Source organism: Rouxiella sp. Mn2063, from assembly GCF_049319665.1.
Lineage (GTDB): Bacteria > Pseudomonadota > Gammaproteobacteria > Enterobacterales > Enterobacteriaceae > JBMOUD01.
In genome coordinates this window covers 1-57,671 of sequence record NZ_JBMOUD010000008.1, presented here as the reverse complement: position 1 = coordinate 57,671, position 57,671 = coordinate 1, and the positions used below count along the sequence as shown (strand labels likewise).

Genomic DNA, 57,671 nt, shown 5'->3' with positions numbered 1-57,671 from the left:
TTATGATTTGTCTGATGTGATGTTCGTAGCAACATCTAACTCGATGAATATCCCGGCTCCGCTGTTGGACCGTATGGAAGTTATTCGTCTCTCTGGTTATACCGAAGACGAAAAACTGAACATTGCTAAGCAGCACTTATTGCCGAAACAAATCGAGCGTAACGCGCTGAAGAAAAACGAATTGACCGTTGATGACAGCGCCATTATTGGCATCATTCGTTTCTATACTCGCGAAGCGGGCGTGCGTAGTTTGGAACGTGAATTATCCAAACTGTGCCGCAAAGCTGTGAAACAGCTGCTGATGGATAAAACCCTCAAGCACATTGAAATCAATGGCGATAACCTGAAAGATTTCTTGGGTGTGCAGAAGGTCGATTACGGCCGTGCTGATACAGAAAACCGCGTAGGTCAGGTGACAGGTTTGGCGTGGACCGAAGTCGGTGGTGAGCTGCTGACTATCGAAACTGCTTGCGTGCCGGGTAAAGGCAAACTCACTTACACCGGTTCTCTGGGGGAAGTGATGCAAGAATCTATCCAGGCGGCTCTGACAGTTGTACGTGCACGCGCTGAAAAACTGGGTATTAATGCTGACTTCTACGAGAAACGTGATATCCACGTTCACGTACCAGAAGGGGCTACGCCGAAAGACGGCCCAAGCGCAGGTATTGCAATGTGTACCGCTTTGGTTTCTTGTCTGACTGGTAACCCGGTTCGTGCTGATGTAGCAATGACTGGTGAGATCACCTTGCGTGGTCAGGTACTGCCGATCGGTGGCTTGAAAGAGAAACTGTTGGCGGCGCACCGTGGTGGCATCAAAGTGGTGCTGATCCCGGACGATAACAAACGTGATTTGGAAGAGATCCCTGATAACGTTCTGGCCGATTTGGAGATTCATCCGGTTAAACGCATCGATGATGTATTGAACCTTGCTCTGCAAAATCCGGCTTTCGGCGCGTTACCTGTTGCTGCAAAATAGTGACATAGCGTAGAAAGAATAAATAATTATCGGGCTGGTAAGTGAATTCTCACTTGCCAGCCTTTTTTTGTGCCGCTACTTTATATGGCTGTTAGCGGGATCAAGTCTGTTCTGGGCAGCTTGCATACCCCTAACAAGATTGATATAACAGCAGCGCTGTCACGTCTGTAGGGAAAAGTTCTACCGTGACGATAGAATTCAAAAGGGGATGATAACGTGAATAAGTCACAATTGATCGATAAGATTGCCGCCGGTGCTGATATTTCTAAAGCGGCAGCTGGACGTGTTTTGGATGCTGTACTTGCATCTGTAACCGATTCTCTGAAATCTGGTGAAGAGGTTGCCCTGGTTGGTTTCGGTACTTTCTCCGTTCGTGAGCGTTCAGCACGTACTGGCCGCAATCCACAGACAGGCAAAGAAATCAGTATCCCGGCAGCTAAAGTTCCAGGCTTCCGTGCTGGTAAATCTTTAAAAGATGCTGTTAACGGATAATTGCCTGATCTTCTAGCGTCAAACCATCATGCAAAAGACAGTAATTGCTGTTTTTAACAGCAGATGGATATGTTTAAAACAACAAAGATCGCTGTGTTAAACAATAACCTGACGGCAAAGAGTTGGTGAGGTAAGATACAAGGCGCATCAAAATGATGCGCCTTTTTTCTTTTTCGATTGAGAGAACGGTACGAGCTTGTTGGCAGTGATTCTTTTGAACACCAAATGAAACGAAGTGTCAGTGTAAACATGCAGTTTAATGGTTAACATCCACATTGGGTGTCGCAGGAATAGCTAGGTTTCTCTTCTTGCAGCCAGGTTCTAACCCCAAAACACAGCGGAGTGTTGCTTCACTATGATGGACAATTTACGCGCGGCCGCCAATCATGTCGTGCTCAAAATCATTCTTGGCCTGATTGTCTTGTCATTTGTTTTGACAGGCGTAGGTAACTATTTAATTGGCGGATCGGGCGACTATGCTGCCAAAGTAAACGGCCAGGAGATCAGCCGTGCTAAGTTAGAAGAAGCGGTGCAAAATCAGCGTGCGCGCCTTCAACAACAGCTTGGCGATCAGTTCGCAACACTTGCCGGCAGCGATGGCTACATGCAGCAATTGCGTCGTGAATCTTTGAATAATCTGATCGACGTAACGCTGCTTGATCAATATTCGAAAAAGTTAGGTGTTACCGTCAGCGATGATCAAATCAAAGCGGCAATTCTTGCGGCTCCGCAATTCCAGACTAATGGCCAATTTGATAACGCTAAGTACGTACAAAGCGTACAGAGCCTCGGCTATACGCCAGACCAATTCGCTCAATTGATGAAACAGCAACTGGTTAGCCAACAATTGGCGCAAGCATTTGGCGAATCAGACTTTGTTTTACCAGTTGAAATCAAAACTTTGTCATCGCTGTTGCTGCAAGAGCGCGATGTTCAGACTGCAACTTTCAACACCGCTGCTTTGGCTGCTAAACAGCAGGCCAGCGATGCCGAACTTCAAGCGTTTTACGAGCAGAATAAGAACCGCTTTGTGTCGCCAGAAGAGTTCAAAATCAGCTATATCGAAATGGATGCTGCGGACATTCAGAGCAAAGTTACGGTGAGCGATGCTGATGTTTCCGCTTACTATGACCAGCACAGTTCAGAATTCGGCCAACCAGAACGTCGTCGCTACAGCGTCATCGTTTCTAAAAACCAGGCCGATTCTGATGCTATTGCGGATGAGCTGAAAAAAGGCGCTGATTTTGCTCAGCTCGCTAAAACCAAATCCACCGATACGCTCAGCGGCGCAAAAGGTGGGGATTTGGGTTGGATGGAGCCAGAAACCACGCTGCCAGAATTTAAAACCGCTAATTTGACGACTAAAGGTCAGGTTTCAGGCGTGATTAAATCTGATCTGGGATATTTCATCCTACGTTTGGATGATGTTACTCCTGCGCAGGTTAAACCTCTGAACGAAGTCCGTGACGATATCATTAGCAAGTTGAAGCAAGAGAAAGCGCTGGATGCCTACTACGCCTTGCAACAAAAAGTGAGTGATGCGGCAACCAATGACAATGAATCTTTGACTTCTGCTGAGCAGGCTGCGGGTACTAAAGCTGTTCACACTGATTGGTTCACTGAGCAAAATATTCCTGCGGCAATCAATTTCAAACCTGTCACTCAGGCTATTTCAGGCGGCTCATTGCTTGGTCAAGCTGGCGCGCCAGGCAGTAACTCTGATGTGATTACCGTTGATGGCGATCGTGCCTTTGTTATCCGTATCGATGATCATAAAGCAGCCGGTGTGAAACCTTTTGCTGACGTTAAAGATCAAGTGATTACGCTGGTTAAGCAGCAAAAAGCGGAAGATCAGGCGCGTGTTGATGGCGCTAAGATCTTGGCTGCGCTGAAGGCCGGTAAAGGTGATGACGAGATGAAGGCTGCTGGCCTGAGCTTTAGTAATGTACAAAAAGTACAACGTACTCAGCAACCGTCTGACTTCGAGCAAAACGTTTACGCATTGCCACAGCCGCAGAAAGATGCGGTGAGCTACGGTATTTCGGAAGATCAGCAAGGCAATACAGTGTTGATTAAACTGACCGCTGTAAACCCGGGTGTCTTGCCTGAATCAGACACCGCACGTTTCTCTGACGAAATTCAGAAAATGTCGTCAAATGCGACCTTCGATGCACTGCTGAACAGCTTGCGTCAGGAAGCAAAAATTAAGTTGGGCACAGCCGCTCAGAACTGATTTTATGCGGGATATCCCGCAGTTTGATGCAACAAGATGCAATACCAAAAGGCCGCTTTCGCGGCCTTTTCCATTTTTAAAATCTGCCGTTTGTTTGCTGAACTGATTTGTCGCACGATGCCCGTGCTGTCAAACACATGGAGGATACAGCATGAAAAAAATGGGCATGACCACACTGACTCTGGCACTTGTTCTTTCTACCCTATCTTTTGGCCTACAGGCTGCGCCGCCTTTGCAGGCTAAAACGCCTCAGGCTGTGACGAGTAGTAAAGTCACGCGAGCAGCGGAAAGTCCTAACCAGACTAAAAGCAAAATAGCACCTGGTGAAGGGGATATGGTCAGCATCAATACGGCAACGGCAGAGGATTTTGCCCGAGTGATGAACGGGGTCGGCTTAAAAAAAGGACAAAGGATCGTAGATTATCGTAATGAGTTGGGAGCTTTTACCGATGTTGACCAGTTACAAGAAGTTCCAGGAATTGGTCCCGCGCTTTTTGAGCGTAATCGCGCGCACCTTAAACTGTGATGACGATCGCGACATAAGATGCCAAAAATCTATTGTTTCATTCTTCTGCTAATCTAAAGGACATCCGACCAGTTCAGGTTAATGGTAGCCTGAGCTGGTCCCCGTCGCTGGAGAGATAAGCAATGGCACAAACAACGATTAAAGTTCTCGGTTTTCATATTGATGTTTATCAGCATGTTAATAATGCGCGTTATCTTGAGTTCCTTGAAGCTGCACGTTGGCAGTGGTTGGATGGTCACTCAAGCGAAAAGTGGATGCGTGAAAAAAACATGGCGTTCATTGTGGTAAATATCAATATCAACTACCGCAAATCCGCAGTATTAGGTGATGAGTTACTCATTGATAGCAAGGTGAAGGAATTAGGCAAGAGAAGCGGCGTATTGGAGCAAGTGATCACTTGCAAAGGCGAAGCCGTAGCCGATGCAGCAATCACCTTTGTATGCATTGATCTTAAAACGCAAAAGTCTTTGGCATTAGAAGGGGAGCTTTTGGAAAAGCTCGAAAAACTTTAAAAGCATTGTATTAAATCCGTTCCGGGATTTGGGCGGCTTTTTAAAAGTGTAACGGTGTAAATTTCGGCTTCTCAAATGTAGTGTTCAATTTGGCATTGCAGCCTAAGCCGCCTAAAGGACCGAGGCGCGGTCCTTTAGAATCCTGCGCCTTTTCAAGCTTTTACCAAGAGTTCAGCGGAGACTATGTTTCAGCCACCACTGCGACAGGCGCAAATTTCATGGCTCCGCCATCCCTTCCTCGGATTCGAGCCCACTCGCTTAAAGCGCTCGCTGTCTCTCCACCACTCGTCAGTGAAATTTTGAGTGCGCCACCAAACTTATCAAATTCAAAAGATAAAATGCCTTTGCCTTCTTGTTTGTGCCGTTGCCGTTGATTTAAAAGCCGCCAAGCGCACTCAAAATGCCACCGGTGGAGTGGTGAAATACAATGGGTTTATCGTTGGCTTGAACCCGCAAGCGGGAAGCCTGGAAGGCTGGTATTTGCGCTATCACGGAAGCTTCTGAAACATGGCCTCCACTGGACTAGATATTGAGGGGGTAAAAAGGCGTGGGATGGCGAAGGGGGGCGCCCCCCCTTGGCTCGGTTCAGTCGATAGCCTTACATTGAGCACTACATTTGAAGAACCGAAAAATTCACAGTTCTAATTTTAAGAAGCCGGGAAAGCACGGCCATTGCTTCCACAATCGTTATGGTCTTAAGAAGCCGCCAAGAATCCCGGCCTGGATTCAAAACAATGATTTTAAAGCCCTTCTGGCTTTAAGAAATCGCCGCAGCTCGATCCAGCTTCAACCCTAATGCTGCGGAAACAGCGACCGCATCCCGCTGAAACTCCTCTAATCCTTTAGCACGCAAATGACATGCTGCGCATTCGCCACAACCATCGCCAATGATGCCGTTATAACAGGTCAGCGTATGATGACGCACCAGATCCAATTTTTGGTAGCGGTCGGCCAGCGCCCAGGTTTCGGCTTTATTGAGCCACATCAATGGCGTTTCAAAACGGATGTCGCGGGCAATACCTAGTGATACCGCGTGGTTTAACGCTTTGACGAATTCATCGCGGCAATCCGGATAGCCGGAGAAGTCGGTTTCACAAACGCCGGTAATTACGGCTTCGGCCTGTAATTGATAGGCAAAAATTGCTGCCAGTGTCAGGAACAAAATATTGCGACCTGGAACAAATGTGCTCGGCAAGCCGTTAGCTTCGGTCTCGCCATATTGCGGTACCGGGATATTATCGCGGGTCAGGCTGCTGACAGCCAGCTCATTGAGCATAGTAACGTCCAGCACCTTGTGCGATTTGGCACCGAGCTGCTTAGAGAGGGTTTCGGCGACCTCGATTTCTGCAACATGACGCTGCCCATAGTCGAAAGTAATGCAATGCACTTCGTCATACTGCGTCAATGCTTGAATAAGACAGGTAGTGGAATCTTGTCCGCCGCTGAATACAACAACCGCTCTTTTCATGTCAATTTATCCTGAAGGTTCAATATGGGCTGCCCTTCGGCTTAAACAGAGCCGCGACAGCCAGGGATAGCGCAATGGTACTGAGGTTTATAGCCAGTGGATAGTAAAACTGGTCATCGTAAAATCCGTCACGTTAAAACTAGCCGTTGTACAAGTTGTTCAGGCTATTTCTGGCGGGATCCATGCCTGGCAAAAATCAAACCATCCCCAGGCGGTGAGTTGCACGCCATTTACGCGGGGTGGGGCGCTGACTTGATAGCGATAGTTAAATAGCGGCGTGATCGTAGCATTCACCATGAGCTGATAAAAATGGTCACGCAGCGATTGCGCCCGCTGTGCATTGTCTGCGAGTTGCGCAATGCTAGTAAGTCTTTGCGCTTGCTGAGTTAACGCTGTATCGCTCAATATTGCGGGCCAGAGAGGATCTTGCCGTAACCAGTTTTCTAACGTGGCTTGCGGCGCTTCGCCAACCAATCGATCGCCGAGCATAAGATCGACATTGCCGAGCTGCTCATCGTTATCCCATAGGCGTCCAGTGTGATAGGTGAGAGTTAAGGTGCAGCCTTCGGCGGCCAACAATGTTTTTAACGCCTCAGCCACTAAACCAAGTTCGACCGGTGGGTGATAGATCAAATTTAATGTGGCTGGCAGCGTCACATTTTCCACCTGATGCATCGGTATTGGCCAACCTGGCAACATCTCTTTGCTCGGACTGACCAAGTCATTATCTATCGGCAAATGTTCTAGCATGGCTGAGCGTTGTATCAACATCACTATTTTTTGTGCCTGCTCTTGGCTTAAATTCTGTTGGCGCATATTTACGGCTAAATAACAGAAGCCAAGGCTGGTGGTGCGTCTGACCGGCCTGACTTGCGCCAACTCATCTTGTTCTCCAAGAATAATGCGTACCGGGTGCTGACAACTGATATGGCTTCTTTGTGCGAAAAGGTGCGGGGAGATCCAATATTCAATGGCGTATAAGAAAGGGCGCTGCAAATGATAGTAAGTATGCTGCTCAAGACGTACTAATTCTGGTGCGAAGTGCACTAAACGGAAAGGGCCTGCGCCAATGGTAGCGTCATTGGGATGTGCGAGCAGGCAGCTAAGATCGGCCAATCGGTGCGCTAGCCAATAATCTGCGTGGTGAAGATCAAATTGCAGGCAGAGTGCATGCGGTTGCGAAAGGCTGCGGATATTATCCAAACTGTGCCTGCTTTTCGGTGAGTAACGCAAATGCTCAAAAATTTCACCTAATTGGCTGGCCGTAATAAGTTCTCCATTATGCCAATACAAGCGGCTATGGAGGAAGAATTGCCAGGTCTTGCCCTGATTAGTGATATGCCAGTGATGTGCTAAATCGGGCTGTGGTAGGGATTGCCCGGTAATAAAACGCGTTAACCCTGCATGTATCGTGTGGGCTAAATGCTGTTCCGCGCGGCCGGTCAGGGTCTGTGGGTCAAGGCGTTGCATTGGTCGATAATAGGGGATACGTAATGTTGGCGCATCGGCTAGCCATTGTCCGCCCATATGTGGCGTTAGCAGCGTATTAAGGTGTTGAGGATCCAGGGCGCTTAATTGCAGAGCAGCTGAGTGGTCGCCATTTTCCAATAGCTCCTGCACATAAGATTCGCGCAGGCTTGTTGGCGTTTTTAAACATTGCAGCTTGCCGCGTTTACTACGCCCGGCTTGAGAATGCCAGCTAATCCATCCGAGGTGTTGAAACTGCGATAATAAGGTTCGAGTATGGCGCTCGCTACAGCAAAAGATCTCAGCCAGCTCGGCAACGGTAAGTTCATTGAGGCTATCCCCTAGCCGCAGATATAAACGTTGATATTGGTTAAGACGATTTTGCAGACGCATAATAAACCCGGAACAGTTATTCACTACCTATATTATATGTTCAGCATATATCAGTGGTGTTTTCTTGGCTGGTTTTATGCCAGCAAATGAGAGCTGGCGCAGAGTGATGCTGGGCAACGAGGTGTGATCCGAATAAATGAGGAAGTCTAATTTTCAATTGTTCACTATTAGTTCCGTAAATGCTCACTCATACTCAACGTCGTACATTAATACTGTTTTCTTTCTTATTTTGACGAGGTTCTATGGTTCGCCTGGCTGCATTTGATATGGATGGTACGCTTTTAACGCCTGAGCATCGGCTGGGTGACAAAACGTTGGCAACCCTACGTCAACTCGAGGAAAGAGGCATTATTCTGGCGTTTGCAACCGGCCGTCACCATGTAGAAATGAAGACCATTTTGGCGAATATTGGCTTACGCAGCTACTTGCTGACCGGTAATGGCACGGAGATCCACGACCTCGACGGCCAGTTATTCCATGAAAGTACCCTGCCGGAAGATTGCTTTACTCAGCTAGTCAATACGACATGGCGAACGTCAGCACGCATGGATGTGTTCCGCCGTGAAGGCTGGTTTACCTTTAATGATGTGCCGCAGATATTAGTGGCGCACCAGTTTAGTGGTTTCAAATATCAGTATCAGGATCTGCGTTTGTTGCCTGCACAAGGCAATCACAAAGTCTTTTTCAGCGCCCCACATGATGAACTGCTACAACTGATGCCGCAGCTCGAAGCCGCATTCGGTGAGCGAGTTGATCTGTGTTTCTCTGCCAGCGATTGCCTGGATGTTATGCCAAAAGGCACTAATAAAGGCAGCGCTCTGGAGAAACTCACCGCCAGTCTTGGTATTGAGATGGGACAATGCATGGCTTTTGGCGATGCGATGAATGATAAAGAGATGCTTAATAGCGTGGGATTAGGGCTGGTAATGGGTAATGCTTTGCCCATCCTCAAACAACAGTTGCCGCACCTACAAGTTATTGGACATTGCCAGAATCAAGCGGTGTCTCACTTTTTACAACATTGGCTGAACTCACCACACCTCACCTATTCCCCCGAATGATAAGGTTTTTCAGCTAGCCGGGACATTATCTGTTCCGGCTTTTTTTCCGCTTTTATCTTACGTAGTAAAGATTATTTCAAGCCCAACAGCTTTTCACTAAATGGAGCTAAGACCCTGATATTATTGGCTACCCATTCTGAGTTGTAATAGGTATTAAGATAACGCTCCCCGCTGTCGCAAAGTAAGGTCACAATAGAACCACTTTCGCCTCGTTCACGCATTTTCTCAGCCAATTGCAGTGCGCCCCAAACGTTGGTACCGGTTGAGCCGCCGACCTTTCTGCCAAGCAGTTTCTCCAGCCAATATAAGGTGGCGATACTAGCCGCGTCAGGCACTTGTATCATGCTGTCTATGACGCTGGGAATAAACGAAGGCTCAGCACGCGGACGACCGATACCTTCTATCCGGCTGCTACAGCTCGCGCTAACAGTGGCATCTCGATGCTGGAAGTAGTCATAAAATACGGAATTCTCAGGGTCGACCACAATCAGTTCGGTTTTATGTCCTTGATAGCGAATATAACGGCCCAGCGTTGCGGAGGTGCCGCCAGTGCCTGCGCTCATCACTAAATAGCGCGGGATAGGATGCGTTTCATGCGACATCTGACGAAAAATACTGTCAGCTATATTGTTATTACCGCGCCAATCCGTTGCCCGCTCGGCGTAAGTGAACTGATCCATATAATGGCCGTTCATTTCTCTGGCCAATTGCTCTGAAACGTCATAAATCTGGCTAGAGTGTTCGACAAAATGGCAGCGACCACCGTAAAACTCGATTTGCTCAATTTTACGCGGCGCAGTACACGCAGGCATCACCGCAATAAATGGCAGTCCGAGCAGTCGGGCAAAATAAGCTTCGGATATAGCCGTACTTCCTGACGATGCTTCAATAATCGGCGTATTTTCATTGATCCAGCCGTTGCACAGGCCGTACAAAAATAGCGAGCGTGCTAAGCGGTGCTTCAAACTACCGGAAGGGTGAGTGCTTTCATCTTTTAGATAAAGTGAAATACCAGGAAAATCGGAAAGATTCAGGCGAATCAAATGTGTGTCGGCCGAGCGTTGAAAATCAGCGTCGATCTCTTTTATCGCGTGGTTTACCCAAGTGTTAATCATAATGCTATCCGAAAATCTCAGTAAATTTAGCGCTAGAATAACCATTTATTTGGGGAAAAACGTTGCTATTTATCCCTATGGGAGGCAATTTAAGAGAAAATTTTTCTACTAAATAATCCAATGCTAGATAAAATTGACCGAAAATTGTTAGCGATGCTGCAACAAGACTGCACGCTGTCTCTGCAAGTGCTTGCCGATGCTGTTAATCTCACCTCCACGCCATGTTGGAAAAGACTAAAACGCTTGGAAGAAGAAGGGATCATTCGGGCGAAAGTTGCGTTGCTCGATAGTGAGAAACTAGGCTTAACGTTGACGGCGTTTGTGCTGATCAAAACCCAACATCATAATAGCGAATGGTACGAAACCTTTGTCGAACGAGTAGAGGCGCTACCAGAAGTGCTCTCTTTCTATCGTATGGCGGGGGAGTACGATTATTTGCTGCAAGTACAAGTCGCTGATATGAAAAGTTATGATAACTTTTATAAAAAGCTAGTGAATGCCGTGCCGGGGTTGCTGGATGTGACATCGAGTTTTGCTATGGAACGCATCAAATCTACCACGGTTTTACCGCTGTAAAGATTCATCCGAAAGATATCTTATCAATGTTATCCTATATGGATACTGTCCGGACGTAGGTCGTTGCTTGCCTGTCCGTTGATGCTTATTGCGTGTAAAATCACTGAATTCTAATAAGACTAAGATCATGGAAACTTCTGCGTGAGATTATTTGCTCAACTAGCTTGGTATTTCCGTCGAGAATGGCGGCGTTATCTTGGGGCTGTCGCCTTATTAATCATTATTGCGATTCTGCAATTACTCCCGCCTAAATTGGTTGGTGTAATCATTGATGGCGTCACCAGCAAAAAAATGTCCGCGGCGGTTATCTGGGGCTGGCTGGGAGTGATGCTCGCTACGGCTATTTTGGTCTATTTGCTGCGTTATGTCTGGCGGGTGCTGTTATTTGGTGCATCCTATCAGTTAGCCGTTGAACTGCGGCAGAATTTCTTTGCCCAGCTTAGCCGTCAACATCCTGCTTTTTATCTGCGCCACCGTACCGGTGATTTGATTGCTCGTGCTACTAATGATGTCGACCGGGTGGTATTTGCCGCTGGGGAAGGCGTGCTCACGTTGGTTGATTCTATGGTGATGGGGCTGGTGGTGCTGGTCGTGATGGCAACACAAATCAGCTGGGAGTTGACGCTGCTTTCTTTGGTGCCAATGCCTATTATGGCGTTGTTAATCAACCGCTATGGCGAGCAATTGCACGAACGTTTTAAAGTGGCGCAGGCGGCGTTTTCCTCGCTAAACGACCGCGCACAGGAAAGCCTTAGCAGTATCCGTATGATCAAAGCATTCGGACTGGAAAACCATCAATCATCACAGTTTGCTGATGTTGCCCGTGATACTGGCGTCAAAAATATGCGTGTCGCACGCGTTGATGCCCGTTTTGACCCAACGATCTATGTTTCTATCGGTATGGCGAATCTGTTAGCTATCGGCGGCGGCAGTTGGATGGTGGTTGAACAGCATTTGACGCTAGGCCAGCTCACGAGCTTTGTGATGTATTTGGGCCTGATGATTTGGCCAATGCTGGCATTAGCGTGGATGTTTAATATTGTTGAACGCGGTAGCGCAGCTTATAGCCGAATTCGTAGCTTGCTAGAAGAAGCGCCCTCGGTTGTCGATGGGACAAAACCTTTGCCCGCCGGGCGCGATATTTTGCAAGTGGGCATTAAACAATTTACCTATCCGCAGGCCAGTCGTTCGTCATTAAACGATGTTGGCTTTACGCTGGCTCCCGGGAAAATGCTGGGGTTATGTGGCCCGACCGGTTCGGGAAAAAGCACGCTGCTCGCGTTAATTCAACGCCAGTTTGATGTTTCCGTAGGTAAAATAGCCTACCACGATATCCCTCTTTCAGAGATGCGATTAGATGACTGGCGCGCGCGTTTGGCCGTGGTCAGCCAAACGCCGTTCTTGTTCTCCGATACCATTGGTCAGAATATTGCGCTGGGCAGGCCAGATGCCAGCCAACAACAAATTGAAGACGCGGCAAAACTGGCGAGCATTCATGAGGATATTCTGCGTTTGCCGCAAGGTTACGATACCGAAGTCGGTGAGCGCGGCGTGATGCTTTCTGGTGGACAAAAACAGCGTATTTCTATTGCGCGTGCGCTGTTGATGGAGTCCGAAATTCTGATTCTTGACGATGCATTATCTGCGGTCGACGGCCGTACCGAACACCAAATTTTGCATAACCTGCGCCAGTGGGGCAGCGATCGCACGGTGATTATCAGTGCGCACCGACTGTCGGCCTTAGTGGAAGCGAGCGAGATTTTAGTCTTTAACCAAGGTTCTGTGGCCCAGCGCGGTAGTCACGATAGCTTGGTGGCTGAGGCTGGTTGGTATCGTGACATGTATCGTTATCAGCAGTTGGAAGCCGCACTTGATGAAGCACCGGTGCAACAGGAGTATTTACCTCATGAATAAAGGGCAAAAAACCTGGCCGACGCTAAAGCGCCTACTGATGTATGGCAAACCTTATCGCCGCCCGCTGTCTATTGCGGTTGTTATGTTATGGGTAGCGGCCGGGGCGGAAGTCTGTGGTCCACTGTTAATCAGTTATTTTATCGATCAATACGTGTCGAAAGGATTATTACCTTTGGGCATGGTGAGCCTGTTGGCGATCGCCTTTATTCTGCTGCAATTGCTGGCCGCTGGGTTGCACTATTCTCAGGCTTTACTGTTTAACCGCGCTGCCGTCGGCGTGGTACAGCAGTTGCGCACTGAAGTTATGGACGCCGCATTGCGTCAGCCGTTAAGTGCTTTTGATACTCAACCCGTCGGGCAGCTTATCTCGCGTGTGACTAATGATACAGAAGTCGTGCGTGATTTATATGTCACGGTTGTCTCCACCGTATTGCGCAGTTTAGCGTTGATCAGTGCCATGCTGGTGGCGATGTTCAGCCTGGATTTGCGAATGGCATTGATCGCCAGCGCTATCTTCCCGGCGGTGATGGTGGTGATGGCGCTGTATCAGGTTTACAGCACGCCGGTTGTGCGTCGAGTCCGCAGCTATCTTGCTGATATAAACGATGGCTTCAATGAAGCGATCAACGGCATGAGCGTTATTCAACAATTCCGTCAGCAAAAGCGCTTTGCTGAGCGTTTAACGAATGCTAGCCAATCCCACTATTTGGCCCGTATGCGTACTCTTAAGCTTGAAGGTTTCTTGCTGCGTCCTTTGCTTAGTCTATTTGCCGCCTTAATTCTTTGTGGTCTGTTGGTGTTGTTCGGGTTTAGTGCTGAAGGCAGTATTGGCGTCGGCGTGCTCTATGCTTTTATTAACTATTTATCACGGTTAAACGAACCGCTGATTGAGCTGACATCGCAGCAGTCTATTTTGCAACAGGCGGTGGTCGCTGGTGAGCGTATTTTTGAGCTGATGGACAGGTCACAGCAGCAATATGGCAAGGACATCAAACCGCTCACTAGCGGTGAAGTGGTGATGCGTGATCTGAGCTTTGCTTATCGTGCTGATAAATGGGTGTTGGAAAATATCAATCTGCACATTCCTTCGCGTAATTTTGTTGCGCTAGTTGGGCATACCGGTAGCGGGAAAAGTACCTTAGCGAATTTACTGATGGGATATTACCCGCTTAATAAAGGCAAAATCCTCGTTGATGGTCGTCCGCTGACTGACCTTTCTCACGCTGTTTTACGTAAAGGGATCGCGATGGTGCAACAGGATCCTGTGGTACTAGCCGATTCAGTGTATGCCAATATTACGCTGGGACGTAATATCGATGAGCAGAAAGTGTGGCAAGCATTGGAAACCGTGCAGCTTGCACCGCTGATTAAACAGATGCCAGAAGGTATTGCCACACGCTTGGGTGAGCAGGGTAATAATCTATCAGTGGGGCAGAAGCAATTATTAGCCATGGCACGTGTTCTGGTGCAAGCACCAGAGATTTTGATCCTTGACGAGGCAACGGCCAATATTGACTCTGGCACTGAACAGGCTATTTCTCGTGCACTGCGCGCCATTCGACAACAAACGACATTAGTGGTGATTGCTCACCGTTTGTCGACCATTGTCGAGGCCGATAACATTTTAGTTCTCCATCGTGGTCATGCGGTTGAGCAAGGTAGCCATTTACAACTGCTCGCAGAAAAAGGCCGTTATTATCAGATGTATCAGTTGCAGCAAGCGGGCGAAACGCTCAGCGCTGGTCAACTGGAAACGGAAACTATTTAGCCATTACCATCCCGCGGCAAAGTAGATTTGATCTGGCTTTGCCGCTACATAAATCTTCTGTTAGTCCCACAAGCTTTTCTTCCTCGCACCAAAAACTGACAATTTATTTTCCTTTTCTTATTTTGACGCACCAAAAAAAGGCGTAACGCTCACTGTTGGTGCGTCTATTTTTAATGCCGACAGTAATGCGCACATAATTTCAGCTAAAAAGCCCTGATTTGGGGCGCACAATTTGCCAATTCAGGGAAATCGGGGCGATGTGCATTTTTGGCACAGCCTTTGCTTTAAACCATTCAGTATCGGATGTGACTTATCTCACACTGGCTCTTAATTCGAGGAGTGGCAAAATGAAACTGGTTACTGTGGTGATCAAACCTTTCAAGCTGGAAGATGTGCGTGAAGCGTTGTCTGCTGTTGGAATTCAAGGGCTGACCGTAACTGAAGTCAAAGGTTTTGGTCGCCAAAAAGGCCATGCCGAGTTGTACCGTGGTGCAGAATATAGCGTTAACTTTCTGCCAAAAGTAAAAATTGATATTGCGATTGCTGACGATCAGATCGATGAAGTGATCGATGTGATCAGTAAAGCCGCCTACACCGGAAAAATTGGTGATGGCAAAATTTTCGTTGCTGAATTGCAACGTGTTATTCGTATCCGTACCGGTGAAACCGACGAAGCCGCGCTGTAATTACAGGCTCTGGGTATTAGAGAAACAGGGGTAGATTAAGCATGAAAAAACTTTTATCCATGATCGGACTGGCTGCGGTAGCGATGCTACCTACGCTGGCGATGGCTGCAGATCCGGTCGCAGCGAATGAGGCTGATAACGCCTTCATGATGATTTGTACCGCACTGGTATTGTTTATGACCGTACCTGGCGTGGCGTTGTTCTACGGCGGCTTGCTGCGTTCTAAGAACGTATTGTCGATGATGACTCAGGTTATCGTCACCTTTGCTCTAGTTTGTGTGCTGTGGATGTTGTACGGCTACAGCGTGGCTTTCAGCGAAGGTAACGCCTTCTTCGGTGGTTTTAGCAACGCACTGATGAAAGGTATTACGCTGACTTCACTGAGCGGCACCTTCTCACAGCTGATTCAGGTCGCATTCCAGTGTTCATTCGCTTGTATCACTATCGCACTGATTGTGGGTGGTATTGCTGAACGTGTGCGTTTCTCTGCGGTACTGATTTTCACCGTTATCTGGTTCTCCTTCTCCTACCTGCCAATGGCGCACATGGTATGGGCGGGTGGCTTGCTGGCAACTGACGGCGCGCTGGACTTTGCTGGTGGTACTGTGGTGCACATCAACGCCGCGAGCGCAGGTTTAGTTGGTGCTTATATGCTGGGTAAACGCGTTGGTTTTGGTAAAGAAGCTTTCAAACCACACAATCTGCCGATGGTATTTACCGGCGCAGCAATTCTGTATGTTGGTTGGTTCGGTTTCAACGCCGGTTCTGCAAGCGCGGCGAACTCCATTGCAGCATTAGCTTTCCTTAACACTGTAATGGCAACCGCTGGCGCAATCCTGTCATGGGTTCTGGTCGAGTGGATGGTTCGTGGTAAACCTTCACTGTTGGGTGCTTCTTCAGGTGCGATTGCTGGCCTGGTTGCGATCACTCCAGCTTGTGGTAGCGTCGGTGTAGGCGGTGCGCTGATTATCGGTCTGATTGGCGGTGTTACTGGCCTGTGGGGCGTAGTAACCCTGAAAAAATGGCTGCGTGTTGATGATACCTGTGACGTATTCGGTGTGCATGGCGTATGCGGCATCGTAGGTTGTATCCTGACTGGTGTGTTCACCTCTAGTTCACTGGGCGGTGTGGGTTATGCGACCGGCGTAACCATGGGCCATCAAGTTTGGGTGCAGATTTTCAGCATTATCGTGTGCTTAGTTTGGTCTAGCGTTGTCGCTTTCATTGCCTTCAAAATTGCCGACTTGGTTGTTGGACTGCGTGTGCCAGAAGATCAAGAACGCGAAGGTCTGGATGTTAACAGCCACGGCGAGAATGCTTACAACCAATAATTAATAATAGTCAGGTCTGTCTTGGCAGATAATGACTGATAGCAAAATGAAAGGGTGGGCGATAATGTTATCGCCCACCCTTTTTTTGATTTAGAAAGAGCTATTGGCTGTTTATTTAGCGTTGGCGTAAGTTCGCTCGTTCAGCGTTGCCTAACGTGCCCGGCACGGGTTTTAAGGCGAAAATCTTTGCATCCCGCGCCTTGTGTTTAGCTTATCGGGTCGTGTTGCCACTTCCCGTGCTCTGCCGCATTACGCCTTCTTGTACTGTCGAGGCAACTAATACCCCGTCGCGGGTATAGAACTGTCCGCGTACAAAACCTCTCGCACCGGAGGCGGAGGTGCTTTCAACGCTATATAACAACCAATCATCTAAGCGGAATGGGCGGTGGAACCACATTGAATGGTCGATGGTGGCAACCTGCATGCCATGATTCAATACGCCAACGCCGTGTGGCTGCAGTGCAGTGAGCAGGAAGTTAAAATCTGAGGCGTAACCTAATAAATACTGATGAACGCGTAAATCATCCGGGACGCTGCCATTGGCTTTGAACCAGACTGCGCGAGTTGGTTCGTCTTTTTCTGGTGCCAGTGGATTATGGAATTTCACCGGCCGCATCTCGATAGCTCTTGGGTTTAAGAATTTATCGCGTAATTTTTCTGGCAGCATATGGGCCAGGCTTTGGGCAATTTCCGTTTCTGATTTCAAGCTCTCCGGTGCAGGGACCTGTGGCATAGCATTTTGATGCTCAAAGCCTTCTTCCGGACTTTGGAATGATGCGGTCATATAGAAAATCGGCTTACCATGCTGCACTGCTTTGACACGTCTGGCACTAAAGCTGTTGCCATCGCGCAGATTTTCAACATCATAAATAATCGGTTTATTGGTATCGCCTGGACGTAAGAAATAGCTGTGGAAGGAGTGAATGCTGCGATCTTCCGCTACGGTTTGTTTAGCCGCATACAGCGCCTGCCCAACGACTTGTCCACCGAAGACGCGGGTAAACCCAATGTCTTCGCTTTGCCCGCGAAACAACCCTTCCTCAAGTTGCTCCATATTGAGGAGTTCGAGTAAATTTTTTAATGCCTGACTCATAAGTAATCTCATCTAATTTGTTGGTTCTAACCCTAAGCATCGCAGATCTTATGGTTAGGATTTTTCTCATAATTATCCTTGGTTAACGGGTGCCCTGATGGATAGGGATACGATTGCGCGATGCCGTTACCGGGGATTTGTTTGGTTTTATCATAACCAATTGGCGAGTTGCTAAAATCCTATTTTATCTCACTAACCGGAAATAATCGGTTTCATGTGCCATAGTTACAAGTGTTGGTGGTTAAAGACGCTTTATTAGAGTTAGCCGAACGGCAACGATCCCTTCGGTTTATGGTTGATACAAAAGGAGAACTATCAATGAAACTTTGGCAAATTTTTGGCGGGGCTGCGCTGTCTATCACTTTAGCTGGTTGTGCGAGTAATCATCAGGCTGCGCCTCCAGTGCCGCCAAATTCTTCAGCAAATCTGACGGATTCACCGGCAATTACCGGCCCGAACGTATCGGGTCAAGTAAATATTGCGCAACGCGTGGCGTTGCCTGCTGATGCAGTACTGACTGTTACGCTTTCAGATGCTTCTGTCCCTAACGCTCCGTCTCGGGTTATTGCGCAGAGAGTGGCGCGTACTCAAGGTAAGCAGGCACCGTTTAGCTTTATCCTGCCTTACAACCCTCAGGATATTAAGCCCGATGCAAACGTGATTCTGAGCGCAGTAATTAGCATTAATGGTAAAGTTACGTTCATCACGGATAACATCAAACAAGTGATCAACGGTGGCCAGGGCACGCGTGCCGATCTGCAATTAGTCCCGGTTCCTTCTGTTGCAGTACCTGCTGCAAACTCAGCAAGTATTGAGTCAACGGCTGCACCAATAAATAACATTACGCCTAATTAACAAGCGCGATAGTGGACTGGCCGCAAGGCTAAGTTAAACAATAAGAGCAACCTCCGGGTTGCTCTTATTGTTTAATGGTAAAGTTGTTTGGAGTACCGAGATACCCGGGCTTAGTAATGCTAGGGGCGCTCCGGCGAGCAAGCTCGCTACGACCCCAATGCCTTACTTTCCCTAATAACCGACTTTGTCAGCAATCTGAGAGCAACCTTCGGGTTGCTCTTATTGTTTGGGAGATGGGAATGCCCATGGCCGACATCACCATTTCCAGCCAAATTGTTCGAGGTCTATTTTCCCGCCGGAAAAGATAATACCGTCTGCTAACAACGCCTGACGCTGACGCAAAAAATCCTCGCCTTGTAATGAAATATCACCGTGGCGATTAACCACGCGAAACCAAGGCAATGTGCTTCCCTCAGGTAGTTTTTTTAGTACGCCACCAACCTGGCGTGCTGCTCGGGGAGAACCCGCCAAGCGTGCAACTTGCCCGTAAGTAGTCACTTGTCCGGGAGGAATAGCGGCGACGATTTGAAATACGCGCTGGCGAAAATTGTCTTCTTCAGACATCAATAGCTCCTGCTGGTCAGTAATAAGCACGCTATTGTATAAGAAAACAACGGTCGTCGGCAGTTAACTTGCTTTTGGCGGATGCATCCCTGATAATGCCCGTCGCTTCATAGCAACGAAGCCGTCAACGACAATGGAGGCCCTGTTGGTTCTCCCGCAACACTAACTTGTTAACCAGGTCAGGTCCGGAAGGAAGCAGCCATGGCAGGTGTCGTGTGTGCCGGGATGTAGCTGGCAGGGCCTCCACCATTTCTAACGCTATCTCAGCGTAAACCTTATCTGATTTCTCCCCATTCTCTGTCCGTCTTCTACTCAATGTTCTAATAGCATAGTGCTGGCATTTTGGTTATGTGCGGGTAGGTATCGCTTAGAAAACATTTCTATGACGAAAGAAAACGACAGCGCAGGATTGGGTTGTTGCTCAAGCGGAGAAACGGGGCTTACATAATGAAGCCCCGCAAAGTTTACGCATTAATGATGGGTGAGTGTCGCAAAGTAATAAACCAGAGGGAGCGCTAAGATATACAGACTGATTGGCACTTCACGCCATTTCCCCGCCACGACTTTAATAGCGACGTAGAACAGCAACCCACCCGCAATCCCGGTTCCGAAGCTGTTAGAGATAAGTGTCGTCATCACCATCAGCAATACCGGCAATGCGTCAGTGAAATTGCTCAAATCGACTTTACGTAATCCACTAAACATATTCAGGCCAATGAGAATCAGCGCAGGTGCCGTGGCTTCTTTCGGGATCATCAACGCGATCGGTGTAAACAGCAGCATCAGCAGGAACATGATAGCGGCTGTGAAAGCCGTCAGACCCGTTTTTCCCCCAGTTTCAGCGCCTGCGGAAGATTCAACTAGCGCAGTCGCGGCTGGAATGCCGACAATCGGTCCCAGCGTTGCGGCAATAGAATCGACGATGAAGGGCCGATTAATGTTACTCATATTGCCTTTCTCATCGAGTAACCCGGCTTCCCCACCGACGGCCAGCGTGGTGCCCATCGTAGAGAAAAACTCTGATGCGAAAAAGATAAAGAGGAACGGCAGGAAGGCAATATTCAGCGCCCCCATGAGATCAACTTTACCGAATAATGGGCCAACGGAGTGGGGCAGAGAGAACCACTGGGCTGGAATATGCGTCACGCCAAAAGGCAGCCCCAATAGCGTAGCAATAAGGATCGCCCACAGAATGGCGCCCGGTACGCGGCGAGCCTGTAGACCAATAGCAATCAGCAATCCGGCCAAGGCAATCATTGCGCCTGGCGTTGTGAAATTACCTAATCCTAGCGCATGTGTTTTTTCACTTGCGCTGACCAGACCGGCATTGCGGAAGCCGAGCAGAGCGATAAAGATCCCAATTGATGCGGTTAAGCCAAGTTTGATCGATTGTGGAATGGAACGTGTCACCACTTCACGCATGCCAAGTACGGTTAACACAAAGAACAAAATACCAGACCAACAGGCAATGCCTAAACCAATTGGCCAACTGATACCATCACCAGCCAGGGTAATGCCGACCAGCACCGAGCCACCAATACCGGGGCCAACCATAAACGGCAGGTTGGCGTAGAACGCCATAAATAGCGAACCAATAACACAAACGATAATGGTGCCCGTCAATGCAGCGCCTTTATCAACGCCTGCGGCTGAAAGTAATCCGGGGATAACTATTAATAGGTATGCAGCCGCTAGGAAGGCTGTGATACCGGCAATAGTTTCCTTTTTTACGCTAGTTTGATGATGGTGTAATTTAAAGCGCCGTTGTAACCAGTTTTCCCCGGTCGGTGCTGTAATTGGTTTTACTGGTGTTTCTGCCATGTTTCTAAAACTCCGCTAAAATCATTGTGATGTTGTTATGTTTTTTCTTCTTATTCTCTGCTGCTGTACTTAATCATCAGGCCAGATTTCGAGGATTGGATTGACGATTTGGCGCAGTCCGCCGTCGGTTAATCCTAAATCGGTCAGATGCGGGCCTGCGTTGCAGGCTAAACAGGTGCCTTCAATGGCTTTAAATACCCGGTAAGGAGGCTCCCAATCTGCCACCTTGGCACTGAGTTCACGTAAAAGAGCAAACTGTTTAGCCAATTCTGCCGCGGGTAATTCTGATAACATCCCTGCGATAGGCATCTCAATATGGGCGAGTAGCTCGCCATGTTGACTCAATGCCATACCTCCACCGCTGGCGATCAGTGTGTTGGCAGCCAGCATCATATCCGCAGGATCTCGGCCTAAAACAACCAGATTGTGTGAGTCATGAGAATATGATGTCGCAATGGCGCCACGCAGTTCTCCCCAGCCTTCAAGTAATGCCAGTTGCGGCGTGGCATCATGTCGTCCATGGCGATGTTGTACCCAAATAAAGCTAAATCCTTCAGGTAGCAGCACCGCGCCATCGCGTACATCGACCAGCGTTTCACTCCACTGTGTAAAACGGGCTCCTTTAATATTGCGCAAACGTGCGCGGCCGTTAGTCACGCCAGGAATGCGTAATTGGAAATCTTGTGCCTGCAAAGGGGAAAGGCGCATGGTATTTTTAGGGGCTTGTACATTGCTGGCGGCTTTTGGGCTGAACAGCATTTTGCCCTGTTTCGCGACGCAAACGCCTGCGACATAAACCTGACTTGGTTTGATCTGTTTCAGGCTATCAAAAATAATAATATCGGCAGTGCGCCCCGCTGCAATCAAGCCAAGATCATTACGCTGCATGCGAATCGCCGCATTAAAGGTTGCCATTCTTAACACGTCTTCGGCTTTTAAACCCTGCTCGATAAGAATATTGATCAGGGCGATTAACCCTCCTTTTTCTAGCAGGTGATCCGGCGGGACATCGTCAGTGCATAGCGTAATTTGTGAGGAAAGATGTGGCAGGCTTTGTAACGCGTGCACAATTTCAGGCAACAGATAAGGATGCGAACCGCGAATTTGCAGCGTAAGCCCTGCGCGGAGCTTTTCTAACGCGTCTTCTGCCGAAGTCAGCTCATGATCTGAGGTGACGCCAGAGGCCAGATAAGCCTGTAAATCAGCCCCTTTGAGCCCACGAGCATGACCTTCAATCAGTTTTCCGCTATTAAGGCCTGCCTCAAGGATTTCTAACATCCTCTCACTGCCATTAAGCACGCCATACATATCCATCACTTCCGCCACGCCAGCGACTTCTGGCCAGGCGAGCATGGTATTCATCTCTTGGCCTTTAAAGTCTGCGCCAGACATTTCTAAGCCTGGTGTTGAGGGCACGCTAGAAGGGGCTGCGCAAATAACGCGTAGCGGCAAGTTACGGCTGGATTCAACGGCATAGCGCACGCCATCAACACCTAAAACATTTGCCAGTTCATGCGGGTCCCAGAAAATAGTGGTTGTACCTTGGCCAACGACTATTTCGGCGTAGCGTTCGGCAGGCAAATGCGAGCTTTCTACATGAACGTGGGTATCAATTAATCCAGGGGAGAGATACGCACCGGCCAAATCATCAGTTTGGATAGCTTGTTGATACTGGCCGCAAGGATGAACACTGGCGATCATCGACCCGACAATTCCGATATCAGCATCGCGAATCTCGCCTGTTACCATATCGATCAAACGGGCGTTGCGTAATAAGAGATCAAAGGGAAGTTGACCAAGTGCTGCTTGAGCCGCTTTGCGACGCAAAGCAATATTTGAAAATTGTTCTATCATAAGTGTCTTGATAAAAAGGGTTATGAAGATAATGTAGGCAGGTGGGGCTGGTTTTAACAGATGATTTATTTTATCGGCTGATAAGAAGCAGTTATGCTAAGCAAACGTTTTCTATTTTTTATTGGATCAACAGGTGGCTATCTCCGAACCTTGGCGCCGATTACCGGCACTCTCTCTTAAACAGATCCAGTACTTTGTCACGCTGGCTCAATTGCGCAGCTTTACCGAAACAGCACATCGTTTGGCAATTAGCCAACCCGCGCTGAGTAGTTCGCTGCGCCAAATAGAGTCGGTGCTTGGTGGTAAATTAGTTAACCGTACCGCGCAGTCGGTCACACTAACCGAACAGGGAATGGCGATTCTTCCTTATGCGCAACGTCTGCTGAATGTTGCGCAAGGCACTTTTGATGATATGCAGCAAATTATGGCGCAGGGTGGAGATGGTACTTTGCGTATCGGATTAATTCCGTCAGTCAGCACGTTACTTTTTCCGGCAGTTCCCCAGTTGTTAGCCCAGCATTTTCCTAATTTGCGGGTAGAATTTCATGATCAAACCAATGATTCATTACTCGTTGAATTAGATAATGGGTCTCTGGATTTCGGCATTGGTGCATTAGATAGTACCGTTCCTGATTCTTTAGAAATACATCCTCTATGTGAAGACCCTTTTGTCGTTGTCATGCGCAAAGATGATAGCCTTGCTCAGGAATATCATCTTCCGTGGAAGTTATTAGCTAATCGTCCTATTGCTGTGTTTTTAAAAGGTAATTTAAATAGATTAGTGAACTCGTTAATAGAGAGCCATAATTTAAATATTAGTATTAATTACCGCGTGGATTTTATTGAGACGCTATATGGCTTAGTACGATCTCGTTTAGCTCTCGCTATTTTACCGGCATTTTATACGGCAACATTGAATGATGATGAACTGAAAGTCGTTCATTTACAGCAACCTGAGGTAAGTCGAACGCTGGCTATGATGCGTAAGCCTTCAACGCAATATTCAATACAGGCAGAAAAATGTTTTCAGTTATTGTTGCAAGAATTTCATCGTAGAGTTAAATGAGTAAGTTATAAATACTTTAAAATAACATTTTAATAATGGATAACGATGATGAGATTGGATGTGATAATAGAAATTGAGCCGACAAGTCGGCTCAATGGCATTAAATGAAAATCCTTTTATCGTACAAATTTCCAGACTGAAGTAGGGATTTTATCATACAGCTTATTCATTGTTAGCTCTGCGAGGCGGTGATCGGCGGCAGAGTAAAACAATTCCAGCTCGTCATCTGAAAGCTCATACTTGTTTTTTTCAATGACGCGTTCAAGAGTATCAATAGTTGTGCATTTTCTTAAACGCATCAAGTAGTCGATTTTGTTCATTATAGCCTTTTTCGTTAGGTGTCTAAAACTGTGTCTAAAACTATGTCCAATTGTCTTTTATGTTTTCATTAGAGTACATACGTACTCACCTGAGAACATTCTGAATAGTCGCTTTTTGGTTTTTTCCCATTGGCGTAAGTCAGAATCATTTATTCCGTAATTACTGAACAAGGTATAAGTATCGTCGAGATACTCTTCAACCAGATCGCTCAAGTGATTATCATTCGGATATTTTATTTTAAAACTCATTACAAAAAACGCAATATGTTCAATCAGTTCGTTCAGTTGCAAATTCAATGCCGAGGTTGGGTCATTAACCCAGCCGTGATGGCTGTCACCCAGAGTAGCAATTCCTTCGTCATATAAACTTTCACTCAGGAACCGCAACTGTGCAATATCATGTCGCTTAGGCGAGTACTCATCCATATCATCCCCTCCGTAATGGCTTAATTCGGTGTTGATAACACTCTGTGAGTAAACAACAAAACTTTTAACTAACAACCAGCCTTTCACTAAGCAACTGTTTTACTAAACAACAGTCCTCGGCCAAACATCTGTCTGTAGCTGAACCGCAAGAAAACAGATCGAACGGTTATTCATACTGCATAGTATAAATGTTGTGTAGTACAAATACTGCTGAGCAGAACACAACAACCCAAACAAAAACTGACCTTGCCAAACTGTAAACACAAACGTTGAATCAAATCTGTTACGGGAAATCAATCGAGTAGATATCGCAAAGATATAATTAAATATAATCTACTTTTTCTAACTCGCGCAATCCAATTGCATAAACTTACAATTCATTTTCTGTACCAGAAGGATCGAAATTGATTATATCAAATTCAAGACCGTCTGGCTGAACTTTAAATGATACTTTTTCTAGCATGGTTTCTTGGGCATTAATGTCAAGGCAACCATTGAAGATCTCCCAACGAAAAGTGTAATTCATTGAGTAATTATTGTTATCTATCAAAGTGATAGATAATGCCTTCAAAGAGTTAGGGATGTAGTGAGCATTCTCAGAATAAAAATTCAGGCCTGAGGTAAGAGGGGCTTCTAGTACTGAAAGATACGATCTGATAAGAGAAAATAACTGCTCGATATCTGGCACTATCCCGTGAAAATTATGCGGGATTATTTTTTTCATTTAGGATAATTCTTACAATAACTAATTGGGCTATTATTATGACATGATTTATTAAAGAGACTATGATACTTAGCATAAAATTCATAATATACTAACTTTTCAAATCATTGATTTCGTTATTTTTTATTAAATATTCATAATAACTTACTATTTTTTAACTCAAATTATCTAACTATCCCTTTTCGCTTAAGAAAAATACGCTTTTTTTTTAAGCGAGCATGAGCATTTTTCACGAATGATTACAACTTCATATCTTGTAAAAAAATCACTTATATGATGTTATAATGTATCAGAAAAATAGGCCGTTTTTATGACTAAAACACTCTTTACTCTCTCTGCATTTTCTCGCTGTGCGGCAGCTGCTGTGTTGATCGCTTTCCTATGGTTAGGCATCTATTGGGCTATTTCTTTACCATGATTACAGTCAAAAAACTCGAAGTAGGCTATGACCGTCGTGCGGTCGCTGCCCCTATTGATGGCACGATTAACGCAGGCTCCCTAACGGCAGTTATTGGGGCTAATGGCGCCGGTAAGTCGACCTTTCTTAAAACGTTAGCTGGTTTGCAGTCTCCGATTGCCGGGAATATTATTTTTAATTCGGCAGAGACCGGTAAAAAACGCCCGCGCTTGGCTTATTTGCCGCAACAAGCTGAGTTAGATAGAACCTTCCCTATTCGGGTATTTGATCTGGTCGCGATGGGATGCTGGCCGCAAAGCGGCTTATTTGGTGGTATCAACCGCGAATCACGCAATCAGGTAGAACAGGCATTAGATACGGTTGGTATGACTGAGATGGCGTACTCCTCCGTAGGGGAACTTTCCGGCGGGCAATTACAGCGCGCTCTGTTTGCACGCTTACTTATTCAACAAGCGCCACTTATTATGCTTGATGAGCCTTTTACTGGTATTGATAGCCAGACAATAGCCCTATTATTGCAAGTCATTCAGCAGTGGTATCAACAAGGCAAAACAGTCATCGCTGTATTGCATGATATCTCTATGGTTGCTGAGCATTTTCCTCAGGTGTTATTTCTTAGCCAAGATCAGAATATTTGGGGGAGTGCTGACGATGTGCTGTGTCATTTCCCACATCGTAATCATGCCTGTGTTTCTGCAGATAGCTTCTCTGTGGATAGGATTGCCATTTAATGTTTGTTTTCCATTTTCTTTTTGATCCCTTTATTCAGTTTGGATTTATGCGTAGGGCATTGATTGCCTGCCTGGCCCTGTCGATAAGCGCCACGCCATTAGGGGTATTTTTGATGTTACGGCGTATGAGCCTGGTTGGTGATGCGTTGTCTCATGCGGTATTACCAGGTGCGGCAATTGGTTACCTGATTTCTGGTATGTCGTTGGTGGCAATGGGAGTTGGCGGTTTTATTGCTGGGCTTTCTGTGGCGATGCTTTCTGGCGTAGTGAGCCGACGAACTAAGTTAAGAGAAGATGCCAGTTTTGCCGGTTTCTATCTGGGCTCGTTAGCATTGGGCGTGACATTAGTCTCGCTACGTGGCTCGAGCGTCGATTTATTGCATGTTTTGTTTGGTTCTATTTTGGCCGTCGATGCACACGCGATGATTATGGTTGGCATTATTACCAGTTGCTCTTTGATCGTACTGGCTTGTATTTATCGTGCATTAGTTATCGAGTCTTTTGACTCATTATTCTTACGCGTCAGTGCGGGAAAATGGTTGGCCGTTGTTCAGGCAATTTTCCTTGGGTTAGTGGTTATTAATCTGGTGGCTGGTTTTCAAATCCTCGGCACGTTGATGTCGGTTGGATTGATTATGTTACCTGCAGCGAGTGCGCGCTTTTGGGCGAGAGACCTTCCTCATACCATTCTTAGCGCGATGTTAATCGGTATTTTGTCCAGCTTTGTCGGATTGGTCTGGTCTTATTACGCATCGATCCCCGCAGGGCCGGCTATCGTGCTCAGTGCAAACGTTGTGTTTTTCATCTCTGTTTTGTTTGGAACGCGGGGCGGGATGTTGACTGCTTCGCGACGTTAAGAAAGTAAAAATGAAAGGAAAGATTATGAAATTAACACCAATAGCTTTGACAGTAGCTGCCCTGCTGTCTAGCCCACTGGCAATGGCTAAGACAGTCAATGCCGTGGCCAGTTTCTCAATCCTCGGGGATATCGTTCATCAAGTCGGTGGTGAACACGTTAAGGTCAGTAGCTTAGTTGGACCTAATGGCGATCCGCATACGTTTGAACCGGCTCCGAAAGACAGCAAACTGATCGCCAGCTCTGATGTAGTATTCGTCAGTGGGTTAGGATTAGAAGGCTGGATGGATCGTTTGATTGGTGCATCGGGCTATCATGGCGAAGTAGTTACAGCCTCAAAAGGCATTAGCACACACCAAATGGAAGATGATGGTAAAACTGTCACCGATCCTCATGCATGGAATAGCATGGCAAATGGTGTCATTTATGCCACTAACGTGATGAATGCCTTAATTGCGGCAGATCCTGAAGATGCTGAGTACTTTAAGGCGCGTGGCAATGCTTATATCCAGCAGCTGCAAAAACTTGATACTTGGGCAAAATCAGAGTTTAGCGCTATTCCGGTTGATAAACGTAAAGTGCTGACTAGCCATGATGCTTTTGGTTACTTTGGTCGTGAATATAATGTCACCTTTATGGCCCCGGTAGGTTTTTCAACAGAATCAGAAGCTAGCGCCAGCGGGGTTGCGGATTTGATTAAACAGATGAAGCAGGAGAGCGTTAAATCCTACTTCTTTGAAAACCAGACCGACCCGCGTTTGGTACGACAGATTGCTGCGGCTACCGGCGCTAAACCTGGAGGCGAGTTATATCCAGAATCCCTTTCAACAGCGGATGGCCCGGCATCTACTTATGAGAAAGCCTTCACTCATAATGTTGAGGCAATTGTTGCCAGTATGAAGTAGTGATTTAACTCTGCTCATCCCCTGATATTTATTGGGGGATGGATAGGGGATATTCTTTTCTTTCAAAAAACGAAAGCCCCGTTGGGCAAGCAACGGGGCTTTTTTACGTCATGGCCTATGCACTACATAAAGGCTAGCGTTTTTTCTTACGACCCTGAACCGCTTTAAAGCGTGGATTGCTTTTGCAAATAACGAAAACGCGGCCTTTGCGTTTTACTATTTTGCAATCTGGATGGCGATTCTTTGCGGATTTTAACGAACTTAAAACCTTCATAATTTAGTCCCTGAAAGCGTTTATTTTTTAGTAAGGAAGCTACCAAAGCGCTGATTGAAACGTGCGGTGCTGCCTTCTTTGGACAGAGTTTTCTGTTTGCCTGTGTAATGCGGATGTGAGGCAGAAGAAATATCCAGAGTGACATAAGGGTAGGTTTGACCTTCAAACTCGATAGTACGATCGGTTGAAATAGTCGAACCTACTTTGAAATACTCATCAACACCCGTGTCATGAAAAACGACGGTGCGATAGTTAGGATGAATATTAGGTTTCATAAATGGCCTTAACTGTTATGTTATACTATAACGCAAGTATGCACATCTTTTACCCCACGTTCAATACCTGCCATAAAAGTTTTATGTTCCCACTTAAGAAAAATAGGCAATAAAAAAGGGCCGCTTTCGCGACCCTTTAGGCAACTTACTGAATTGTAATATCAATATCAGTTATTGTGGTGTTCAACCGGATGACTGTGTTCTAGCTCGTCTTTATTCTTACTAAAGCGGCGGCGAACCACCACGAAGAATACTGGGACGAAGAAGATTGCCAGCAAGGTTGCAGAGATCATACCACCCATTACGCCAGTACCTACGGCGTTTTGAGCACCAGAACCTGCGCCTGAACTGATAACCAGCGGTAGAACACCGAGGATAAATGCCAGAGATGTCATCAAAATTGGACGCAAACGCATACGTGCCGCTTCTAATGTAGACTCAATCAAGCCTTTACCTTCTTTATCCATCAGGTCTTTCGCAAACTCGACGATCAGTATGGCGTTTTTCGCCGACAGGCCGACAGTCGTCAACAAGCCAACGATAAAGTAAACGTCATTGTCTAATCCGCGCGAAATGGTAGCAATCAATGCACCGATAACCCCAAGCGGAACCACCAACATTACTGAGAATGGTATCGACCAGCTTTCATACAGAGCTGCCAGGCACAAGAACACCACGATAAGTGAGATGGCGTAAAGTGCTGGAGCCTGGTTACCAGATAGACGTTCCTGATAAGACATGCCGGTCCAGTCGTAGCCGATGCCTGCTGGTAATTTAGCAGCCAAAGATTCCATCATTGCCATCGCATCACCACTACTTCTGCCCGGAACTGGCATACCTTGGATCTCCATAGATGGCAGACCATTGTAGCGTTCCAGACGTGGCGAACCATATTGCCACTTAGTCGTTGAGAAGGATGAGAATGGTACCATTTGGCCTGAACTACCGCGTACATACCAATTGTTCAGATCAGAAGGCAGCATACGGAACTTGGATTCACCTTGAACGTATACTTTTTTCACACGACCACGGTCAACAAAGTCATTGACGTATGATCCGCCCCAAGCTGAGCCCAGCGTGGTATTGATATCGGAAATCGATACTCCCAACGCCTGTGCTTTTTCTTGGTCGATGATCAGTCTGAACTGAGGGGTATCTTCCAAGCCATTTGGACGTACTGCCATCAGCAGGTCTGGATGTTGTGCTGCCATACCCAGCAATTGGTTACGAGCTTGAGTTAATTTCTCGTGGCCAAGGCCACCCTGATCGATCAACTCAAAGTCAAAGCCGCTTGCTGTACCCAACTCAATAATTGCAGGTAAGTTGAAGGCAAACACCATTGCATCTTTGATTTTGCTAAACGCGCCCATTGCACGAGCGGTAATAGCCGGCACTTTATTTTCTTCACCGCTACGTTGCGACCAGTCTTTCAGACTGACGAAGGCGATACCGGTGTTCTGTCCACGTCCTGCGAAGCCAAAGCCGTTAACGGTAAATACCGATTCGACGTTAGCTTTCTCTTTGGTCAGATAGTAATTACTGACTTCATCCAGAACTTTTTGCGTACGTTCCTGCGTTGCACCCGCTGGTAATTGGGCCATGGTCAGGAATACGCCCTGGTCCTCTTCCGGTAGGAATGAGGTAGGGACCTGTATGAAGGTAATTGCCATCAGTACAACGATGACTAGATAGATAGCTAAATAGCGGCCAGTGCTGCGCAGCATATTGGCAACACTATCAGTGTAGTGGTGCGTACTTTGCTCGAACTTCTTGTTAAACCAACCGAAGAAGCCGGTAGTTTTACCATGATCGCCTTTGGCAATCGGTTTAAGCATAGTGGCGCAAAGAGCCGGAGTCAGAACCATCGCTACAACAACTGACAACACCATCGCAGAAACGATAGTGATGGAGAATTGGCGATAAATAACCCCTGTTGAACCACCAAAGAATGCCATTGGGACGAATACGGCACTCAGAACCAAGGCGATACCAACTAACGCACCCTGAATTTGCTCCATTGATCGCTTGGTGGCTTCTTTCGGAGGGAGTCCCTCCTCAGCCATGACACGCTCAACGTTTTCTACCACCACGATGGCGTCATCCACCAGTAGGCCGATCGCCAATACCATCCCGAACATCGTTAGGGTATTTATCGAATAACCAAAGGCAGAGATAACAGCAAAAGTACCTAACAATACTACCGGCACCGCAATCGTAGGGATCAGCGTAGCGCGGAAGTTCTGCAAGAAGAGATACATGACCAGGAATACCAGGACAATCGCTTCAAACAGCGTTTTTACTACTTCGTTAATAGAAATCTTAACGAACGGCGTGGTGTCGTATGGATAAACGACTTTCATACCAGCAGGGAAGAAAGGCTGCAATTTAGCGAGCTCAGCTTTCACCGCTGTTGAGGTTTGCAGTGCGTTAGCACCGGTTGCCAACTGAATACCCAAACCGGCAGCAGGACGGTTGTTATAACGAGCGACAACGTCATAGCTTTCGCCACCCAGTTGGATCTTGGAAACGTCTTTCAGACGTACTTGAGAACCATCTGGATTTACTTTTAACAGAATTTGGCCAAATTCATCAGCAGACTTCAAGCGTGTCTGAGCGATGATTGACGCATTCAACTGTTGGCCTGGAACCGGAGGAGTACCACCAATTTGCCCTGCGGCAACCTGGTTGTTCTGCACCTGAATGGCATTGATAACGTCAACTGGGGTCAGTTGGTAGTTATTCAGTTTGTTTGGGTCCATCCATACACGCATTGCGTACTGAGAACCGAACAATTGCACATTACCAACGCCTGAAGTACGGCTAATCGGGTCCTGGATATTGGAAGCAACGTAGTCAGCGATATCTTGCTGAGTCATGTTACTGTCAGAGATAAAGCCCGCTACCATCAGGAAGCTGCTGCTTGATTTCTGAACCTTGATCCCCTGCTGCTGTACTTCTTGTGGAAGCAGCGGCGTTGCCAATTGCAGTTTGTTCTGTACCTGAACTTGCGCGATATCCGCGTTAGTACCGGTAGTAAACGTCAAGGTTATCTGAACAGAACCAGATGAGTCGCTGGTTGAGGACATGTACATCAGGTTATCGATACCGTTCATATTCTGTTCGATAACCTGAGTGACGGAGTCCTGCACAGTCTGCGCATCTGCACCAGGATAGTTGGCTGTCAATTCAATTGCCGGAGGCGCAACGGAAGGATATTGCGATATTGGCAAGTTAAGAATTGCAAGTCCACCCGCCATCATAATGATGATAGCGAGTACCCAGGCAAAAATGGGGCGATCTATAAAAAACTTAGCCATGTATTACCGGCTCCTTTTAAGACTTCTTCGTTGCTGCCGAGTCGGCAGGCGCGTTTTGGTCCGCTTCTTGCGCCGTCACCTGGACTCCCGGTTTCACTTTTTGCAGACCGGTAACAATCACTTTGTCGCCGTCTTTCAGCCCTGAGGTAACAAGCCATTTGTCGCCGATAGCTTGAGACGCCGTGACATTGCGCAGCTCAACTTTATTCTCAGCATTGACAACTAAGGCTGTTGCATTACCCAATGGGTCATGGGTAATACCTTGCTGTGGAACCAGCAGAGCATTTTCGTCAACACCTTCAGACAGGCGAGCGCGTACAAACATGCCTGGCAGCAAAGCGTCATTAGGATTTGGGAAGATAGCACGCAGAGTAATAGAGCCTGTTGTTTCATCGACGGTTACATCAGAGAATTCCAATGTACCAGTCTGTGAATAGTCGCTACCGTTATCGAGAACCAGTGTGACTTTAGCTTTGCCGTTTTCTTGCTTCAGTTTGCCATCAGCCAATTCCTGTTTCAGACGCAGGAAATCATTGCTTGATTGGGTAACATCAACATACATCGGGTCAAGCTGTTGTACAGTCGCGAGCGCAGTGGTCTGCCCTACGGATACCAAAGCACCTTCGGTAACTGCAGATTTGCCAATGCGGCCACTAATAGGCGAGGTCACTTTGGTGTAGTTAAGATTGATACGTGCAGTTTCAACCGCCGCTTTAGCCGCAACAACATCGGCATCGGCCTGCGCAGCTGTTGATGCCGCAGTGTCGTAATCTTGTTTACTGACGTAGTTAGTACCAAGCAGTGGCTTATAACGATCAACAGTAACGCGAGCAACCTGAGCAGCAGCCTGGGCTTTGACTAAAGCGCCTTTCGCACTGTCGAAAGAGGCTTGATAAGTTGCAGGATCGATTTGATAAAGTGATTCGCCAGCTTTGATATCGCTTCCTTCAACATAATTACGTTTAAGGATGATGCCGCCTACTTGAGGGCGAACTTCAGCGACGCGGAATGCCGACGTTCGACCAGGAAGTTCAGTCGTAATGTTCAGCGGCTGGGTTTTCAGCGTTACCACACCAACTTCAGGCGCTTTAGGGGCACCTTGTTGTGATGACTGATTGTCACATCCTGTAAGAGCTAGAGTTCCGGATAGCATCAGAACGACTGCCAGAGGCGTTAACCCTCTGTTTCTGTTCATAAATAACCTCAAGTGTCCGATATTCAAAATTATCCAATGGATCACAACCTTAAAAACCCATGGCTGCCTTTTTAGTATGTACATGCTATGTTACATACATTCGCGAATGTATGTAAATTAAACTCCTTAAAAAATAACCCTATGGCACGAAAAACCAAAACTCAAGCACTGGAAACTCGACAGCACATCTTGGACGCGGCTATTGCAGAGTTTTCTGCCCGCGGCGTTTCCGCGACATCGCTAACCGATATTGCTAACGCAGCTGGTGTGACTAGAGGGGCTATTTACTGGCATTTCAAAAATAAAGTCGAGCTATTCAATGATGTATGGGAAAATTGCGAATCCCAGATACATGCACTCGAAATTGAATACCAAACTAAATACCCTGACGATCCACTGCGTATGCTACGAGAAATACTTATCTATTTATTACGTGTTACCGTTAGCGATCCGCGCCGTAGGGCTCTGATGGAAATCATATTCCATAAATGTGAATTTGTTGGGGAGATGACCTCAATCCATGAAGCCCGGAAGGCGCTCTACATGGAAGGATATACCAAAATTGAGTTACTTTTGCAAAATTGCGTGGCTCGTAAACAACTTCCGAATAATCTTAACACTCGCCAAGCTGGCATTATCATGAAAGCTTATATGACAGGCTTAATGGAAAACTGGTTGTTGATGCCGTCTAGCTTTAACTTGGAAGCGTTATCTGAACAATTCATTGATACCTATATTGAGATGTTAAGATTATGTCCAAGTATGTTGAAAAGTAACGCATAAAAAATATATCAGCGAGTAAAAATTAGTAAAATTGTACGCTATTGTGGAAGTAAGTATAGAGAGTTCTTAAACATAAGTTATCTGAACATGGGATAGCAAGCCTGGCGCGCTCAAATGCTATATTTTGTCTATGAGTCTTCATGCTAGCATTCTCTCTCTTCGTGAGGATGTTGAGTTAACTATGTTCAGCCGATTTAAAGCCGCCTTTTTCTTTTCTTTCTTTAGCCGCCGCTCTTTAAGCGTTGGACGACTGAATGCAGCCTTGCTTGCCACGTTATTGATCGGTGCAATAGTGATTCTGCCTACTGCGCAGGCTGCCAGTAACGACCTTCCTACCCGCACTGAAGTACAAAATCAGCTTGATGCGCTACATAAGCAAAAAAGTTTGACGCCGGTAGATAAGCTTTCCGAACAAGATTTAATTCGAACTACTGAGCTATTAGATGCGCTAGAGTGGGTCAAGCAAGAAGAGACTGCACTGAAAGAGCAGCTCGCCGATGCCCCTGCTAAATTAGAAGCAGCAGCGAACGGGATCTCTCAATTAAAAAGTAACAGTGACGACAGCGTAACTAAAACGCAGCTTTCTGCGCTTTCCATGCATCAGCTAGAGAATCGTCTCAACGATACATTGGACGACCTGCAATCCTCTCAGGAGGATCTGTCGACATTCAACTCTCAGTTAATCTCTTTGCAGACTCAGCCAGAACGAGTGCAGAACGCCGTATCAACTTACTCGCTGAAACTACAGTCAATTCGTAATGAACTTAATGGCATGATCCCAGGCCAGCAAGATCTTCGCAGCACGCAAAAAAATATGCTGATGACTGAGCAGACATTACTGACTGCCGAAGTTGAATTGCAAAGCAAAAATCTTGAAGCCAACAGTACGCTGCAAGATATGTTGCAAAAACAGCGTGATTATACCAACGCGCATATTAGCGAACTGGAGAAAATGGCGCAGTTGTTGCAGGAAGTCGTTAATGGTAGACGCTTAACGTTATCCGAGCGTACCGCTAAAGAAGCACAAACGCCTGATGACACCAGCAATATTCAAAACGATCCACTAGTCAAACAACAACTGGATATTAACCGCGACCTGAGCCAGCGCCTGATTGCAGCAACCGAAGAGGGTAATAAACTTGTTCAGCAGAATATATCGGTAAAAAATTGGTTAGATCGTTCCACTCAATCTGAACATGACTTACGTGAACAGATTAGCGTATTAAAAGGCAGCCTGTTGTTGTCACGAATTCTTTATCAGCAACAACAAAATAATCAGCCAACGGCCAGTTTGATGACCGATATGACGGCACGTATTGCTGACTTACGTTTAGAACAATTCAATATCAATCAGCAGCGTGACGAGTTATTTAAAGGCGATGATTTTATTCAAGGGCTGGTGAGCAGCAGCAAAGAAAATATCAATGATGATATCAGCGATGCCCTTGATCAAATTATTGATATGCGTCGTGAATTGCTCGATCAGTTAAACAAGCAGTTAGGGAATCAATTATCGCTGGCGATTAATTTACAAATTAACCAGCAGCAACTGCTTAGTACTAACGATGTGTTGAATCGTACTCTGACGCAACAAATCTTCTGGGTGAGCAGTAACAAACCCATGGACTGGGAGTTTATTAAGTCCATGCCTGGCGAGATTAAAAACCAAATCAGTGGGTTAAGCCTGACGGCGTCACGAGGAGAATTAAAACAAGGTATTGTGCACTCATTACCAGTGCTAGTGCCGATGCTGTTGATGGTCTTGTTGCTGTTATGGCGAAGAAAATCGTTGGGCAGCATGATCGATAAACTGGCTACGGATGTAGGACAGCTTAAGCGCGATACTCAGCTCCATACACCTAAAGCGCTGTTACTAGCCTTTATTAGCGTACTACCTTGGGCATTAATTACGCTCAGTGTCGGTTACTGGTTTTTGCAATGCAATATTGATATCAGTGACTTCATGTGGACACTGGCGCAACGTTTGGCGGTATTCCAACTGGTTATGGGGTTTTGCTTCCGCTTATTAGCGCCGGGAGGCGTGAGCGAGCGTCATTTTGGTTCCCTTCCTAGCGTTTGTGCCCACTATCGCCGGTCTATTGTTCGCCTGTCGCTGGCGATGTTGCCGCTGATTTTATGGTCAGTAAGAGGGGAAAAAGCACCGCTAGGGCTGGTGGACGATATTATTGGCCAGGTGGTGATTTTATTAACGTTAGCGACGCTAACCGTGCTGCTTTTCCCTATTTTGCGCGAAGGCTGGCGTGAGAAAAACATGCACAGTGTTCGTTTATTCATCGTGACGATTATTTCTCTTGCGCCGATATTCCTGATTGGGTTGATGGTTACTGGATATTTTTACACCACCCTACGTCTTGCAGGGCGCTGGATAGATAGTCTGTACCTGCTTATTTTGTGGAATATCGTCAATGCAACAGCATTGCGTGGATTGAGCGTTGCCGCCCGCCGATTGGCTTACCGTCGAGCATTGGCAAGACGACAAAATAACGTGGTTAAAGAGGTCGGAGAGGGCTCTGAAGCAATAGAAGAAGCGCCGATGGGACTCGATCAGATTAACCAGCAGTCTTTGCGTTTCACCACCATGGTGTTGTTCTTTATTTTTGCCAGTGTCTTCTACTGGATATGGTCAGACTTGCTGACGGTAATTTCCTATCTAGACAGTATCTCTTTATGGCATTACTCAGCCAATGTTGCGGGTAAAGCGATACAACAGACGGTCACCTTGGGGAATTTCCTCATGGCATTTGTCTCCGTCATTGTTGCTTATGTACTGACGCGAAACTTACCTGGATTACTGGAAGTCATCGTGTTGTCGCGTATGCAGCTTCGGCAGGGTGCTTCATACGCCATTACTACCGTTGTGACGTATCTTATCACTATCGTTGGTGCGGCAACGGCTCTCGGGTCGCTGGGTGTTTCATGGGATAAACTACAGTGGCTGGTTGCAGCGTTATCCGTCGGTTTGGGATTTGGTTTACAGGAGATATTCGCTAATTTTGTTTCGGGCCTAATCATCTTGTTTGAACGACCAATACGTATCGGCGATACCGTAACCATCGGCAGTTACTCTGGTTCTGTGAGTAAAATTAGAATTCGAGCTACGACGATCACCGACTTTGATCGCAAAGAAGTGATCATTCCTAACAAGGCTTTTGTGACCGAACGGCTTATTAACTGGTCGTTATCCGATACGGTGACTCGGGTGCTTATCAAGGTCGGCGTGGCTTATGGTTCGGATCTGGATAAGGTTAAAGAGGTGTTGTTACAGGCCGCATATGATAATCCGCGAGTAATGAGTGACCCAGCACCTGCGGTATTCTTCCTCAATTTTGGCGCCAGCACGCTGGATCATGAATTGCGCCTCTATGTGCGTGAATTACGTGACCGCAGCCATACCGTTGACGAGCTCAATCGCAGTATTGATAAATTATGCCGTGAAAACGACATTAATATTGCCTTCAATCAGTTGGAGGTTTACCTACACGGTCGTGATGGTAATGAAATTCAGGAAGTGAAACGCGGAGCGACGCCAGCAGATGGACAAGCAGGCTAAAAACTAATTGATAACCAAGTCTTCATGCAGGGGGCACACTCCCTGCATTGAGCCAACCCTTGGCACTAATATAATAAGCAGAATAGATTTATAGCATTTTTTGAGTGAGCTAATTGGACATCTCTAAGCGGACACAAACTGCTTTCGCTTCATTTTTTGTCAGCCCAAATAATTAATCATCGCAGGGCTTTCAGCATTTTTCAGTTTGTCTTGATAATCCTTTTTCACTATTTCTAGAGCTGCTAGCGCTGTTTCGGGTGCGATCTCGTTGCATTCAAGCAAATAGATCAGATCCACAGCAAGCTGGAGTTCGGGTGAAGCATTTTCCAGTGACATAAAAACCCGCTTTTATGTGGTGTGAAGATAATGAGAGGTTAAGCTACCTATTATAGATAAGATTGTTCAAGAACAGGGAGCTGTTTTCAAAATTTGTGATAAAGATTCAAAAACCTTTTTCCTGCCGCTCAATATAGCGTTCAATCTTCGATAAAGCCTGTCTGCAACGCATTAATCTGCCTTCTAACGCCGCCAACTCTTTTTGCACCTGCTTTTGTTCATCGAAAGTGGTCAATTTGCCTAAGCTACTCTCTCTATCTTCAATCATAGCAATCAGCCTGCGCTCGAACTGCTGTGTTTCGGCTAAACGTGCGTAATTATCGGATGATCGGCTGACCGGGGCTTTATCTGCTTTACGTAGTGATTGTGTGGCCAGTTCTCTTTGTAGTGCGGTGATTTGTGTGACAATCCGCTCGGCAATGAAAGCGACCTGCGCCTGACGCTTTTCTTCTACTACAGTTTTTAACTGGGCGAAGGTTTGTCGAACCTCGGCCAAATAGTCCCGCAAACGGTAACCTTTGGTCGCAAAAAGAGAAACATCAAAACGCGCCTGCTGAGCTGGCGTATTGGCGATAGGCGCAATTTCCTGCGCTAAATTTTCTATCTGCTGTTCCAGCAATTGTAGTGTTTTCTGTGTGCTCACGGCGCATCTCCATTATCAGAATGCACAGCTTACCTTGAACATTGGCATATACAAGATGAAAGGGCTCGCCTTAGTTACAGGCCTTGTTATCCTGAACACAGGTTGACCTAGGGCAATAAAAAAGAGGATCATATTCGGCTGCGGGTTGCTTTTTAAAGTCGCTTTGCATAGATTTGGGCCTCTTAATCGTCTTCGATTGCTCCACACCTTCCTTAAAACAGTATGTCAGCATCTGGCATTGCGGGGGACATTTCGTCACTCGGGGTTAAGTATGGCATCGCAGATTTTTTCAGACTTTACTAATGAGCGCTACAGTTATGACCGCGACAGCACAGCAGCTTCAGCTAATTAAAGACAGTATTAAAACTATCCCTGACTACCCAAAAGCGGGAATACTGTTCCGTGATGTCACCAGTTTGCTAGAAATTCCAGAAGCTTACGCACTAAGTATCAAATTGTTAGCCGATCGCTATCGTGACGCTGGTGTGACTAAAATCGTTGGTACCGAAGCCCGCGGTTTTCTGTTTGGCGCGCCGGTAGCATTAGCGTTGGGCGTAGGTTTTGTGCCGGTGCGCAAACCGGGAAAACTACCTCGTGAAACCCTGAGCGAAGAGTACACGCTGGAATATGGCACCGACAAACTAGAAATCCATACGGATGCTATCAAACCGGGTGATAAGGTATTGGTGATTGATGACTTGCTGGCGACTGGTGGAACTATCGAAGCAACGCTCAAGCTCATTCGCCGCTTGGGCGGAGAAGTCACGGACGCTGCTTTCATTATTGATTTGCCAGAGTTAGGTGGTGAAGCGCGCTTAACTGCTCAAGGCATTGAGTGTTATAGCTTGGTTGCATTTAGCGGCCACTGATACAAAACTCACCTTTTATTGGCTGAGATCCTTTTCTTGTTACCACCCTATGGTAACTTAGCAGATAACCAAAAAGATGTATTTTTTGGTTATCTGATCTTAGTGTTTCATTATCTCACTCCGTTATAAATATTTTACTAAATTTAAAATATCATTATCACTTTGTTAAATTATTAAGGGCTAATTTAAACATCATAATTTTGTTTTAAATTAAATCACTAAAAAGAGTGATATTCTTTTAATATATAGAATTAAATCCATTATTTGTTTGTGGATAAACGCACTTTATGTACTCGTTCCACTATCAAATTATCTATAATCTTGCGTGCACCTATTTGCCTTTTATATCGCGTCTACGTTTTAACAAAATGGATAATTTACTATGGAACTAAATAAGTATACAGTGGCGTTGGTTTCTTTGGCGGCATTGTCATCTCCTTTATCCTTTGCTGAAAATAATAATCAAACGAATAAATTGCTGGATAAAGTTACGCACTCAGATCAAATTGCCAGTATTTCTGAACCACCAACGCTCGCATTATCATCTCAAGAAAAACCAAAAGAAGATGTAGGTTATTTTTCGAAAGGGACCTTTCTACCTATTCTGGGGGATGCGGCCCGGGCGAAAGGCTATACTCTTCCTGAGCCTTTCGGTATTGGCTACAACTATATGGATATCCATCAAAATATTAAGGTGGATACTATTGAACTCAGCGGGTTAAGTGTTTCTCTGCCATGGATAGGAAACATTCCGTTAGACCCAGACTCCTTTCATATAGCCGTTGGTAAAACCAGAGAGAGAAGTAAAACATCAACAGCGCGTCTTGATACTTGGCTATTTCCCTTTATGAATATATATGGAATTGTTGGCCATACTAAAGGATCTTCTGTATCAAAAGTGACAGTGGATAAAGTTCCATTCCTTGGTTCCAATGTTGACGGGCTTGGCCTTAAAGATTTAGATTTTGTACTGAAATTTAAAGGTACAACATACGGCGGCGGTACCACTTTCGTCGGCGGTTACAATGATGCTTTCGCATCACTGGATATGAACTACACCCGTACAAATTTTAATATTCTGGACGGTAATATCTCGGCGTTTACGCTAACCCCACGCGTAGGTTATAGATTCACTGTACCCGGTGCGAGTAAATATTATATCCCTGAAGGGCATCTGAATTTATGGGTCGGAACGATGTATCAGGATATTCAACAAGAGTTTAAAGGTAATATTAGTGATTTGAACTTCCCAATGGCATTGCAAAGCATGGTCAATATTGCTAACAAAAAGGGTGAAGGCAGATTCCGAGTTAAGCAACATCTTAAATCACCATGGAATATGCTGGTTGGTGCGCAGTATGAAATAACAAAAAACTTCAATATCACTACCGAGGTAGGTTTTGAAAAACGTAATAGCTTTATGTTAGCAGGAGAAGTTCGCTTCTAATGTCGCTTCATCAATGCTTTCGTTTTGCTTTATTGATGATGTTATTTCCTGTTTTTAATTCTCAGGCTGGGATATTTCTCAGCCGTGAGAAAATTGACGGCGCCTTGGCCCATTTGGGCGCGGATGATAAGCACGATAATAGTAAGACTATTGACTGGGGAATATTACCCGGTCCATTTTATACCCCGGAGCTTGGCGTAGGGGTTGGTGTTGCTGCGGTGGGGTTATATCGCCCAGATCCTAATGATCTTGAAACCCAAATATCCAGCGTCTCAATGAGCGGCTTTTTTAGTTCTACCGGCGCATTTGGGTTAGGGGTAACAAATTATAGTTTTCTGGATAAAGACCGCTGGCGAGTTTTCGTTAATGGTTCCCTTAATAATGTTCCTACTTATTATTGGGGGGAGGGATATCAAGCGGGGAAAACAAGTAATACTAAGGAAGGCTATACAGCAAAAGATGCAACCTTAAGCCCTATTTTATATTACCGGATTGCACCTGATACTTATATTGGCGCTGGCTGGACCGTTTCTTCCATGCATGCAACTGATATCAAAGATCGACAAAAAGGTTCTTTTGATCGTGCAAACGGTGGTGCTTCGGTATTTAGCTCCGGTGCTAGCGCCAGTTTTAGTTACGATACCCGCGATTTTGTCCCTAATCCGACCAGAGGGCAGGTGTTGCAAGTCACCTACACCTATTTTTCTCCATCGCTGGGGAGCAACAATCGTTTTTCTGTTCTGGAAAACCAATACAGCTTGTATCACAGCCTAAATGCCAATACCGTGCTGGCCTGGGATATTTACGGGCGCTTTACCCAAGGCGATGTCCCTTGGAATATGATGTCTGAACTTGGCAGCGATCACCGGATGCGGGGTTATTATCAAGGCCGTTATCGCGATCGCGATGTGGTAAACACTCAACTAGAGTATCGGCGCAAACTGAGCTGGCGTCACGGCGTTGTTGGTTGGGTGGGGACAGGCAATATGGCCGATGGCAGCAAACATATTGGTAAAGGTGAGTGGCTCCCTTCTGTCGGCGTTGGCTATCGGTTTGAATTCAAACCGCGTATGAACGTGCGTTTGGATTATGGCGTAGGTAAACGAAGCAGCGGCTTCTATTTTCAGGTGGGCGAAGCATTTTAATATGAAGTTTATTACCTTATTAGCCAGCATCAGTGTGTTATTAGCTGGGTGCCAAAGTGTGCCTGAGCCTATGCAATCGGTGCTCATTACGCCAATGGATCAATCGCCGACTGCGGCTAAACAGAGTTGGCCAGTAATGCGAGAATTACCTGCTCCCGAAGGATTAAGGCCTTGTTGCGCATTTGGCTACAATTTGCGTGCTGAAGTAGGCGGTATTACCGTTCCTTTCTATCAATTGGATAATGTTGTTGAGGTGAATAACCTCGGTAAGCATCACTATAACGATAGTAAACTGAGTGTCCTAAGTACGTTAGCTGGCTTTAATACAGAACATGATGGATTAATTTATACCCGCCGAGGCGGTTTTATCGATTTATCCCATATTCGAGATACTGCCGATTACACGTTATATTTATTCACTAAAATTTTGCCGAAATTGGGCCAGCAGCAGGAGATTCGTTTTAGCGATGAGTTAGGGCAACGCCATATCAAGTTGTGGGCCTTTACACCGCCAGAAGATCCGGCGCAGCGCTACACGCTTAGTGCTTTTATTGCCGCACGTTTAGCTTTTCAGCTTGCTGCGTGGCATGAAGTGGCTCAATGGTATGGTTTTGAATCCGTCCCCGGTTTTTCTGAAGGCATTTCAGCTTTTTCTCCAGAAGATCTCTACTCTAATTTGCTCGGGGCGCGTATTGCATTAAATGTGATCAATAGCGGCTATGCTTCGTCGCTAAGCGAATATTCACGGGCATTGCAGGTTGCTATCCCGGATGCTTTACATCAATTACAAAGCGTTGATGCCGAGCAAACGCGCTCGCAGTTTGATGCTGTGGATGGATTATGGTGGAACAGCCAGTGCCGCGCCCCTGAGAAATATTTAGTGCGTTACCGCAATTATCACACCGCTGACGCTCGTTGGCCGTCTCATCCTCCGCAGGAAGAAACGCCGGCCTTATACCTAACGCTACCAGAGCAGGCTTATGGCTATAAGTTGGCTGATTTAGGGCAACTGCAAATCTGGAAAGGCAAGGATATGGTGAATTTGCCGGTACCTCGTAGCTACTACAGTATGACTGATTTTGCATTGCTGGCACGTCAGGCTGAAATACAAGATGACCTGAGAAACATTAAAGAGCGCAAGCTTGGCAGGGAAAGCTGCGATGAATTGAAGTGATCCGGCTTATCGTTTTGGTCGCCTGATTTGCTATTTTCGCCAGCAAGCCAGACGACCAAAATGGTTACATCACTTACCTGCGTCACCACGACGATATTCTATCGTTAGCTCATCAAACTTTTCTTTCAATGTTTCTGGCAGCCTGTAATCGGCAGCGGCGAGGCTATCCAGAACTATGCTGGCTTGGCCAAACTAATATAGATACTGAGAAAGCCAATCTACCGTTTATTGCCAGCGATTGGTTTTCAGCAAGCTTTAGCCGTTGCGCCCAGCCATGACGCCACCATCAACATCCCAGATAGCACCCGTTACCCAGCTGGTTTTATCTGAGAGTAAGAACGTTACTGTTTCAGCGATATCACGCGTTGTGCCCACTCGGCCAATAGGATGAAAACTATCGAAGCTGTCCATCACACCGTTAACTTCTTCTTTTGGAATAAAGCCTTCGTAAATCGGCGTATGGACGACTGCCGGGGAAACGGCATTGACACGAATACCTTTGCTTCCCAGTTCAATTGCCAGATTTTTAGTCAGCGCATGCAGACCCGCTTTCGCCATCGAATAAGCTGCAGATGGCGTTGCGCCGATAGCCTGCTGCGCCCACATTGAACCGATATTTACGATAGCGCCTTTAACACCAGCGGCAATCATATTATTCACTACATCGCGAGTAATAAAGAAGGTCGCTCGGTTAATGTTCATATACATGTCGTAATCAGCTTCTTGATTGTCTGTAAAAGCTTTTGGGAAGAAAACGCCAGCTGCATTGACCAAAAGGCTGATATCACGATGTTGTTCGTTGATCGCTTGACGTACATGATTCATCCCGTCTTCTTTCATCAAATCGGCGACAATAATGTCGACCTTTCCCAAAGATGACAGCGTTTGACGTACTTGTTCAGCTTTGTCTTTGCGATTACCGACCAGTACCACGCTGCCGCCGTTTTCGAGCATCAGGCGTGCAGTTTCTAATCCCATTCCACTGGTCCCACCAACAACTAAAAGTTTTTTGCCTACAAATAAAACTGACATTGTGACCTCATCTGATTCATCAAGGAAAGTATTTAAAACTTGCCGTATTTTCTTGCTCAGCAAGCGTTAGTGAGAAAATATTGCCATGTAGATTAACGAGTGACGAATCAGAAGAAATTGCCAATCGACATAGAAAATCTATTTCGATATGATTTTTGCCAGTCTGGATAGAGTAAAACTAAGAATAGGAGTATTTCATGCGTTCACTGAACCGACTTAAGTGGCTGCATGCATTTGAAGCCGCTGCGCGCCACGGTAGTTTTACCGGCGCGGCGGAAGAACTCGGCGTAACGCCTGCTGCCGTGGGCCAGTTGGTTCGTTCGCTCGAAGATTGGGTTGGGCATCCGCTGTTGAATCGAACGCGTTCAGGCAAAGAGAGGCTGGCATTAGTCAGTGAAGCACAGCATGCGTTGCAGGATATCACTGAAGGGTTAGATAAGCTGGAAAGTGGTTTGAATAAGTTACGTGGGCGCCGCGCACGTTCTGTTGTGGTGATCACCGCTTCTCAGGTTTTAGTGATGAACTGGTTGATGTCCCGGCTTAATCGATTTTCTGAACACTACGACAATATCGATTTGCGTCTCGATGTCTCTGATAGATTGACTGATATTATTCATGGTGAAGCTGATATCGGCATACGCTGCGGGCCGGGAGACTGGCCGGGCCTGCATGCTACTAAGCTAATGGATGAAGAAGCCACTATTGTTTGCAGCCCATTAATGTTGACGCCAGGGCTATCTATCGACGGCAATTGGTTGAGTGCGCAGAAACTTATTTACGATGATACACCACATCCCGGTGCTAATTTTCCCGATTGGGACAAGGTATTGGAGAAAGTAGGGGCAGGTACCGCCAGGCAGAACGGTTTGCATATTAATTCAACATCGGCGGTTATTCTGGCCGCGCTTAGTGGCAGAGGCGTGGCGTTGGTGCGTAAAGCGCTAGTTCAACAGGCGATAGACACCGGCCAGTTGTTAGCGCTTTTTAGCGAACATAAATGGCCGCTTAACTGGTCTTATTATATGGTCAGATCGGATCACGCGCTAAAACGCCCTGAAGTCTCACTTTTCCATGATTGGATCCAAAAGGATGTAAAAGAAAGCTGTCGTTCTAACGCAGAGTAACTTTTCTTTCCGTCTCTCCCGTCGATTACATCTTTGCTTTCCCTTTTATATGTCGTCATACGGCGGCATATTTCACTATCTCGCTTCTCATTATATCGACGAAGTTTTTCTTTATTAATTCCCAAGATTATCTCATTTGTTCAGTAAAAATAATCTTCCCATAATGTATGCAAGTTGAGATATGGCGGACTTTAAACAGTATCCATTAAGCCATATCGCTACTTCAGCATGAATAAGTAAAAAAGATTTTCTACTGAGTATGCCGGCAGCGACATACGCCAGGCCGATGCTTTATCACTGAATAATGAGAGGTTTCTGTGTTGCTTGATTGGAATGAACATCGTGACGAACTACTGGGTAAAGTGGCGGAATACTCAAAACTTACCCCTGAATTTATGAAAGGCCTGATGCGTATGGATGCAGGCGCATCGGCGACAGGACATTTGAGTGCAAAAATACATGAACTGATCGCGCTGGCCGTTGCGATAACTACGCGCTGCGATGGCTGCATCTCAGTACATGTAAAAGCGGCGGCTAAACATGGTGCAACCCGTGAAGAGATTGCTGAGGCATTAGCAGTAGCCATTTCGTTGAATACAGGAGCGGCATTGACTTATACCGCGCACGTCCTGGATGCCTTTGATTCCCTGCCACAAGCTTGAGTAAACAGGCATCCGCGATGGGTGCCTTTCTTTGTCGTTATCAGGAAGAATCCATGTTAGTAAACCCTGATTTCTCTCAACGAGCGATCGTCACGCCAGCCGAGCATATATGGTCTGGTTCACCGCAGCACGGTGTAGAGCGCATCATGCTAGACAGACTTGGTGAAGAGCAAGCACAGGCAACGACGATTGTTCGTTATCTCCCACACTCGTTCTTTCCTGCGCATTCACATCCGCAAGGCGAGGAGATCTTGGTGCTAGAGGGAGTATTTTCGGAAGGTGAGCACCATTTTAATTCTGGCTGGTATCTACGAAATCCTCCTGGTTCCTCGCATCAGCCTTCAAGCGGTGCTGCTGGCGCGATGATTTTCGTGAAATTACGTCAGATGTCGCAATATGACGATGCTGTTGTTCGTATTAATACCCAAGATGATGCCAACTGGCAGCACTATACAACCTATAGCGAATGCCCGCTGTATCAGAGTGAAGATGAAAATGTTCGTCTGGAACGTCGGCTACCCGGCGACCTTTTATTTAAAAATGAATTACCGCAAGGTGCAGAGCTGCTGATTCTGGCCGGTTCATTGAGTGAAAATAATCAGAGCTATGAGAGATACAGCTGGTTGCGCTTGCCTGCCGGTGATTTTCCCGCACTAATTGTCGGTAGCGAGGGAGTGACGCTTTACATTAAAACGGGCCACTTAAGAGAGCGTAATCTCCCTGAGGTGGCGCTGTGAAACGTACACAAGTCGCCATTATTGGTGCGGGTATTAGTGGATTATACGCCGCCTCTTTATTAATGAATTACGGTGTTGATTTCGTTTTATTAGAGGGGCGTGAAACGGTCGGCGGCAGGGCGCTTTCGCCTGTGTCATTGGCTGAGCACAGCGTAGATGATGTCGACAAAATGCGGGTCGATCTTGGCGCAACCTGGGTATGGCCAGCGCTACAGCATCAATTAGTAGACATATTCAATGGGTTAGGAATTGCGCTTACTGCACAAAATGAGCATGGTGACTTGTTGTATGAACAGGCTCATCATCTCAGGCCCTCACGTCACTCAGGTTATGTCTCGGCTCCTCCGGCCATGCGTTTGGTGGGCGGCATGCAGGTATTGGCAGAAAAACTGAAAAAGACAATCCCATCAGAACGAATCTATTTTCAACACAGTGTGTTTCAGCTTCAAGAACACGATAACCAGATCATGGTGCATAGCCTGTGTCGCGACGGACAAACATCCTCGCTGATGGCAGAGCATATCTTGCTGGCACTGCCGCCGGCGCTTGCTTGTGCGATGGAATATATTCCACCGTTGCCGACAACATTGGCCCACCAATGGGCGAATACCGCAACCTGGATGGCGGCACATGCTAAATATGTGGCGGTGTATGAGACGCCATTCTGGCGAGCCGATGGCCTGTCTGGCGAAGCGCGAAGTAGCGCCGGGCCGATGGCTGAAATACACGATGCTTCAACACCTGGCGGTGTATCCGCGCTGTTTGGTTTTTTGGGCGTACCGGCAACAACACGTCGGACAATCAGCGAAGAGAGCTTGAAAACCTTATGCCGAGCACAGCTTACGAGATTATTTGGTGAGGCTGCGGCTAAACCACAGGCGGAATATTTTAAAGACTGGGCTGTCGATCCTTTCACCGCCCATCTATCTGATCTCACGTTGTTAGCGGATCACGCTGTCGTACCCGCTGCCGCGGACCAAGGCTTTTGGCAACATCGATTGCAAGGCATTGCCAGTGAATGGTCATCGCTGTTCCCCGGCTACATAGCAGGGGCGATAGAGGCGGCACAACAAGGCGTTCAGGACGTTGTGCAACAACATATTCAGGCGTGCAAATAATACACACTTTCTAGCAGAGGTAGAGCAAGTGAGATTACGAGATAAGACAGTATTGATTACCGGTGGGTCAAGTGGGATTGGTTTAGCGACGGCGTCTTTAATGCTACGTGAAGGTGCTCGTGTAGCGATGACGGGCCGCGATGCCGCCAAGTTAGAAGAGGTTAAAAAACAGCTGCCTGCTGATGTGCTGACCATCGCAGCAGATGTGACATCACTTACCGATCTTCAGCGGGTACATGACGAGGTTAAGCAGGTTTTTGGCGGGCTTGATGTTTTCTTTGCAAATGCGGGAGTGGCATTTGTTACGCCGTTAATGGAAACCTCAACAGCGCGTTATGACGAATTGATGGATATTAATGTTAAAGGCGTGTTCTTCTCGATGCAGACAATCGCCCCTTTATTACGTGAAGGCGCATCGGTGATTCTTAACACGTCTTGGCTCAACCAAGTCGGCACACCGGGCCTCTCATTATTGTCCGCTTCCAAGGCCGCCGTTCGTTCACTGGCGCAGACCTGGTCAGCAGAGTTATTGGGTCGAAAAATCAGAGTAAACGCGGTCAGCCCAGGCGCAATTGATACATTTATCCACTCACGTAGCGGTGGTTCAGCAGATGATATCAATGCGGCGAAGCAGCGAATTGCTGCCCGGATTCCGCTCAAGCATTTGGGAGAGGCTGAAGATATTGCCCAAGCGGCGCTTTTCCTCGCCAGCGATGAATCTCGTTATATGCTTGGCGCAGAAATTGTTGTCGACGGTGGTTTTTCGCAACTCTGATCTCGAGCTGTAAATAATTGAGTCTGCTTTATTGTTGTCTGACTAGCCCGCTTTTTGGGTGCTGTGCGCTTAACGATCGCCGCAGCACCATTATAATTCCTGCCCAAAATCATCATTATCTCGAGCAAAACCTCGCCAGGCATTCCAGTGCGCGCTAAATTTATGGGAATGAGAATCGGCGTACTGTTACACTATGACGTTTATAGGTTACTGTGTCGGTATATCAATAGACCGATGTGAAAACGCAGACAGTATGATTGCTTTTTCATTTGTCGCTAAATAATCCTTTTTTAATCAATGATGAAGTCCTAATGAGCTATCAGGTTCTGGCCCGCAAGTGGCGCCCCCAAACCTTCACCGACGTTGTCGGACAGGAACATGTGCTGACCGCGCTGGCTAATGGCCTGTCGATGGGGCGTATTCATCACGCCTATCTGTTTTCCGGTACGCGTGGTGTCGGTAAAACGACTATTGCTCGCCTGTTAGCCAAGGGGCTGAACTGTGAAACAGGTATTACTTCCACCCCTTGCGGTGTGTGTGATAACTGCCGGGAAATTGAGCAGGGCCGTTTCGTTGATTTGATTGAAATCGACGCCGCGTCGCGTACTAAAGTCGAAGATACCCGTGAGCTACTCGATAACGTGCAGTACGCGCCAGCGCGTGGGCGTTTTAAAGTTTACCTGATTGACGAAGTTCACATGCTCTCGCGTCACAGCTTCAACGCGCTGTTAAAAACGCTGGAAGAGCCACCTGAGCACGTTAAATTCTTGCTGGCGACGACCGATCCGCAAAAGCTGCCGGTGACCATTCTTTCCCGCTGTTTGCAGTTCCATCTGAAAGCTTTGGATGTTGAACAGATTCGCCAGCAATTAGACAAAGTGCTGCAAGCAGAACAGATTGCCAGCGAGCCTCGAGCCTTACAACTGTTAGCGCGCGCTGCTGATGGCAGTATGCGTGATGGTTTGAGCTTGACCGATCAGGCCATTGCGATGGGGCAAGGGCAGGTGATGACTGAAACGGTCACGCAAATGCTCGGTACATTGGATGATGAACAGCCGCTGGCGATTTTAGAAGCCTTGGTGAGTGCCGATGGTGCGCAAGTCATGGCGCAGGTTGAACAGGCTGCATCTCGCGGTGTTGATTGGGATAACCTGCTGGTGGAAACGCTGGCCTTATTGCATCGCATCGCCATGTTGCAATTGCTGCCTGCGGTATTGGATAACCATTATGTTGCCATTGAGCAGCGGCTACGAGAATTGGCGCGAGTATTGCCGCCAACTGACGTACAGCTTTATTACCAAACCTTGTTGATTGGCCGTAAAGAGCTGCCTTTTGCGCCAGATAAACGCATGGGCGTCGAAATGACGCTGCTGCGTGCACTGGCCTTCAACCCGAAAATCATTATTGCCGAGCCGCAGCCGCGCGTTGTGCAAAGCGTGGCACCAGGTGCTGTGCCAAACCAAGCGCCAGCCCCTTCGACGACCGCTATGCCGCAGTCTGCAATTCAACATAGTGCGCCGATAGCGCAACATAGCGCATCGGCAGCCCAGCAGAGCGCACCGCCAGCGGAACCGTCTGCGGCGATACCTGATTCGACGGCGCAATTGTTACAGGCCAGAACGCAGTTACTCAGACAACAGGGGAACAATTCCTCAAAAAAAGCTGAGCCGGCAGCGCATAATGCGCGGCCGGCAAACTCAGTACTGGAGCGACTGGCTTCGGTAACTGAGCGTTCCCAGGATAGGCCAAGTGCAGTGAAAAAAGCGCCGGAAAAACCGGTGAAGCAAGAAGCCTATCGCTGGAAAGCCGTGAATGAAGTTGAAGTCTCACCGGAGCCGGTCGCAACGCCTAAAGCACTGCGAACGGCACTGGAGCATGAGAAATCGCCAGAGCTTGCCGGCCGCTTAGCCAGTGAGGCGAGCGAGCGCGATCAATGGGCGGCGGAGATAGACCAGTTAGTTATTCCAAAATTGGTGCAACAACTGGCGTTGAATGCATTTTGCGAACGCCCAGAGCCGGGGAAGATTTGCCTGCATCTGCGTGGATCTCACCGCCATTTGAATTCGTCTTCTGCGCATAAGGTTCTCACCGAAGCGCTCTCTACGCTGCATCAGACGGCAGTTGAACTCAGCGTAGTAGAAGATGATAATCTGGCGGTCAAAACGCCGCTGGAATGGCGACAAGCCATTTATGAAGAAAAACTGGCGCAGGCGCGTCAGTCGATTATTACGGATAACAACATCCAAACTTTGCGCCGTTTCTTCGACGCAGAACTGGATGAAGAGAGTATCCGACCTATTTAAACGCCGCAGTAGGAGCATGGTGCATATACGCGGCCCGACGCAAAGAGAGATGATTATGTTTGGAAAAGGCGGCATTGGTAACCTGATGAAACAGGCCCAGCAAATGCAGGAAAAAATGCAGCAGGCACAGGCCGAAATCGCTCAGTTGGAAGTGACCGGCGAATCAGGCGCAGGCATGGTAAAAGTCACCATCAATGGTGCGCACAACTGCCGTCGCGTTGAAATCGATCCTAGCCTGTTTGATGACGACAAAGACATGTTGGAAGATTTGATTGCTGCGGCTTTCAACGATGCGGCACGTCGTATCGAAGAAACCCAAAAAGAAAAAATGGCGGCAGTTTCTGGCGGCATGCAATTGCCACCGGGCTTTAAGATGCCATTCTGATGCAAACCAGCCCGCTCCTTGAATCATTAATGGAGGCATTGCGCTGTCTGCCGGGCGTTGGCCCAAAGTCAGCGCAGCGCATGGCGTTTCAGCTGTTGCAGCGCGATCGCAGCGGCGGAATGCGGCTGGCGCAGGCGTTAACCCGCGCGATGTCGGAAATTGGCCATTGCGCCGATTGCCGCACATTCACCGAGCAGGATATTTGTACTATTTGCGCCAATCCACGGCGTAAAGAAAACGGGCAGATTTGCGTGGTTGAAAGCCCGGCAGATATTCACGCCATTGAACAGACCGGCCAGTTTTCTGGTCGTTACTTTGTACTGATGGGGCATTTGTCACCTCTGGATGGCATTGGACCGGGGGATATCGGTCTGGATCGTTTGGAACAGCGGCTTGAAAGCGAAAGCATTCAAGAAGTGATCTTGGCAACCAACCCAACGGTCGAAGGCGAGGCAACGGCGAACTATATCGCTGAAATGTGCGGTCAGTTTGGCGTATTAGCCAGCCGTATCGCGCACGGCGTGCCGGTCGGCGGTGAACTGGAAATGGTTGATGGCACCACGCTGTCACATTCGCTGGCGGGCCGTCATCCGTTCAAGTTCTAAATCGAGTGCTGAAGTCAGTTCCGAATTAAGTGCCGAATATTATAGAGCCAGATCTACCTGGCTCTATTTTCGCCAATCTATTATCTCCTGCGACCATCAACATTTTCCTCTTGAATTATCCTTGAGTTAACCCCATCTATTCCTCAACGCTTAGTACAGCATCCTACTTAGGTTTGTTTTAACCATTCAAACGGTTTTGATTGAGGTAATTGATGAGTATGAAAGGACAAGAGACCCGCGGATTCCAGTCAGAAGTAAAACAGCTTTTACATCTGATGATCCACTCGCTTTATTCCAATAAAGAGATCTTCCTGCGTGAGCTTATCTCTAACGCATCAGACGCCGCAGACAAACTGCGTTTTTGCGCGCTGTCCAAACCTGAATTATATGAAGGCGATGGTGAACTGCGCGTTCGCCTGTCGTTTGATAAAGAAAAACGTACTCTGACTTTGAGCGATAACGGCATCGGTATGAGCCGTGATGAAGTGATCGAAAACCTCGGCACCATCGCGAAATCTGGTACTAAAGCTTTCCTGCAATCTGTCGGCTCTGAACAGGCGAAAGATAGTCAGTTGATCGGCCAGTTCGGCGTAGGTTTCTACTCGGCCTTTATCGTGGCAGACAAAGTGACAGTGCGTACTCGTGCAGCGGGCGCGCCAGCTGACCAAGGCGTATTCTGGGAATCAGCGGGAGAGGGTGAATATACCTTAGCTGATATTGAGAAAGCCGAACGCGGTACCGAGATCACTTTGCACCTGCGCGAAGATCAGGATGAATTCCTGGATAACTGGCGTGTGCGTTCGATCATCAGCAAATACTCCGACCACATTGCGTTGCCAGTTGAAGTCGAAACCACTAACGAAGAAGACGACACTGTAACCTGGGAGCAGATCAACAAAGCTCAGGCGCTGTGGACGCGCGGTAAATCTGAAGTTACTGACGAAGAATATAAAGAGTTCTACAAGCATATTTCCCATGATTTCAGCGATCCTCTGAGCTGGAGTCACAACCGCGTTGAAGGTAAGCAGGAATATACCAGCCTGCTGTATATCCCTTCACAAGCGCCGTGGGATATGTGGAACCGTGAGCATAAGCACGGTCTGAAACTGTACGTACAGCGCGTATTCATCATGGATGAAGCTGAGCAGTTCATGCCGAACTACCTGCGCTTTGTCCGTGGTCTGATAGATTCCAACGATCTGCCACTTAACGTCTCGCGTGAAATTCTGCAAGACAGCCGTGTGACCCAGAACCTGCGCAGTGCGCTAACTAAACGCGTATTGCAGATGCTTGATAAGCTGGCGAAAGACGACGCTGAGCAATACCAGAAATTCTGGCAGCAATTTGGTCTGGTACTCAAAGAAGGCCCGGCTGAAGACGGCAGCAACAAAGAGCAAATCGCTAAACTGCTGCGCTTTGCGAGCACCGCTAACGACAGCTCCGTACAGAATCTGTCGCTGGAAGAGTACGTTGGCCGCATGGTTGAAGGTCAGGATAAGATTTACTACATCACTGCCGACAGTTACGCCGCGGCTAAGAGCAGCCCGCACCTAGAGCTGTTCCGTAAAAAAGGCATCGAAGTCTTGCTGCTGTCTGACCGCATCGACGAATGGATGATGAGCTACCTGACTGAGTTCGATGGCAAAGTCTTCCAGTCGGTAAGCAAAGCCGATGATTCTCTGGATAAACTGGCTGACGAAGAGAACGAACAGCAAAAAGAAGCTGAAAAAGCGCTGGAGCCGTTTGTTGAGCGCGTGAAAACTCTGCTTGGTGAGCGCGTGAAAGAAGTGCGTCTGACTCACCGTCTGACCGACACGCCAGCCATTGTCACCACCGGTGCCGATGAAATGAGCACGCAAATGGCTAAACTGTTTGCTGCTGCCGGCCAGGAAGCGCCAGAAGTGAAATATATCTTCGAGCTTAACCCTGAACATGCGTTGGTGAAACGTGCGGCCGATGTGGCTGACGAATCACAATTTGCACAATGGATTGAATTGCTTCTCGATCAAGCATTGTTTGCTGAGCGTGGAACGTTAGAAGATCCTAACCTGTTTATTCGCCGGATGAATCAACTGTTACAGGCTTAATTGCCACGTTGTAATGGATGTTTAGTAAGAATAAGGCCAGCAAAAGCTGGCCTTATGTCTGATATAAACCGCCGATAATTCCACAATTTATCCAACGCCTACCTAGCTTTTATTAGTTGCGCTAGCTCCCGCTTTCTTGAGCAAGGGGACTCACAATGGTATGGTTGGTCGTTTTCGCATTCTTATAGAATTTTACATGCAAGGGGATTTACGCAATGCGTATCATTCTGCTGGGCGCTCCGGGCGCAGGTAAGGGTACACAAGCGCAGTTCATCATGGAGAAATATGGCATTCCGCAAATTTCTACTGGTGACATGTTGCGCGCAGCTGTTAAGGCCGGAAGTGAGCTCGGCAAGAAAGCCAAAGAAATCATGGACGCGGGTAAACTGGTAACGGATGAACTGGTGATTGCGCTGGTAAAAGAGCGTATCACTCAAGATGATTGCCGCGATGGTTTTCTGCTCGATGGTTTCCCACGTACTATCCCGCAGGCTGACGCCATGAAAGAAGCGGGTATTCAGGTTGATTTCGTTCTGGAATTCGACGTACCTGATGAGCTGATCGTTGATCGTATCGTTGGCCGTCGTGTTCATGCGCCTTCTGGCCGTGTTTACCACGTCAAATATAATCCACCAAAAGTGGAAGGCCAGGACGATGTGACCGGTGAAGAGCTGACCACACGTAAAGATGACCAGGAAGAAACCGTTCGTAAACGTCTGGTGGAATACCATGACCTGACCGAACCGCTGGTCGCTTACTACAGTAAAGAAGCACAAGCTGGGAATACACAGTATGTGAAGATTGATGGCACCCAAAAAGTGGGCGAAATCAGTCAGCAGCTGGGCAATATTCTCGGCTAAGCAAAGTACCTGATAATAGGCACTTATGCTTGATTACAACAAAGGCGACTTCGGTCGCCTTTGTTGTTTTTGGTGTCTGACACGGTGATTAACCATTATTGGTAATGCCATTGGCTGTTATTGGTTTCGCTTTGGTCTGTTTTAGCTACAATGTGCTCACGAATTAAAGCGGGCAGTCGGAATCGCTTTTGTTATTCCACTTTTAGCCACATTACTTTAGGACATTTGAATGAAGCAGACGAAATTTGGCGTATTGCTGGTTAACCTCGGCACGCCAGAAGCGCCAACACCAAAAGCCGTTAAAAAGTATCTGGCAGAATTCCTCGGCGATATTCGCGTGGTAGATACTAACCGACTGTTATGGTGGCCAATTCTTTATGGCGTGATCTTGCCTCTGCGTTCACCTCGTGTCTCTAAACTTTATCAATCGGTGTGGATGGAAGAAGGGTCTCCGTTGATGGTCTTCAGCCGTCGTCAGCAAAAGGCGCTGGCCGCTCGTCTGCCGGATACGCCGGTTGAGCTGGCAATGAGCTACGGCTCTCCGAGCGTGAAGAGTGGTATTGATAGTTTGATGGCGCAAGGCGTGACCAAAATGGTGGTGCTGCCGTTGTATCCGCAATACTCCTGCTCGACCAGTGCCGCTGTCTTTGACGCCGTTGCCCGCGCGTTCAAGGGGCGTCGCGATATGCCTTCACTAAACTTTATTCGCGATTATGCCGAACATCCGGCGTATATCTCTGCGCTGAAAGCCAGCGTATTGCGCTCGTTTGAAAAGCACGGCGAGCCGGATCGTTTGGTGCTCTCGTTCCACGGCATTCCGAAACGTTTTGTCGCCGAAGGCGATGATTACGAGCAGCGTTGCCGCGACACTGCGCAAGCATTAAGCGAAGCCTTGCAACTGCCAACCGGGAAAGTGATGCTGACCTTCCAGTCGCGTTTTGGTCGTGAACCTTGGCTGACGCCTTATACCGATAAAACACTCGAAGGCTTACCAGCGCAGGGCGTGAAATCTGTGCAAATTATCTGTCCGGGCTTCTCTGCCGACTGTCTGGAAACCTTAGAAGAGATCAACGCTGAAAACCGCGAGATCTTCTTACATGCTGGTGGTGAAAAGTTTGAGTATATTGAGTGCCTTAACGATCAGAGTGAGCATATCGATTTACTACAGCAGTTAGTGACTCAACACTTTTAACGCTGACATTTGATCCGGGCCGCAGGTTGGCATAATACCAACCTGCTTACCAAGGCCGCCGAGCTTGTGATAAACTCCGCGCCTATTTTTCAAGCTAGCCTAAAAAACATCATGAAATTTCCCGGTCAACGTAAGTCCAAACACTACTTTCCCGTCAGCGCTCGCGATCCTTTATTGCAACAGATGCAACCAGAGGAAGAGGTTGGCACGTCTTATGTTGTCGGGATCGACCAGATTCTGGTGGATATTGAAGCCAAGGTAGATGATGACTTTGTACAACGTTATGGTCTGTTGCCGGGACAATCGAGCCTGATTGATGACTCAACGGCTGAAGCCTTGTATCAAGAGTTGGTCAGCCAGTCGTTGATTACGCACCAGTTTGCCGGCGGCACTATCGGCAATACTTTGCATAACTACTCGGTATTAGCTGACGACCGCTCTGTTCTGCTGGGCGTGATGTGCAACAATATCCAAATTGGCAGCTATGCATACCGCTATCTGTGCAACACCTCGAGCCGAACCGATCTTAACTACTTGCAGGGCGTTGATGGCCCGATTGGCCGCTGCTTTACATTGGTTAATGATATTGGCGAGCGCACCTTTGCCATAAGCCCCGGTCATATGAACCAGCTGCGTCCAGAGAGCATCCCAGAAGAGGTGATCGCCGGAGCATCGGCATTAGTGCTGACCTCTTATCTGTTGCGTAGTGGCGCAGGTGAGCCAATGCCGGAAGCGGCAATGCAGGCTATCAGCTATGCCAAAAAGCATCAGGTGCCGGTGGTGCTGACGTTAGGTACGCAATACGTCATCGCTGATAACCCACAAGCGTGGCGTGATTTTATCAACGAGCATGTTTCTATTCTGGCAATGAACGAAGATGAAGCCTGTGCGCTGACCGGGATCAGCGACCCGCTAATGGCGTCCAATCGCGCGTTAGATTGGGTTGATCTGGTGCTATGTACCGCTGGGCCGAACGGGCTTTATATGGCGGGCTATACCGAAGAAGAGTTCAAACGCACCACCCAGCACCCGTTACTGCCGGGCGCGATTGCTGAATTTAACCAATACGAATTCAGCCGCGCGATGCGTCGTGAAAGCTGCGTTCAGCCGCTGCGTATTTTCTCGCATATTGCGCCTTACATGGGCGGCCCCGAGAAAATCATGAACACCAACGGCGCAGGCGACGGCGCGTTATCTGCGGTACTGCACGACATCGCTGCCAACGGTTTCCACCGCACATCGGTACCCAACTCGAGCAAACACGCACGCGAATACCTGACCTACTCCTCATTGGCACAAGTCTGCAAATACGCCAACCGCGTCAGTTACCAGGTTCTCAACCAGCATGCTCCGCGCCTCAGCCGCGGCCTGCCAGAACGAGAAGACAGCCTGGAAGAATCCTACTGGGAACGTTAATAAGATCGGGGCGAGTTTTAGATTTGTCTTTGACTTGCTCTTGCTTTTGTTCTTGCCGTTGACCTTAAACAGCGCATCTTATCGGCCAAGCGAACGAATGAGGCCAGGGGAAAGCAGCCAGGGATAATGAGATGGACGCTCCAGCTTTCGCGGCATCTAAGTGCCAAAATGTGAGTGTTAAAACTCAAAAAGAAG

General features: G+C 47.3%; 51 protein-coding genes and 1 other RNA gene (1 of these 52 running past the window's edge). 35 read left to right on the top strand and 17 right to left on the bottom strand.

The features are described 5' to 3' along the window. From lon to ACL9RG_RS13165, 5 genes are all read left to right on the top strand, one after another. Window positions 1–976, top strand: partial view of an endopeptidase La gene (gene lon / locus ACL9RG_RS13185; RefSeq protein WP_422793078.1) — the 3' end only. It extends 1,379 nt beyond the left edge of the window; only the last 976 of its 2,355 coding nucleotides appear in the window; its start codon lies beyond the left edge, outside the window; its stop codon occupies window positions 974–976. A gap of 216 nt (window positions 977–1,192) precedes the next feature. Then, window positions 1,193–1,468 carry a nucleoid-associated protein HU-beta gene (hupB, locus tag ACL9RG_RS13180; RefSeq protein ID WP_422793077.1) on the top strand — a complete coding sequence of 92 codons (276 nt, stop codon included), beginning with the start codon at window positions 1,193–1,195 and terminating at the stop codon, window positions 1,466–1,468. Window positions 1,469–1,823: 355 nt separating this feature from the next. Then, window positions 1,824–3,701 (top strand): peptidylprolyl isomerase, encoded by a 1,878-nt coding sequence (ppiD, locus tag ACL9RG_RS13175; protein WP_422793076.1) that lies wholly within the window; start codon window positions 1,824–1,826, stop codon window positions 3,699–3,701. A 151-nt stretch (window positions 3,702–3,852) separates the two neighbouring features. Then, the gene (locus ACL9RG_RS13170; protein ID WP_422793075.1) at window positions 3,853–4,227 is read left to right on the top strand and encodes a ComEA family DNA-binding protein; all 375 of its coding nucleotides are present in this window, start codon (window positions 3,853–3,855) and stop codon (window positions 4,225–4,227) included. Between the two features lie 122 nt (window positions 4,228–4,349). Next, a complete protein-coding gene (locus tag ACL9RG_RS13165; RefSeq protein ID WP_422793074.1) occupies window positions 4,350–4,739 on the top strand; it encodes a YbgC/FadM family acyl-CoA thioesterase in 390 nt (129 codons plus the stop codon). 757 nt (window positions 4,740–5,496) lie between these two features. On the opposite strand, the gene queC is transcribed toward ACL9RG_RS13165, so the two are convergent. Then, window positions 5,497–6,207 (bottom strand): 7-cyano-7-deazaguanine synthase QueC, encoded by a 711-nt coding sequence (gene queC, locus ACL9RG_RS13160; RefSeq protein ID WP_422793073.1) that lies wholly within the window; start codon window positions 6,205–6,207, stop codon window positions 5,497–5,499. 159 nt (window positions 6,208–6,366) lie between these two features. Further along, on the bottom strand, window positions 6,367–8,067 hold the full coding sequence (locus ACL9RG_RS13155) for an SgrR family transcriptional regulator (RefSeq protein WP_422793072.1): 1,701 nt from the start codon (window positions 8,065–8,067) through the stop codon (window positions 6,367–6,369). 242 nt (window positions 8,068–8,309) lie between these two features. Here ACL9RG_RS13155 and cof point away from each other — a divergent pair, with 242 nt between their 5' ends. Next, on the top strand, window positions 8,310–9,128 hold the full coding sequence (cof, locus tag ACL9RG_RS13150) for an HMP-PP phosphatase (RefSeq protein WP_422793071.1): 819 nt from the start codon (window positions 8,310–8,312) through the stop codon (window positions 9,126–9,128). Window positions 9,129–9,199: 71 nt separating this feature from the next. Here cof and ACL9RG_RS13145 read toward each other — a convergent pair whose 3' ends face one another. Then, window positions 9,200–10,243, bottom strand: a complete 1,044-nt coding sequence (locus ACL9RG_RS13145) for a PLP-dependent cysteine synthase family protein (RefSeq protein ID WP_422793070.1) — start codon at window positions 10,241–10,243, stop codon at window positions 9,200–9,202. A 120-nt stretch (window positions 10,244–10,363) separates the two neighbouring features. Between ACL9RG_RS13145 and ACL9RG_RS13140 the strand changes: the two genes are divergently transcribed. From ACL9RG_RS13140 to amtB, 5 genes are all read left to right on the top strand, one after another. Next, window positions 10,364–10,819: an Lrp/AsnC family transcriptional regulator gene (locus ACL9RG_RS13140; protein ID WP_422793069.1), complete on the top strand. Its 456-nt coding sequence runs from the start codon at window positions 10,364–10,366 to the stop codon at window positions 10,817–10,819. 141 nt (window positions 10,820–10,960) lie between these two features. Then, window positions 10,961–12,733 carry a SmdA family multidrug ABC transporter permease/ATP-binding protein gene (locus tag ACL9RG_RS13135; RefSeq protein WP_422793068.1) on the top strand — a complete coding sequence of 591 codons (1,773 nt, stop codon included), beginning with the start codon at window positions 10,961–10,963 and terminating at the stop codon, window positions 12,731–12,733. Then, a complete protein-coding gene (locus ACL9RG_RS13130) occupies window positions 12,726–14,501 on the top strand; it encodes a SmdB family multidrug efflux ABC transporter permease/ATP-binding protein (RefSeq protein ID WP_422793067.1) in 1,776 nt (591 codons plus the stop codon). The genes ACL9RG_RS13135 and ACL9RG_RS13130 overlap by 8 nt, the downstream gene beginning before the upstream one ends. A gap of 347 nt (window positions 14,502–14,848) precedes the next feature. Next, window positions 14,849–15,187, top strand: a complete 339-nt coding sequence (gene glnK / locus ACL9RG_RS13125) for a P-II family nitrogen regulator (protein ID WP_422793066.1) — start codon at window positions 14,849–14,851, stop codon at window positions 15,185–15,187. A gap of 41 nt (window positions 15,188–15,228) precedes the next feature. After that, window positions 15,229–16,518: an ammonium transporter AmtB gene (gene amtB, locus ACL9RG_RS13120; protein WP_422793065.1), complete on the top strand. Its 1,290-nt coding sequence runs from the start codon at window positions 15,229–15,231 to the stop codon at window positions 16,516–16,518. Window positions 16,519–16,729: 211 nt separating this feature from the next. Here amtB and tesB read toward each other — a convergent pair whose 3' ends face one another. After that, on the bottom strand, window positions 16,730–17,611 hold the full coding sequence (tesB, locus tag ACL9RG_RS13115) for an acyl-CoA thioesterase II (protein WP_422793064.1): 882 nt from the start codon (window positions 17,609–17,611) through the stop codon (window positions 16,730–16,732). A 318-nt stretch (window positions 17,612–17,929) separates the two neighbouring features. Here tesB and ACL9RG_RS13110 point away from each other — a divergent pair, with 318 nt between their 5' ends. Further along, entirely contained in the window at window positions 17,930–18,466 is a 537-nt protein-coding gene (locus tag ACL9RG_RS13110) for a YbaY family lipoprotein (RefSeq protein WP_422793063.1), read from the top strand. 255 nt (window positions 18,467–18,721) lie between these two features. On the opposite strand, the gene ACL9RG_RS13105 is transcribed toward ACL9RG_RS13110, so the two are convergent. Then, window positions 18,722–19,030, bottom strand: a complete 309-nt coding sequence (locus ACL9RG_RS13105; RefSeq protein WP_422793062.1) for an MGMT family protein — start codon at window positions 19,028–19,030, stop codon at window positions 18,722–18,724. Between the two features lie 143 nt (window positions 19,031–19,173). On the opposite strand from ACL9RG_RS13105, the gene ffs reads away from it, so the two are divergent. Next, an RNA gene (ffs, locus tag ACL9RG_RS13100) (signal recognition particle sRNA small type) lies at window positions 19,174–19,270 on the top strand. Window positions 19,271–19,501: 231 nt separating this feature from the next. Here ffs and ACL9RG_RS13095 read toward each other — a convergent pair. Continuing rightward, window positions 19,502–20,851 carry an NCS2 family permease gene (locus ACL9RG_RS13095; protein WP_422793061.1) on the bottom strand — a complete coding sequence of 450 codons (1,350 nt, stop codon included), beginning with the start codon at window positions 20,849–20,851 and terminating at the stop codon, window positions 19,502–19,504. A 69-nt stretch (window positions 20,852–20,920) separates the two neighbouring features. Beyond that, window positions 20,921–22,705, bottom strand: a complete 1,785-nt coding sequence (locus tag ACL9RG_RS13090; protein ID WP_422793060.1) for an adenine deaminase — start codon at window positions 22,703–22,705, stop codon at window positions 20,921–20,923. Between the two features lie 139 nt (window positions 22,706–22,844). Between ACL9RG_RS13090 and ACL9RG_RS13085 the strand changes: the two genes are divergently transcribed. Beyond that, window positions 22,845–23,771 carry a LysR family transcriptional regulator gene (locus tag ACL9RG_RS13085; RefSeq protein ID WP_422793230.1) on the top strand — a complete coding sequence of 309 codons (927 nt, stop codon included), beginning with the start codon at window positions 22,845–22,847 and terminating at the stop codon, window positions 23,769–23,771. Between the two features lie 116 nt (window positions 23,772–23,887). Here ACL9RG_RS13085 and ACL9RG_RS13080 read toward each other — a convergent pair whose 3' ends face one another. From ACL9RG_RS13080 to ACL9RG_RS13070, 3 genes are all read right to left on the bottom strand, one after another. Beyond that, window positions 23,888–24,091: an HHA domain-containing protein gene (locus ACL9RG_RS13080; RefSeq protein ID WP_422793059.1), complete on the bottom strand. Its 204-nt coding sequence runs from the start codon at window positions 24,089–24,091 to the stop codon at window positions 23,888–23,890. Between the two features lie 57 nt (window positions 24,092–24,148). Then, window positions 24,149–24,517, bottom strand: coding sequence for an Hha toxicity modulator TomB (gene tomB / locus ACL9RG_RS13075; protein ID WP_422793058.1), 369 nt, complete (start codon window positions 24,515–24,517; stop codon window positions 24,149–24,151). Between the two features lie 370 nt (window positions 24,518–24,887). Continuing rightward, the gene (locus ACL9RG_RS13070) at window positions 24,888–25,241 is read right to left on the bottom strand and encodes a hypothetical protein (protein ID WP_422793057.1); all 354 of its coding nucleotides are present in this window, start codon (window positions 25,239–25,241) and stop codon (window positions 24,888–24,890) included. 414 nt (window positions 25,242–25,655) lie between these two features. Between ACL9RG_RS13070 and ACL9RG_RS13065 the strand changes: the two genes are divergently transcribed. From ACL9RG_RS13065 to ACL9RG_RS13055, 3 genes are read left to right on the top strand one after another with little or no spacing between them, the layout of a single operon-like run. Next, on the top strand, window positions 25,656–26,390 hold the full coding sequence (locus ACL9RG_RS13065) for a metal ABC transporter ATP-binding protein (protein ID WP_422793056.1): 735 nt from the start codon (window positions 25,656–25,658) through the stop codon (window positions 26,388–26,390). Continuing rightward, a complete protein-coding gene (locus ACL9RG_RS13060; protein ID WP_422793055.1) occupies window positions 26,390–27,247 on the top strand; it encodes a metal ABC transporter permease in 858 nt (285 codons plus the stop codon). Before ACL9RG_RS13065 ends, ACL9RG_RS13060 begins: the two co-directional genes overlap by 1 nt. 25 nt (window positions 27,248–27,272) lie before the next feature. Then, entirely contained in the window at window positions 27,273–28,151 is an 879-nt protein-coding gene (locus ACL9RG_RS13055; protein ID WP_422793054.1) for a metal ABC transporter substrate-binding protein, read from the top strand. Between the two features lie 133 nt (window positions 28,152–28,284). Here ACL9RG_RS13055 and ykgO read toward each other — a convergent pair whose 3' ends face one another. The 4 genes from ykgO to ACL9RG_RS13035 form a co-directional block, all read right to left on the bottom strand. Next, entirely contained in the window at window positions 28,285–28,425 is a 141-nt protein-coding gene (ykgO, locus tag ACL9RG_RS13050; protein ID WP_422793052.1) for a type B 50S ribosomal protein L36, read from the bottom strand. Between the two features lie 20 nt (window positions 28,426–28,445). Next, complete coding sequence (locus tag ACL9RG_RS13045; protein ID WP_422793051.1) at window positions 28,446–28,700, bottom strand: type B 50S ribosomal protein L31; 255 nt, start codon at window positions 28,698–28,700, stop codon at window positions 28,446–28,448. Window positions 28,701–28,867: 167 nt separating this feature from the next. Further along, the gene (locus ACL9RG_RS13040; protein WP_422793050.1) at window positions 28,868–32,017 is read right to left on the bottom strand and encodes an efflux RND transporter permease subunit; all 3,150 of its coding nucleotides are present in this window, start codon (window positions 32,015–32,017) and stop codon (window positions 28,868–28,870) included. A 16-nt stretch (window positions 32,018–32,033) separates the two neighbouring features. Continuing rightward, entirely contained in the window at window positions 32,034–33,212 is a 1,179-nt protein-coding gene (locus ACL9RG_RS13035; RefSeq protein WP_422793049.1) for an efflux RND transporter periplasmic adaptor subunit, read from the bottom strand. A 141-nt stretch (window positions 33,213–33,353) separates the two neighbouring features. On the opposite strand from ACL9RG_RS13035, the gene acrR reads away from it, so the two are divergent. Further along, window positions 33,354–33,995 (top strand): multidrug efflux transporter transcriptional repressor AcrR, encoded by a 642-nt coding sequence (gene acrR, locus ACL9RG_RS13030; RefSeq protein ID WP_422793048.1) that lies wholly within the window; start codon window positions 33,354–33,356, stop codon window positions 33,993–33,995. A gap of 181 nt (window positions 33,996–34,176) precedes the next feature. Further along, window positions 34,177–37,566 (top strand): mechanosensitive channel MscK, encoded by a 3,390-nt coding sequence (gene mscK / locus ACL9RG_RS13025; RefSeq protein ID WP_422793228.1) that lies wholly within the window; start codon window positions 34,177–34,179, stop codon window positions 37,564–37,566. 159 nt (window positions 37,567–37,725) lie between these two features. Here mscK and rsmS read toward each other — a convergent pair whose 3' ends face one another. Both rsmS and priC read right to left on the bottom strand, forming a co-directional pair. Then, window positions 37,726–37,902: a pleiotropic regulatory protein RsmS gene (gene rsmS / locus ACL9RG_RS13020; protein ID WP_422793047.1), complete on the bottom strand. Its 177-nt coding sequence runs from the start codon at window positions 37,900–37,902 to the stop codon at window positions 37,726–37,728. Window positions 37,903–38,008: 106 nt separating this feature from the next. Then, window positions 38,009–38,545, bottom strand: coding sequence for a primosomal replication protein PriC (priC, locus tag ACL9RG_RS13015; RefSeq protein WP_422793046.1), 537 nt, complete (start codon window positions 38,543–38,545; stop codon window positions 38,009–38,011). Window positions 38,546–38,862: 317 nt separating this feature from the next. Between priC and apt the strand changes: the two genes are divergently transcribed. The 4 genes from apt (at window position 38,863) to ACL9RG_RS12995 (ending at window position 43,180) form a co-directional block, all read left to right on the top strand. Further along, on the top strand, window positions 38,863–39,414 hold the full coding sequence (gene apt / locus ACL9RG_RS13010; RefSeq protein ID WP_422793227.1) for an adenine phosphoribosyltransferase: 552 nt from the start codon (window positions 38,863–38,865) through the stop codon (window positions 39,412–39,414). Between the two features lie 382 nt (window positions 39,415–39,796). Continuing rightward, a complete protein-coding gene (locus ACL9RG_RS13005) occupies window positions 39,797–40,861 on the top strand; it encodes a hypothetical protein (protein ID WP_422793045.1) in 1,065 nt (354 codons plus the stop codon). Next, complete coding sequence (locus tag ACL9RG_RS13000; protein WP_422793044.1) at window positions 40,861–42,006, top strand: BamA/TamA family outer membrane protein; 1,146 nt, start codon at window positions 40,861–40,863, stop codon at window positions 42,004–42,006. The genes ACL9RG_RS13005 and ACL9RG_RS13000 overlap by 1 nt, the downstream gene beginning before the upstream one ends. A gap of 1 nt (window position 42,007) precedes the next feature. Continuing rightward, a complete protein-coding gene (locus ACL9RG_RS12995; protein ID WP_422793043.1) occupies window positions 42,008–43,180 on the top strand; it encodes a DUF4056 domain-containing protein in 1,173 nt (390 codons plus the stop codon). A 255-nt stretch (window positions 43,181–43,435) separates the two neighbouring features. Here ACL9RG_RS12995 and ACL9RG_RS12990 read toward each other — a convergent pair whose 3' ends face one another. Next, window positions 43,436–44,212 (bottom strand): SDR family NAD(P)-dependent oxidoreductase, encoded by a 777-nt coding sequence (locus ACL9RG_RS12990; protein WP_422793042.1) that lies wholly within the window; start codon window positions 44,210–44,212, stop codon window positions 43,436–43,438. A gap of 197 nt (window positions 44,213–44,409) precedes the next feature. On the opposite strand from ACL9RG_RS12990, the gene ACL9RG_RS12985 reads away from it, so the two are divergent. The 12 genes from ACL9RG_RS12985 to ACL9RG_RS12930 all read left to right on the top strand — a co-directional run bounded on the left by ACL9RG_RS12985 (window position 44,410) and on the right by ACL9RG_RS12930 (window position 57,476). Then, window positions 44,410–45,336, top strand: a complete 927-nt coding sequence (locus ACL9RG_RS12985; protein WP_422793041.1) for a LysR substrate-binding domain-containing protein — start codon at window positions 44,410–44,412, stop codon at window positions 45,334–45,336. A 317-nt stretch (window positions 45,337–45,653) separates the two neighbouring features. Next, entirely contained in the window at window positions 45,654–45,998 is a 345-nt protein-coding gene (locus ACL9RG_RS12980) for a carboxymuconolactone decarboxylase family protein (protein WP_422793040.1), read from the top strand. 53 nt (window positions 45,999–46,051) lie between these two features. Beyond that, complete coding sequence (locus tag ACL9RG_RS12975; RefSeq protein ID WP_422793039.1) at window positions 46,052–46,735, top strand: cupin domain-containing protein; 684 nt, start codon at window positions 46,052–46,054, stop codon at window positions 46,733–46,735. Beyond that, complete coding sequence (locus ACL9RG_RS12970) at window positions 46,732–47,853, top strand: flavin monoamine oxidase family protein (RefSeq protein WP_422793038.1); 1,122 nt, start codon at window positions 46,732–46,734, stop codon at window positions 47,851–47,853. Before ACL9RG_RS12975 ends, ACL9RG_RS12970 begins: the two co-directional genes overlap by 4 nt. Before the next feature lie 28 nt (window positions 47,854–47,881). Further along, a complete protein-coding gene (locus ACL9RG_RS12965) occupies window positions 47,882–48,628 on the top strand; it encodes an SDR family oxidoreductase (RefSeq protein WP_422793037.1) in 747 nt (248 codons plus the stop codon). Between the two features lie 311 nt (window positions 48,629–48,939). Beyond that, window positions 48,940–50,931, top strand: a complete 1,992-nt coding sequence (dnaX, locus tag ACL9RG_RS12960; protein WP_422793036.1) for a DNA polymerase III subunit gamma/tau — start codon at window positions 48,940–48,942, stop codon at window positions 50,929–50,931. Window positions 50,932–50,986: 55 nt separating this feature from the next. Continuing rightward, window positions 50,987–51,316, top strand: a complete 330-nt coding sequence (locus ACL9RG_RS12955) for a YbaB/EbfC family nucleoid-associated protein (RefSeq protein WP_422793035.1) — start codon at window positions 50,987–50,989, stop codon at window positions 51,314–51,316. Then, entirely contained in the window at window positions 51,316–51,921 is a 606-nt protein-coding gene (gene recR, locus ACL9RG_RS12950; protein ID WP_422793034.1) for a recombination mediator RecR, read from the top strand. The genes ACL9RG_RS12955 and recR overlap by 1 nt, the downstream gene beginning before the upstream one ends. Window positions 51,922–52,139: 218 nt before the next feature. Then, window positions 52,140–54,008 carry a molecular chaperone HtpG gene (htpG, locus tag ACL9RG_RS12945; protein ID WP_422793033.1) on the top strand — a complete coding sequence of 623 codons (1,869 nt, stop codon included), beginning with the start codon at window positions 52,140–52,142 and terminating at the stop codon, window positions 54,006–54,008. A gap of 215 nt (window positions 54,009–54,223) precedes the next feature. Next, window positions 54,224–54,868 (top strand): adenylate kinase, encoded by a 645-nt coding sequence (gene adk, locus ACL9RG_RS12940; RefSeq protein ID WP_422793032.1) that lies wholly within the window; start codon window positions 54,224–54,226, stop codon window positions 54,866–54,868. A gap of 229 nt (window positions 54,869–55,097) precedes the next feature. Further along, window positions 55,098–56,060: a ferrochelatase gene (hemH, locus tag ACL9RG_RS12935; protein WP_422793031.1), complete on the top strand. Its 963-nt coding sequence runs from the start codon at window positions 55,098–55,100 to the stop codon at window positions 56,058–56,060. A gap of 111 nt (window positions 56,061–56,171) precedes the next feature. Beyond that, window positions 56,172–57,476: an inosine/guanosine kinase gene (locus ACL9RG_RS12930; RefSeq protein WP_422793030.1), complete on the top strand. Its 1,305-nt coding sequence runs from the start codon at window positions 56,172–56,174 to the stop codon at window positions 57,474–57,476. The last annotated feature ends 195 nt before the right edge of the window (window positions 57,477–57,671 follow it).

Excerpts from the sequence above, each read along its gene's own strand:
- ppiD (WP_422793076.1), top strand. The coding sequence starts at position 1,824 with ATGATGGACAATTTACGCGCGGCCGCCAATCATGTCGTGCTCAAAATC.
- ACL9RG_RS13170 (WP_422793075.1), top strand. The coding sequence starts at position 3,853 with ATGAAAAAAATGGGCATGACCACACTGACTCTGGCACTTGTTCTTTCT.
- ACL9RG_RS13165 (WP_422793074.1), top strand. The coding sequence starts at position 4,350 with ATGGCACAAACAACGATTAAAGTTCTCGGTTTTCATATTGATGTTTAT.
- queC (WP_422793073.1), bottom strand. The coding sequence starts at position 6,207 with ATGAAAAGAGCGGTTGTTGTATTCAGCGGCGGACAAGATTCCACTACC.
- ACL9RG_RS13155 (WP_422793072.1), bottom strand. The coding sequence starts at position 8,067 with ATGCGTCTGCAAAATCGTCTTAACCAATATCAACGTTTATATCTGCGG.
- cof (WP_422793071.1), top strand. The coding sequence starts at position 8,310 with ATGGTTCGCCTGGCTGCATTTGATATGGATGGTACGCTTTTAACGCCT.
- ACL9RG_RS13145 (WP_422793070.1), bottom strand. The coding sequence starts at position 10,243 with ATGATTAACACTTGGGTAAACCACGCGATAAAAGAGATCGACGCTGAT.
- ACL9RG_RS13140 (WP_422793069.1), top strand. The coding sequence starts at position 10,364 with ATGCTAGATAAAATTGACCGAAAATTGTTAGCGATGCTGCAACAAGAC.
- ACL9RG_RS13130 (WP_422793067.1), top strand. The coding sequence starts at position 12,726 with ATGAATAAAGGGCAAAAAACCTGGCCGACGCTAAAGCGCCTACTGATG.
- glnK (WP_422793066.1), top strand. The coding sequence starts at position 14,849 with ATGAAACTGGTTACTGTGGTGATCAAACCTTTCAAGCTGGAAGATGTG.
- amtB (WP_422793065.1), top strand. The coding sequence starts at position 15,229 with ATGAAAAAACTTTTATCCATGATCGGACTGGCTGCGGTAGCGATGCTA.
- tesB (WP_422793064.1), bottom strand. The coding sequence starts at position 17,611 with ATGAGTCAGGCATTAAAAAATTTACTCGAACTCCTCAATATGGAGCAA.
- ACL9RG_RS13110 (WP_422793063.1), top strand. The coding sequence starts at position 17,930 with ATGAAACTTTGGCAAATTTTTGGCGGGGCTGCGCTGTCTATCACTTTA.
- ACL9RG_RS13105 (WP_422793062.1), bottom strand. The coding sequence starts at position 19,030 with ATGTCTGAAGAAGACAATTTTCGCCAGCGCGTATTTCAAATCGTCGCC.
- ACL9RG_RS13095 (WP_422793061.1), bottom strand. The coding sequence starts at position 20,851 with ATGGCAGAAACACCAGTAAAACCAATTACAGCACCGACCGGGGAAAAC.
- ACL9RG_RS13090 (WP_422793060.1), bottom strand. The coding sequence starts at position 22,705 with ATGATAGAACAATTTTCAAATATTGCTTTGCGTCGCAAAGCGGCTCAA.
- ACL9RG_RS13080 (WP_422793059.1), bottom strand. The coding sequence starts at position 24,091 with ATGAACAAAATCGACTACTTGATGCGTTTAAGAAAATGCACAACTATT.
- tomB (WP_422793058.1), bottom strand. The coding sequence starts at position 24,517 with ATGGATGAGTACTCGCCTAAGCGACATGATATTGCACAGTTGCGGTTC.
- ACL9RG_RS13070 (WP_422793057.1), bottom strand. The coding sequence starts at position 25,241 with ATGAAAAAAATAATCCCGCATAATTTTCACGGGATAGTGCCAGATATC.
- ACL9RG_RS13065 (WP_422793056.1), top strand. The coding sequence starts at position 25,656 with ATGATTACAGTCAAAAAACTCGAAGTAGGCTATGACCGTCGTGCGGTC.
- ACL9RG_RS13060 (WP_422793055.1), top strand. The coding sequence starts at position 26,390 with ATGTTTGTTTTCCATTTTCTTTTTGATCCCTTTATTCAGTTTGGATTT.
- ACL9RG_RS13055 (WP_422793054.1), top strand. The coding sequence starts at position 27,273 with ATGAAATTAACACCAATAGCTTTGACAGTAGCTGCCCTGCTGTCTAGC.
- ykgO (WP_422793052.1), bottom strand. The coding sequence starts at position 28,425 with ATGAAGGTTTTAAGTTCGTTAAAATCCGCAAAGAATCGCCATCCAGAT.
- ACL9RG_RS13045 (WP_422793051.1), bottom strand. The coding sequence starts at position 28,700 with ATGAAACCTAATATTCATCCTAACTATCGCACCGTCGTTTTTCATGAC.
- ACL9RG_RS13040 (WP_422793050.1), bottom strand. The coding sequence starts at position 32,017 with ATGGCTAAGTTTTTTATAGATCGCCCCATTTTTGCCTGGGTACTCGCT.
- ACL9RG_RS13035 (WP_422793049.1), bottom strand. The coding sequence starts at position 33,212 with ATGAACAGAAACAGAGGGTTAACGCCTCTGGCAGTCGTTCTGATGCTA.
- acrR (WP_422793048.1), top strand. The coding sequence starts at position 33,354 with ATGGCACGAAAAACCAAAACTCAAGCACTGGAAACTCGACAGCACATC.
- mscK (WP_422793228.1), top strand. The coding sequence starts at position 34,177 with ATGTTCAGCCGATTTAAAGCCGCCTTTTTCTTTTCTTTCTTTAGCCGC.
- rsmS (WP_422793047.1), bottom strand. The coding sequence starts at position 37,902 with ATGTCACTGGAAAATGCTTCACCCGAACTCCAGCTTGCTGTGGATCTG.
- apt (WP_422793227.1), top strand. The coding sequence starts at position 38,863 with ATGACCGCGACAGCACAGCAGCTTCAGCTAATTAAAGACAGTATTAAA.
- ACL9RG_RS13005 (WP_422793045.1), top strand. The coding sequence starts at position 39,797 with ATGGAACTAAATAAGTATACAGTGGCGTTGGTTTCTTTGGCGGCATTG.
- ACL9RG_RS13000 (WP_422793044.1), top strand. The coding sequence starts at position 40,861 with ATGTCGCTTCATCAATGCTTTCGTTTTGCTTTATTGATGATGTTATTT.
- ACL9RG_RS12995 (WP_422793043.1), top strand. The coding sequence starts at position 42,008 with ATGAAGTTTATTACCTTATTAGCCAGCATCAGTGTGTTATTAGCTGGG.
- ACL9RG_RS12990 (WP_422793042.1), bottom strand. The coding sequence starts at position 44,212 with ATGTCAGTTTTATTTGTAGGCAAAAAACTTTTAGTTGTTGGTGGGACC.
- ACL9RG_RS12985 (WP_422793041.1), top strand. The coding sequence starts at position 44,410 with ATGCGTTCACTGAACCGACTTAAGTGGCTGCATGCATTTGAAGCCGCT.
- ACL9RG_RS12975 (WP_422793039.1), top strand. The coding sequence starts at position 46,052 with ATGTTAGTAAACCCTGATTTCTCTCAACGAGCGATCGTCACGCCAGCC.
- dnaX (WP_422793036.1), top strand. The coding sequence starts at position 48,940 with ATGAGCTATCAGGTTCTGGCCCGCAAGTGGCGCCCCCAAACCTTCACC.
- ACL9RG_RS12955 (WP_422793035.1), top strand. The coding sequence starts at position 50,987 with ATGTTTGGAAAAGGCGGCATTGGTAACCTGATGAAACAGGCCCAGCAA.
- recR (WP_422793034.1), top strand. The coding sequence starts at position 51,316 with ATGCAAACCAGCCCGCTCCTTGAATCATTAATGGAGGCATTGCGCTGT.
- htpG (WP_422793033.1), top strand. The coding sequence starts at position 52,140 with ATGAAAGGACAAGAGACCCGCGGATTCCAGTCAGAAGTAAAACAGCTT.
- adk (WP_422793032.1), top strand. The coding sequence starts at position 54,224 with ATGCGTATCATTCTGCTGGGCGCTCCGGGCGCAGGTAAGGGTACACAA.
- hemH (WP_422793031.1), top strand. The coding sequence starts at position 55,098 with ATGAAGCAGACGAAATTTGGCGTATTGCTGGTTAACCTCGGCACGCCA.
- ACL9RG_RS12930 (WP_422793030.1), top strand. The coding sequence starts at position 56,172 with ATGAAATTTCCCGGTCAACGTAAGTCCAAACACTACTTTCCCGTCAGC.